Source organism: Chitinophagaceae bacterium (assembly GCA_016710165.1).
In the GTDB taxonomy this organism is placed as follows: Bacteria; Bacteroidota; Bacteroidia; order Chitinophagales; family Chitinophagaceae; genus Ferruginibacter.
In genome coordinates, this window is sequence record JADJLJ010000001.1 from 807,400 (window position 1) to 865,070 (window position 57,671).

48 protein-coding genes and 2 pseudogenes (2 of these 50 only partly in view) are annotated in these 57,671 nt (G+C 46.8%); 22 read left to right on the plus strand and 28 right to left on the minus strand.

Going from position 1 to position 57,671, the window contains the following annotated elements; translation table 11 throughout:
• A pseudogene (gene pyk, locus IPJ02_03565) lies at positions 1-429 on the plus strand (pyruvate kinase); it begins 1,061 nt to the left of the window's first position.
• A gap of 124 nt (positions 430-553) precedes the next feature.
• Here the strand turns inward: pyk and IPJ02_03570 are convergent.
• Positions 554-970, minus strand: a complete 417-nt coding sequence (locus IPJ02_03570; GenBank protein ID MBK7374658.1) for a DUF1761 domain-containing protein — start codon at positions 968-970, stop codon at positions 554-556.
• A 404-nt stretch (positions 971-1,374) separates the two neighbouring features.
• Here IPJ02_03570 and IPJ02_03575 point away from each other — a divergent pair, with 404 nt between their 5' ends.
• Positions 1,375-1,731, plus strand: a complete 357-nt coding sequence (locus IPJ02_03575; protein MBK7374659.1) for a hypothetical protein — start codon at positions 1,375-1,377, stop codon at positions 1,729-1,731.
• Positions 1,732-1,810: 79 nt separating this feature from the next.
• Positions 1,811-3,943, plus strand: coding sequence for an elongation factor G (locus IPJ02_03580; GenBank protein MBK7374660.1), 2,133 nt, complete (start codon positions 1,811-1,813; stop codon positions 3,941-3,943).
• A 59-nt stretch (positions 3,944-4,002) separates the two neighbouring features.
• Here IPJ02_03580 and IPJ02_03585 read toward each other — a convergent pair whose 3' ends face one another.
• The gene (locus IPJ02_03585; protein ID MBK7374661.1) at positions 4,003-4,479 is read right to left on the minus strand and encodes a nuclear transport factor 2 family protein; all 477 of its coding nucleotides are present in this window, start codon (positions 4,477-4,479) and stop codon (positions 4,003-4,005) included.
• A 47-nt stretch (positions 4,480-4,526) separates the two neighbouring features.
• On the opposite strand from IPJ02_03585, the gene IPJ02_03590 reads away from it, so the two are divergent.
• From IPJ02_03590 to IPJ02_03605, 4 genes are all read left to right on the plus strand, one after another.
• Positions 4,527-6,401: a CocE/NonD family hydrolase gene (locus IPJ02_03590; protein ID MBK7374662.1), complete on the plus strand. Its 1,875-nt coding sequence runs from the start codon at positions 4,527-4,529 to the stop codon at positions 6,399-6,401.
• 48 nt (positions 6,402-6,449) lie between these two features.
• A complete protein-coding gene (locus IPJ02_03595; protein ID MBK7374663.1) occupies positions 6,450-8,750 on the plus strand; it encodes a beta-N-acetylhexosaminidase in 2,301 nt (766 codons plus the stop codon).
• Between the two features lie 156 nt (positions 8,751-8,906).
• On the plus strand, positions 8,907-10,838 hold the full coding sequence (gene nagB / locus IPJ02_03600; GenBank protein MBK7374664.1) for a glucosamine-6-phosphate deaminase: 1,932 nt from the start codon (positions 8,907-8,909) through the stop codon (positions 10,836-10,838).
• Positions 10,839-10,902: 64 nt separating this feature from the next.
• Complete coding sequence (locus tag IPJ02_03605) at positions 10,903-14,355, plus strand: gliding motility-associated C-terminal domain-containing protein (GenBank protein ID MBK7374665.1); 3,453 nt, start codon at positions 10,903-10,905, stop codon at positions 14,353-14,355.
• A gap of 161 nt (positions 14,356-14,516) precedes the next feature.
• Here the strand turns inward: IPJ02_03605 and IPJ02_03610 are convergent, their stop codons facing one another.
• Positions 14,517-16,097, minus strand: a complete 1,581-nt coding sequence (locus IPJ02_03610) for an ATP-grasp domain-containing protein (protein MBK7374666.1) — start codon at positions 16,095-16,097, stop codon at positions 14,517-14,519.
• Positions 16,098-16,288: 191 nt separating this feature from the next.
• Here IPJ02_03610 and IPJ02_03615 point away from each other — a divergent pair.
• The 4 genes and pseudogenes from IPJ02_03615 (at position 16,289) to IPJ02_03630 (ending at position 20,446) form a co-directional block, all read left to right on the plus strand.
• Positions 16,289-17,133 (plus strand): annotated as a pseudogene (locus IPJ02_03615) (GMP synthase).
• A gap of 135 nt (positions 17,134-17,268) precedes the next feature.
• Positions 17,269-18,459 (plus strand): hypothetical protein, encoded by a 1,191-nt coding sequence (locus IPJ02_03620; GenBank protein ID MBK7374667.1) that lies wholly within the window; start codon positions 17,269-17,271, stop codon positions 18,457-18,459.
• Between the two features lie 127 nt (positions 18,460-18,586).
• A complete protein-coding gene (locus IPJ02_03625) occupies positions 18,587-19,582 on the plus strand; it encodes a hypothetical protein (GenBank protein MBK7374668.1) in 996 nt (331 codons plus the stop codon).
• 90 nt (positions 19,583-19,672) lie between these two features.
• A complete protein-coding gene (locus IPJ02_03630; GenBank protein ID MBK7374669.1) occupies positions 19,673-20,446 on the plus strand; it encodes a transporter in 774 nt (257 codons plus the stop codon).
• Here the strand turns inward: IPJ02_03630 and IPJ02_03635 are convergent, their stop codons facing one another.
• The 7 genes from IPJ02_03635 to IPJ02_03665 form a co-directional block, all read right to left on the minus strand.
• The gene (locus IPJ02_03635; GenBank protein ID MBK7374670.1) at positions 20,447-20,926 is read right to left on the minus strand and encodes a TlpA family protein disulfide reductase; all 480 of its coding nucleotides are present in this window, start codon (positions 20,924-20,926) and stop codon (positions 20,447-20,449) included. It abuts the gene before it with no gap.
• 65 nt (positions 20,927-20,991) lie between these two features.
• Positions 20,992-23,586: a TonB-dependent receptor gene (locus IPJ02_03640; protein MBK7374671.1), complete on the minus strand. Its 2,595-nt coding sequence runs from the start codon at positions 23,584-23,586 to the stop codon at positions 20,992-20,994.
• 34 nt (positions 23,587-23,620) lie between these two features.
• Positions 23,621-24,193, minus strand: coding sequence for a cation transporter (locus IPJ02_03645; protein ID MBK7374672.1), 573 nt, complete (start codon positions 24,191-24,193; stop codon positions 23,621-23,623).
• A gap of 91 nt (positions 24,194-24,284) precedes the next feature.
• Entirely contained in the window at positions 24,285-24,671 is a 387-nt protein-coding gene (locus tag IPJ02_03650) for a hypothetical protein (GenBank protein ID MBK7374673.1), read from the minus strand.
• A gap of 73 nt (positions 24,672-24,744) precedes the next feature.
• Positions 24,745-26,442, minus strand: coding sequence for a hypothetical protein (locus IPJ02_03655; GenBank protein ID MBK7374674.1), 1,698 nt, complete (start codon positions 26,440-26,442; stop codon positions 24,745-24,747).
• A complete protein-coding gene (locus IPJ02_03660) occupies positions 26,439-26,741 on the minus strand; it encodes a hypothetical protein (protein ID MBK7374675.1) in 303 nt (100 codons plus the stop codon). Before IPJ02_03660 ends, IPJ02_03655 begins: the two co-directional genes overlap by 4 nt.
• A gap of 9 nt (positions 26,742-26,750) precedes the next feature.
• Entirely contained in the window at positions 26,751-27,566 is an 816-nt protein-coding gene (locus IPJ02_03665; GenBank protein ID MBK7374676.1) for a purine-nucleoside phosphorylase, read from the minus strand.
• Positions 27,567-27,867: 301 nt separating this feature from the next.
• Between IPJ02_03665 and sucC the strand changes: the two genes are divergently transcribed.
• The 3 genes from sucC to IPJ02_03680 all read left to right on the plus strand — a co-directional run bounded on the left by sucC (position 27,868) and on the right by IPJ02_03680 (position 30,541).
• Complete coding sequence (sucC, locus tag IPJ02_03670; protein ID MBK7374677.1) at positions 27,868-29,079, plus strand: ADP-forming succinate--CoA ligase subunit beta; 1,212 nt, start codon at positions 27,868-27,870, stop codon at positions 29,077-29,079.
• Between the two features lie 92 nt (positions 29,080-29,171).
• The gene (locus IPJ02_03675; protein ID MBK7374678.1) at positions 29,172-29,777 is read left to right on the plus strand and encodes a GNAT family N-acetyltransferase; all 606 of its coding nucleotides are present in this window, start codon (positions 29,172-29,174) and stop codon (positions 29,775-29,777) included.
• Between the two features lie 83 nt (positions 29,778-29,860).
• On the plus strand, positions 29,861-30,541 hold the full coding sequence (locus IPJ02_03680; protein ID MBK7374679.1) for a hypothetical protein: 681 nt from the start codon (positions 29,861-29,863) through the stop codon (positions 30,539-30,541).
• A gap of 108 nt (positions 30,542-30,649) precedes the next feature.
• On the opposite strand, the gene IPJ02_03685 is transcribed toward IPJ02_03680, so the two are convergent.
• Positions 30,650-31,462, minus strand: a complete 813-nt coding sequence (locus IPJ02_03685; protein MBK7374680.1) for an anti-sigma factor — start codon at positions 31,460-31,462, stop codon at positions 30,650-30,652.
• Positions 31,459-31,971 carry a sigma-70 family RNA polymerase sigma factor gene (locus IPJ02_03690; GenBank protein MBK7374681.1) on the minus strand — a complete coding sequence of 171 codons (513 nt, stop codon included), beginning with the start codon at positions 31,969-31,971 and terminating at the stop codon, positions 31,459-31,461. The genes IPJ02_03685 and IPJ02_03690 overlap by 4 nt, the downstream gene beginning before the upstream one ends.
• Before the next feature lie 286 nt (positions 31,972-32,257).
• Here IPJ02_03690 and IPJ02_03695 point away from each other — a divergent pair, with 286 nt between their 5' ends.
• Positions 32,258-32,752, plus strand: a complete 495-nt coding sequence (locus tag IPJ02_03695) for a GNAT family N-acetyltransferase (GenBank protein MBK7374682.1) — start codon at positions 32,258-32,260, stop codon at positions 32,750-32,752.
• 1 nt (position 32,753) lies between these two features.
• On the opposite strand, the gene IPJ02_03700 is transcribed toward IPJ02_03695, so the two are convergent.
• The 4 genes from IPJ02_03700 to IPJ02_03715 are packed head-to-tail and all read right to left on the minus strand — an operon-like array spanning position 32,754 to position 34,601.
• A complete protein-coding gene (locus tag IPJ02_03700) occupies positions 32,754-33,371 on the minus strand; it encodes a SprT-like domain-containing protein (GenBank protein MBK7374683.1) in 618 nt (205 codons plus the stop codon).
• Entirely contained in the window at positions 33,364-33,759 is a 396-nt protein-coding gene (locus tag IPJ02_03705) for a hypothetical protein (GenBank protein MBK7374684.1), read from the minus strand. The genes IPJ02_03700 and IPJ02_03705 overlap by 8 nt, the downstream gene beginning before the upstream one ends.
• 11 nt (positions 33,760-33,770) lie before the next feature.
• On the minus strand, positions 33,771-34,175 hold the full coding sequence (locus tag IPJ02_03710) for a polymer-forming cytoskeletal protein (protein ID MBK7374685.1): 405 nt from the start codon (positions 34,173-34,175) through the stop codon (positions 33,771-33,773).
• A gap of 27 nt (positions 34,176-34,202) precedes the next feature.
• A complete protein-coding gene (locus IPJ02_03715) occupies positions 34,203-34,601 on the minus strand; it encodes a hypothetical protein (protein ID MBK7374686.1) in 399 nt (132 codons plus the stop codon).
• A 192-nt stretch (positions 34,602-34,793) separates the two neighbouring features.
• Here IPJ02_03715 and IPJ02_03720 point away from each other — a divergent pair, with 192 nt between their 5' ends.
• Entirely contained in the window at positions 34,794-37,745 is a 2,952-nt protein-coding gene (locus tag IPJ02_03720) for a hypothetical protein (protein MBK7374687.1), read from the plus strand.
• 103 nt (positions 37,746-37,848) lie between these two features.
• Positions 37,849-40,203: a transglycosylase domain-containing protein gene (locus IPJ02_03725; GenBank protein MBK7374688.1), complete on the plus strand. Its 2,355-nt coding sequence runs from the start codon at positions 37,849-37,851 to the stop codon at positions 40,201-40,203.
• A gap of 9 nt (positions 40,204-40,212) precedes the next feature.
• On the opposite strand, the gene IPJ02_03730 is transcribed toward IPJ02_03725, so the two are convergent.
• The 4 genes from IPJ02_03730 to IPJ02_03745 form a co-directional block, all read right to left on the minus strand.
• Complete coding sequence (locus IPJ02_03730) at positions 40,213-42,654, minus strand: hypothetical protein (GenBank protein ID MBK7374689.1); 2,442 nt, start codon at positions 42,652-42,654, stop codon at positions 40,213-40,215.
• A gap of 148 nt (positions 42,655-42,802) precedes the next feature.
• Positions 42,803-44,137, minus strand: coding sequence for an OmpA family protein (locus tag IPJ02_03735; GenBank protein MBK7374690.1), 1,335 nt, complete (start codon positions 44,135-44,137; stop codon positions 42,803-42,805).
• 132 nt (positions 44,138-44,269) lie between these two features.
• Positions 44,270-44,725, minus strand: a complete 456-nt coding sequence (locus IPJ02_03740) for a septal ring lytic transglycosylase RlpA family protein (GenBank protein MBK7374691.1) — start codon at positions 44,723-44,725, stop codon at positions 44,270-44,272.
• Positions 44,726-44,763: 38 nt separating this feature from the next.
• Positions 44,764-46,470, minus strand: coding sequence for a L,D-transpeptidase family protein (locus tag IPJ02_03745; GenBank protein MBK7374692.1), 1,707 nt, complete (start codon positions 46,468-46,470; stop codon positions 44,764-44,766).
• 203 nt (positions 46,471-46,673) lie between these two features.
• On the opposite strand from IPJ02_03745, the gene IPJ02_03750 reads away from it, so the two are divergent.
• The gene (locus IPJ02_03750) at positions 46,674-47,117 is read left to right on the plus strand and encodes a DUF1572 family protein (protein ID MBK7374693.1); all 444 of its coding nucleotides are present in this window, start codon (positions 46,674-46,676) and stop codon (positions 47,115-47,117) included.
• Here the strand turns inward: IPJ02_03750 and IPJ02_03755 are convergent.
• The 7 genes from IPJ02_03755 to IPJ02_03785 all read right to left on the minus strand — a co-directional run bounded on the left by IPJ02_03755 (position 47,114) and on the right by IPJ02_03785 (position 53,479).
• A complete protein-coding gene (locus IPJ02_03755) occupies positions 47,114-48,130 on the minus strand; it encodes a chorismate synthase (GenBank protein MBK7374694.1) in 1,017 nt (338 codons plus the stop codon). The genes IPJ02_03750 and IPJ02_03755 overlap by 4 nt on opposite strands.
• Before the next feature lie 26 nt (positions 48,131-48,156).
• Positions 48,157-49,464, minus strand: coding sequence for a 3-phosphoshikimate 1-carboxyvinyltransferase (aroA, locus tag IPJ02_03760; GenBank protein MBK7374695.1), 1,308 nt, complete (start codon positions 49,462-49,464; stop codon positions 48,157-48,159).
• A complete protein-coding gene (aroB, locus tag IPJ02_03765; GenBank protein ID MBK7374696.1) occupies positions 49,464-50,492 on the minus strand; it encodes a 3-dehydroquinate synthase in 1,029 nt (342 codons plus the stop codon). The genes aroA and aroB overlap by 1 nt, the downstream gene beginning before the upstream one ends.
• A gap of 19 nt (positions 50,493-50,511) precedes the next feature.
• Entirely contained in the window at positions 50,512-51,579 is a 1,068-nt protein-coding gene (locus IPJ02_03770; GenBank protein ID MBK7374697.1) for a bifunctional 3-deoxy-7-phosphoheptulonate synthase/chorismate mutase type II, read from the minus strand.
• A gap of 144 nt (positions 51,580-51,723) precedes the next feature.
• Positions 51,724-52,167 (minus strand): GNAT family N-acetyltransferase, encoded by a 444-nt coding sequence (locus IPJ02_03775; protein ID MBK7374698.1) that lies wholly within the window; start codon positions 52,165-52,167, stop codon positions 51,724-51,726.
• Entirely contained in the window at positions 52,164-53,003 is an 840-nt protein-coding gene (locus IPJ02_03780; protein ID MBK7374699.1) for a prephenate dehydrogenase, read from the minus strand. Before IPJ02_03780 ends, IPJ02_03775 begins: the two co-directional genes overlap by 4 nt.
• Positions 53,004-53,287: 284 nt before the next feature.
• On the minus strand, positions 53,288-53,479 hold the full coding sequence (locus IPJ02_03785; protein MBK7374700.1) for a hypothetical protein: 192 nt from the start codon (positions 53,477-53,479) through the stop codon (positions 53,288-53,290).
• A 229-nt stretch (positions 53,480-53,708) separates the two neighbouring features.
• On the opposite strand from IPJ02_03785, the gene IPJ02_03790 reads away from it, so the two are divergent.
• Both IPJ02_03790 and IPJ02_03795 read left to right on the plus strand, forming a co-directional pair.
• Positions 53,709-54,182, plus strand: a complete 474-nt coding sequence (locus tag IPJ02_03790) for a sigma-70 family RNA polymerase sigma factor (protein ID MBK7374701.1) — start codon at positions 53,709-53,711, stop codon at positions 54,180-54,182.
• A 1-nt stretch (position 54,183) separates the two neighbouring features.
• Entirely contained in the window at positions 54,184-55,284 is a 1,101-nt protein-coding gene (locus IPJ02_03795) for a trypsin-like peptidase domain-containing protein (protein ID MBK7374702.1), read from the plus strand.
• A 63-nt stretch (positions 55,285-55,347) separates the two neighbouring features.
• On the opposite strand, the gene IPJ02_03800 is transcribed toward IPJ02_03795, so the two are convergent.
• Positions 55,348-56,247, minus strand: coding sequence for a nucleotidyltransferase (locus IPJ02_03800; GenBank protein MBK7374703.1), 900 nt, complete (start codon positions 56,245-56,247; stop codon positions 55,348-55,350).
• Positions 56,248-56,405: 158 nt separating this feature from the next.
• On the opposite strand from IPJ02_03800, the gene IPJ02_03805 reads away from it, so the two are divergent.
• Both IPJ02_03805 and IPJ02_03810 read left to right on the plus strand, forming a co-directional pair.
• Positions 56,406-57,236, plus strand: coding sequence for a pyridoxal-phosphate dependent enzyme (locus tag IPJ02_03805; protein MBK7374704.1), 831 nt, complete (start codon positions 56,406-56,408; stop codon positions 57,234-57,236).
• A 62-nt stretch (positions 57,237-57,298) separates the two neighbouring features.
• Positions 57,299-57,671 carry the 5' portion of a hypothetical protein gene (locus tag IPJ02_03810; GenBank protein MBK7374705.1) on the plus strand. The gene runs 515 nt beyond the window's last position, so the window shows 373 of its 888 coding nt (coding positions 1-373); it begins with the start codon at positions 57,299-57,301; its stop codon lies beyond the right edge, outside the window.

Here is a 57,671-nt window from a genome sequence, read left to right on the forward strand (position 1 = left end):
GTGGAGAACAATGTATATGATTACAACCGCGACGATATCCTGTCGCCGCAACCCCACTCCCCTTCTTTCTTAAGTGATGCCATTTGTTACAGCGCCTGCAAACTGGCACATGATACCAATGCCAGCGCCCTGATCGGTATGACGCAGAGTGGGTACACCGCTTTCATGCTCAGCAGCTACCGTCCCAAATCGCCCCTGTATATATTCAGCAAGGAAAAGTCGCTGATCGGGCAGCTGAGCTTAAGCTGGGGCGTTCGTGCCTTTTTTTACGACGAAGAAGAAAGCCTGGATGATATCCTGTTTGACCAGATAAATATTCTGAAAGAGCGTGGTTTCTTAAAGACCGGCGACGTGGTGGTGAATACGGGAAGCACGCCGGTTGAGTTGCACCTGCCGACGAATGTGGTGAAGGTTTCAATGGTGGAATAACGTTCTGACGTTTAAGTCGTTTCAATCGTTGCAGCGTTGGTACCTAACGATAAAACGACCTAAACGATTGAAACGATCCCAACGATTGAAACGACTTAAACGTCTGAAACAATATTATTCCCAGCTACAAATAATAACTGCCGCTATGATATTCCCAACGATCGCATACCCTGCATTGATCAGGAACAGGCTCATCGGCTTTTTCTCGTACAGGTAATTGACCCCCACGGTGGCAGCGCAGAAGCAACAGCCGGTCAGGGCTCCCCAGTTTTAATCCGCTCATCCACCCGGCTCCACGTATGCCAAGCCGCTCGGCAATGATGGCAATGGCCAGGCTTTGTACGAACATCATCACCAGTGAACCTCCAAACATCATTCCCATTCCTTTTTTAGCATCGGGGGCATTCACATCGATCTTCAGGTCAGCGATCCAGCGTTTGGCAAAAAGGGCTTTGGAATACCATAAGGCACCCAATCCAAAATAAGCAAGGGCAGCCACCGCAACGGCCGGCCAGTTCAGGTAATCGAAATTTTGCAGCATGGTTGAATAGTTTTGGTTAACGATCAGGAAATATACAAACAGTTTTGTTTACCTGCAACAGCGCAATACCACCATTCGGGTAAACAACCATAGGCTCCGCAAGTTTTTGGCCATAAAGCCAATGATCCGCCAGGCCCCCTGCCATCTTAATAAATCAATTTCCTTTTTTAAATAAAATTCCGTTACTTTAAATCAGATCTTAAAGGACTGCCGCAGTATAGCGGACATGCCCCGTACTTACTCCCATTCCAGGCCCATGAAAATGACAAGGTTTACAATAAAGTATGACCAATGTCAGGACTTTTTTTCATCCGGTATCCAACCTTTATCCCGGGAAAGACCAAAAGACTTAAAGACCAATTACCCTTTACCCGATTTTTTAACACTACTAAATTCTAACCAAAATGATTACAGAAACACAGCAGCGGTCAATCGTTGATGAATGTCATCAATGGCACGATGAACTGGTAGCTTATCGTGAAAAAATAAATAAACTGAAAACCGAACTGTACTATTTTGCCCCGGGGAAGACCGGCCAGGATGTACTGATCGGCATTGAACATTTTCACAACCAGTTCCATATCCAGCTCATCAACATTCACGACCTGAAACACGAGATAAAACATCACCTGAAAGAGGCGGAACGGCATCCAACATTCGGGCACCGCATACCGCATCACCACATCAAGGAAAAACTTGACCTGCTGGAAAATGACATAAACAGGCTCGAAGATGAGTTTCACAGCTTCCTAAAACAATAACATCTGTTTTCAACCAGCCAGCCTATTCAGGCTGGCTGGTTGATTAATGAGCATTTCATTATCAATTAAATCATCTGTTATGGCTACGTACGATTCAAACCACGTAAAAAACATTGCCCTGCTGGGGCATGCCGGATGTGGCAAGACCACCCTTGCCGAAAGCATGCTCTTTGATGCAGGCGTCACTAAACGCCGCGGCAGTATTGCTGCAAGAAACACCGTTAGTGATTACCACGAACTGGAAACAGAAAGGCAGAGTTCGGTATTCTCCTCCCTGCTTCACTGTCCCTGGAAGGATTATAAGATAAACATCATTGACACACCCGGGTACGAAGACTTTGTAGGCGAAGTGATCAGCGCCCTGCGGGTGGCAGATACCGGCGTGATCGTGCTGAATGCAGCCGCCGGCGTGGAAGTAGGCGCCGATGTGATCTGGGAATACACCGATACGTTTAAAACACCCACCATCTTTATTGCCAACAAGCTCGACCTGCCCGAAGCAGATTTTGACCGCACCCTCCGGGAAGCCAAAACACATTTCGGCGGCAACGTGGTGGCAGTGCAATACCCGGTGCAGACAGGTTCCGGATTCAACAGCATTGTGGATGTACTGAATATGGTGATGTATAAATTCCCGCCCGAAGGCGGCAAGCCGGAAAAATGTCCCATCCCCGGCAGTGAAAAAGATAAAGCAGAACAACTGCACAAGGAACTCATCGAATCCATCGCTTCCAATGATGAGGGTCTGATGGAAAAATATTTTGACAAAGGCGAACTCACCGAAGAAGAAATGAAGGCCGGCCTGCATGCGTCCATGATCAAACACGACATCTTCCCGCTCTTCTGTGCATCGGGAGAAAAGAACATGGGCATGGGCCGCATCCTCAGCTTCATCGATTATGTATGCCCCGCTGCCAACGAGATGCCGCCGCAAAAAACAAGATCAGGCAAAGAACTGCCCTGCCATACAAATGGCCCTGCCTGCATCTTTATTTTCAAGACCATCATTGAACCGCATATCGGTGAACTCAGTTTGTTTAAAGTGTACAGCGGCACCATTAAAACAGGTTGCGAACTGCTGAATGAGAACACGGGCGTTACGGAGAAATTCAACCAGCTGTTCTTAATGGAAGGCCATAACCGGGTACCGGTGCAGGAACTGGTGGCCGGCGATATCGGCGCCACCATCAAACTCCGGTCAACACATGTGAACAATACCCTGCACGATAAAGGCGCCAATATTGAACTGGTGCCCATCGAATTCCCGCATCCCAATGTCACCGTTGCCATCAGCGTGGTGAACAAAGGCGATGAGGAAAAATTATCACAGGCATTGCATACCCTGCAGGAAGAAGATGCTACGGTTCGTTTTGAAGTGTCGAAAGAAACAAAACAAACATTGCTGCATTGCCAGGGCGAACTGCACCTCAAAGTGCTGCAATGGAAAATTGATCACATACACAAACTGGATGTGAAATTTGAGAAGCCGAGGATCCCGTACCGGGAGACCATCAGCCGCAGGGCCGAAAGCAATTACCGTCACAAAAAACAAAGCGGCGGCGCCGGCCAGTTTGCTGAAGTGTACATGCGCATCGAACCATGGTACGAAGGCATGCCCAACCCGGAAGGACTCAACCTGCGGGCCAAGGAGGAGATCGATCTTGAATGGGGCGGTAAACTGGTCTTCTGCAACTGCATCGTTGGGGGCGCCATTGATACCCGCTTCCTTCCTTCCATATTAAAAGGGGTGATGGAAAAAATGCAGAACGGTCCGCTTACCGGGTCTTATGTACGGGATGTACGGGTGAGTGTGTACGACGGAAAGATGCACGACGTGGACAGCAATGATATCTCGTTCAAGATCGCCGGGCTGCAGGCATTCCGCCAGGCATTTATGGAAGCCGATCCGCAGTTGCTGGAACCCATTTACACCGTGGAAGTGCTGTGCTCCGATGAGATGGTAGGCGCTGTAATGGGCGACCTACAGTCCCGTATGGGTGTGGTGGAAGGCATGGAAGCAGAAGGGCATTTTGAAAAGATAACAGCCAAAGTGCCGCTGGCGCAGATGCACCAGTACTCTTCTTCCCTCCGCAGCCTCACCGGCGGACGTGCACGGTTCAACATGTATTTCGATTCTTACTCACCGGTGGCCTATGATGTGCAGCGGAAACTGACAGAGGCGTACAGCAAGCACGAGATGGTGATGGAATGATGTGATATGTATATTTAAACCTATAAGGTCTGCAGCCCGGGTTTGCTGCGCAGCAGACCTTATAGGTTTTTTTCTTTCATGAACCGCATGAGGTTCTTCCTAGCCCCGTTCTGTATCTTCCGCTGGAAGAAACGGTTCCATCCCAGTAACCATCCTACAAGACCCATTGCCTGGCTTGCCCATTTGTGCAGGCTGAAGGCATCGCTGTGCTCAACGATCTTTCCACCGGCAAAACGCATGTTGGCCTTTATCTTATTCACCACTTTACGGCCCGTTTTGGAAAAAGTATAGGTAGCCACCCAGTCGCAGGTGCTGTATTCCCCGTCCAGGTGCTGTATGTTGCCATAGGTAAGTGAAAAGTCTTTGGCATTCCTGCAAAGCATCTCCCACATGCACTTTGCCTCATCCCCTCTCAGCAGACCAAAGGCCGGGTCAAAAAATACGATATCATCGCTGTAACAGTCCGTCATCCCCCGGGGATCGAGTTTTTGGAAGGAAGAGTAAAAATTATTGATGAGTTGGTCACGGTTTGTCATGATAACAGGTATAGTTTCATTAAATTTAGCACTCTAATATGTATAAAATGAAAAAATATTTTGTCCTCGGTTGCTTTTTGGTATTTGCCATTTCAACCCTTACCGCCCAGAATGCAGATTCGCTTTGGGTGCGGGAGAATTATTACAAGATAGAGCGGATGGTGCCCATGCGGGATGGCAGTAAACTGTTCACTGCCTTCTATATCCCCAAAGATTCATCGGAGAAGCATCCCATCCTGTTCAACCGCACGCCGTATTCCTGCAATCCCTATGGAGAGGATAAATTCAACCCACGCATTTACCTTACCTACTGGATGAATTACCTGAAGGAAGGCTATATCATCGCCATCCAGGATGTGCGGGGCAAGTGGATGAGTGAGGGTGAGTTTGAGGACATCCGTCCTTTCAACCCAAACAAGAAAGGAAAGGAATTTGACGAAGCCAGCGATACCTACGATGCCATCGAATGGATGATCAGCAATATTCCCGGCAACAACAAACGGGTGGGTGTGTTCGGCATTTCTTACCCGGGCTTTTACAGCACCATGGCGGCTTTGAGCGGCCACCCGGCCTTAAAGGCAGTGAGTCCGCAGGCCCCGGTAACCGAATGGTTCCTGGGCGATGACTTCCACCACAATGGCGCTTTCTTTTTAATGGATGGATTCAATTTCTATTCCGGCTTTGGCAAACCCAGGCCCAAACCAACCACGCAGTGGTCAGAGGGATTCAATTTCAAGTCACAGGACAATTATGATTTTTACCTGAAGACGGGAGCACTAAAGAATTTTGCAAAACTGATGGGCGACAGCATTGCTTTCTGGAAAGACCTGTATGCACATCCCGATTACGACGACTGGTGGAAGGCAAGGAACCCGATGAATTTTGTTACCAATATCAGGCCTGCGGTGCTGGTGGTAGGCGGATTGTTTGACGCAGAAGATTGCTACGGCGCCTGGAACCTGTATAAAGCCATTGAATCAAAAAGCAAAAATACCGACAACCGGCTGGTGATGGGCCCCTGGCAGCATGGTGGCTGGGGCGGCCGCGGCGACGGGAGCTATTTAGGCCATGTTAGATTTGGTTCCCGGACAAGTGAATTTTACCAGCGCAATATTGAGATACCTTTCTTCAATTTTTATTTAAAGCTTAAAGGAACGGTACATGATATTGCTGAAGCGAATATTTTCTTCAGTGGTGAAAATCAGTGGAGAAGGTTTGAGCAATGGCCGCCGAAGAACGTGGTCAACCAGGAGATCAACCTCGTACCCGGAGAAGATATTGCACTGGAAGTTGTAAACAGGAAATCGGGAAAATACAGCGAATACATCAGCGACCCTGCCCATCCCGTGCCCTATACCGAAGATGTACACCTGGGCCGGACGGCAGAGTACATGATCGATGACCAGCGATTTGCCAGCCGCCGTACCGATGTGCTTACATACAGCACCGGTGTACTGCAGGAAGACATCACCCTGGCCGGCCCGCTGGTGGCCAGCCTGTTCGTGAGCCTCTCCACAACCGATGCAGATTTTGTAGTAAAACTTATCGATGTTTTCCCGGATACATTTCGCTATGCCGGCCCCTCCCCTTCAGGGGAGGTTGGGAGGGCTTATCCCATGGGTGGTTACCAGATGCTGGTACGTGGAGAGATCATGCGGGGCAAATTCCGGAACAGCTTTGAAAAACCGGAGCCATTTGTACCCGGCAAGATCACCGAAGTGAAATATACCCTGCCCGATGTGGCACATACATTTAAAAAAGGCCATAAGCTGATGATACAGGTCCAGAGCAGCTGGTTTCCGCTGGCCGACAGGAATCCCCAGAAATTCGTTGACATCTACAAAGCCGATGACAGTGATTTTCAAAAAGCAACCATCCGCATTTACGATAACAGCAGTATCCTTTTACCCGTTTTGAAATAACTATTTATGAAGCATATCTTATTGATCAGTTTATTATTTACCTGTTTGATGGCTGTTGGACAAAATAGCCTGAACCTGGTGCCGGTGCCTGCAAAGCTGGAAATGGGCAAAGGCTCATTCCGCATTGATCCCAACACCCAGATCGTTTTGGAAGGCTCGGGTCTCGAAAAAAATGCGTCTTTTCTGAATGATCAGCTCCAGCAATTTTTAGGATACAAATTAACCGTTGTAAAAGCCCAGGCCGGCAACAATACCATCCGATTGAATTACGAACGGCTGGACAATCCCATTGCCGGAGCATATAATTTAATTGTAGACAATAAAGGAGTTTACATTGCCGGTGATAATGAGAATGGTGTTTTTTACGGGATACAAACACTGCTTCAGTTAGCAGGAACCTCAAACCTCAAACCTCAAACCTCAAACCTCAAACTAACCATCCCCCAACTCAGTATTACCGACTTCCCCCGCTTCCAATACCGCGGCATGCACCTCGATGTGGGCCGTCATTTCTTCCCGGTGTCCTTCATCAAAAGGTACATCGACTATTTAGCCGCTTATAAATACAACAGTTTCCACTGGCATTTGACCGAAGACCAGGGTTGGCGGATCGAGATAAAAAAATACCCGGAACTAACAGGAATCGGTGCATGGCGGAACGGCACCATCATTGGCCGGTACCCCGGCAAGGGAAGCGATAATAAACCCTACGGTGGTTTCTACACACAGGAAGAAATTAAAGAAGTGGTAGCATACGCTGCAGCAAGATACATTGATGTGATCCCCGAAATAGAAATGCCCGGCCACAGCAGCGCCGCCATTGCAGCCTATCCCTGGTTAAGTTGTTTCCCGTCAAAACCAACGGAGATCCCTGCAAAGATGATCTCGAAGAAAAGTATGGAAGAGCAAAAGAACGGGCGGGTTAAATTGGTACAGGAGACCTGGGGCGTATTTGACGATGTGTTTTGTGCAGGCAAGGATTCTACGTTTACCTTTTTGCAAAATGTGATCGATGAAGTGTTCCCGCTCTTCCCTTCAAAATATTTTCATATTGGCGGGGATGAAAGTCCCAAGGCACACTGGAAGAAATGCCCGGCCTGTCAATTAAGAATCAAGAGTGAAAAACTAAAGGATGAACACGAACTGCAGAGCTGGTTTGTGCAGCGCATAGAAAAATACCTGAACAGCAAAGGCAAGACCTTGATCGGCTGGGATGAGATCCTGGAAGGCGGCCTTGCCCCCAATGCGGTAGTGATGAGCTGGAGGGGGGAAAAGGGCGGTATTGAAGCAGCCAGGCAAAAACACAACGTGATCATGACACCGGGTAACCCCGTTTATTTTGATCATGCACAAAGTAAGAACGAAGACAGCGTGACCATTGGCAGCTATAACCCCATTGAAAATGTGTATGCCTACGAACCCATCCCCAAAGAACTGAATGCAGCGCAGGGAAAATATGTACTGGGTGCCCAGGCCAATATGTGGACCGAATACATGGAATACCCCAGCAAAGTAGAATACATGATGTTCCCCCGCATGACCGCATTAAGCGAAGTGTTATGGAGCCCGAAAGAAAAAAGGAACTGGGAGGATTTTGAGAGAAGGTTGCCATCGGTCTATAAAAGATTGGATGAGCAGAAGATCCATTACAGCAAGGCATATTATGATCTGAAGGCGACGGTGATGCCGACGGTTGACTTTAATGGGGTATTGTGGAAAGTAGAGCAAAAAAATACCGGCCCGATCATTTTGAATCTAAACAACATGGATACGACATGGGAGTACACCCAACCCGTGCTTATAAAATCTTCCTGTAAATATTCCGCTTCAAATAATAAGATCTCTTTAAAACAACCATTCTCTTTCAACAAAGCCACCGGCAAAAAGATTACCCTTATCACCGAACCCGATAAAAAATATCCCGGTGACGGCGCATTCACATTGGTGAACGGCGTGCAGAACGAAATGGGCCTGTCCAGGTCATCTGAATTTTTAGGTTTTCTGGGCAAGGACCTGGATGCCACGATCGATCTTGGAAAGGACACGGAAGTATCAACGGTCACCGTGCACACCTTAAATCAGAACGGCAGCTGGATCTATCTGCCTTCCCGGATCGAGGTATCCTTTATCCCGTTCATTGATACCACGATCATTACCAAACATACCCCGCTTGAATCGGTAACACAGGAGGTGCAGGATGATACAAATGTACAGACCCTGAAACCGGCTGCACCCAAAACCTGCCGCTATATAAGGGTATTGGTAAAGAATTACGGCATCATACCTTCAGGTAAGCCGGGCGCAGGAAATCCGGCCTGGTTGTTTGTGGATGAGATCGAAGTGGATTGAATCGTTTCAGTCGTTTGAAATCGTTTCAGACGTTTCAGTCGTTTGAAATCGTTGCATTCGTTTAAGTCGTTTAAAACGTTGCAACGACTAAAACGGTATTAAACGATTTGTAACGATTTTAATTTGTAATTTTATCCTAACTGGCTGCATAATACTATGAACAAGATCGACCTCACCGACTCGTTAGAGAAAATCCCCGTAAAGATCTTTCCCAACTCCAATGAAGGGTCTGCTTTTGTGGCAAAGCAAATTGCTGCGCTGATAAAACAAAAAGAAAGCGAAGGAAAGAAAGCGGTCATTGGCCTGGCAACCGGTTCCTCTCCCAAAACACTATATGCCGAACTGGTTCGCATGCACAAACAGGAAGGATTGAGTTTCAGGAACGTCATCGCCTTCAACCTCGACCAGTATTACCCCATGGATAAGGACGCCCTGCAGAGCTATCATTATTTCATGCGCAAGAACCTGTTTGAGCAAACGGATATTGATCCCAGCAACTACCACCTGCCCGATGGCATGATCCCAAAGGATAAAGTGAAAGAACATTGTCTCAATTATGAAAAACAGATCGAAGACGCCGGAGGGCTCGACCTGCAGATACTGGGCATCGGCGTGAACGGTCATATCGGTTTTAACGAACCCGGCAGCGGCATCTACACCAAAACAAGGCTCATCACGCTGGACAACAGCACCCGGCTTGCCAATGCCTACGAGTTTGGCAACATGAGCCAGGTACCACGCATGGCCATCACCATGGGCATCAGCACCATTTTAAAGTCGAAGAAGATAATCCTGATGGCATGGGGACAAACCAAGGCCCCGGTGGTAAAGAAAGCAGTGGAAGAAGACGATACCGAAGACACACCTGCATCCTTATTGCAGAACCATGATGACTGCACTTTTGTGATCGATGAGACCTGTGCATCGGAACTCACCCGTTTCAAGAGTCCCTGGCTGACCGGTGAATGTGACTGGACCGACCCCATGATGAAACGTGCCGTGGTAAACCTGGCTTTAAAACTGAACAAACCTGTTCTCAGTTTAACCAACAACGATTACAACGACAATGGCCTCAGCGACCTGCTGGTGGAAAAAGGCGATGCCTATGAGATCAACCTGCAGGCATTTTATTTATTGCGTGACAGCATCACCGGCTGGCCGGGGGGTAAACCAACCGATAAGCGTAGTTCACACCCGGAGCGGCACGAACCCTTTCCAAAGAAAGTGGTCATCTTCTCCCCCCACCCCGACGACGACATCATCAGCATGGGCGGTACCTTCATGCGGCTGCACGACCAGGGACATGAAGTGCATGTGGCTTACCAGACCAGCGGCAATATTGCCGTTACCGATGAATTTGTTACCCGGTTCATTGACTTTGCGGTAGGATTTGAGAATATGTTTGACATTGACGAGACCAAGAGCAAAAAGTTACTGGAAGACGCCACGGCATTTTTAAATACAAAAAAGTCAACCGAGAAAGATACACCGGAGATAAGGGCCATTAAAGGATTGATAAGAAGATGTGAAGCAAAGGCCACCTGCAAATATGTGGGACTGAAAGAAGAGCAGGCGCATTTCATGAACCTGCCTTTTTATGAAACAGGTACCATCGAAAAAAATCCGATGGGAGAAGCGGATATACAGATAACCATTGACTTGCTGAATAAATTACAGCCTCAACAGATCTATTGCGCCGGTGATTTTGCCGATCCGCATGGTACCCATAAAGTTTGTTTTGATGTGGTTATTGAGGCATTGAAACGGATCAAGGCATCTCACGACTCACCACTCACGACTCACTGGATTTCTGATTGCTGGCTCTGGTTATACAAGGGCGCCTGGCAGGAATGGGACATCACCGAAATAGAAATGGCCATACCCATGAGTCCCGACCAGGTGATCAAAAAACGTCACGGCATATTCATACACCAGTCGCAAAAAGACAGCGTCCCCTTCCAGGGAAGTGACGACCGGGAGTTCTGGCAAAGGGCCGAAGAACGCAACGCCAATACCGCTAAACTATACGCCCAGCTTGGTCTTACCCAATATGCTGCTATGGAAGCATTTGTACGGTGGAAATTTTAATATATGTTCCTTAAAAAGGAATTAATTAACTTTCATAGCCTTAATTGCTTAATATTTCAGCTGCATGAGAAAAATTTTATTGTCATTTATTGTCCTTACCCTGGGCATGTTTGATAGCTATTCGCAAAGTTGCATTCCAACCACCATTAATGGATCTACCATCACATTAGCCTGCGGCCAGGCTTGTGCCCCTTTTACGTACCAGGTACCGCACCTGAAGTCAACATCGGACTATGCAGTTACCACTACTCCCTATGCGGCATATCCCAATACAGGAGGTACAGCGATCCCCTCTATTTATATTGACGATAAATACTCCCAGCTCATTCCAATGGCTTTCCCTTTTTGCTTTTATGGCCAGACATATACTGATTTAATAGCGGGATCCAACAGCCTGGTAACTTTTGAAACAATATGTGCCAATGCAAGTAATGCGTACACCCTCACCGTCGGCGGCGCCCCCCAACCATTGCCTTATGCGGGTGGAGCAGGACCAACCGGTATCGCTACTACTTATTATCCCCGGACGGCCATCATGGCTGCTTACCAGGATATTGATCCGAGTGCTACCCCGCTTCCTACAAGAAGGATAGAATACAATGTGTTTGGAACTGCTCCTTGCAGAAAATTTGTTATCAGTTTTGTAGATGTCCGGATGTTTGGAAGCAGTTGCAGTAACCTGATCCATACTTCACAAATCGTATTGTACGAAAGCACCGGACTGATCGATGTCTTTTTACTGAACAAACCTTTATGTACATCCTGGCCTTCGGGTGCCGGGGCAGGCCTCGCTATCCTTGGCATACAGGACGAAACAAGAACAAAGTTTGCAGCAGCGCCCGGCAAGAACTGTACCCAATGGAGTGAAGCAAATACGGGCTATCGGTTCACACCTAATGGCGGCACATCCAATTTTGTGAGTGCACAGCTTTTTACGCTTGCGGGTGTATTCATAGCCAATGCAGATACAGCAACAACCACTGCGGGAATTTTGGATATTACTTTCCCGGCGATCTGTCCTCCCCCGGGAGCTCCCACCACACAGTATGTAATCAGAACAACATTCAATTCCTGTACGGGAACACCCCTGACCAGTTCTGACACGATCACTGCCAACAGGGTAACTACCTTACCTGCCAATGTCAATACTACCGCCACGACCTGCGGGGTTAGTACGGGTTCTATCACCGTTACACCTACAGCAGGAACGGCTCCCTATACATATACGTTGAACGGAGGAGCACCTCAAACCGCACCGGGCGCATACACATTCAATAACCTGGCTGCAGGTACCTATACCATTGTAGCCACCGATTTTACAGGTTGCACCAATACATTTACTGCAACGGTAACCACAACAACTTCCATTCCCGGAAATATTTCATCAACAGGAACATCCTGTCCTTTGTCAACAGACGGAACAATAACCGTAACTCCTACAGGAGGTACAGCGCCATACAATTATTCACTGGATGGCGGGCCACCACAGGCCAGCAATGTTTTTACCAATGTAGCGGCAGGTCCGCACACGGTACTGTTCACCGATGCAATGGGATGTACGGGTACTGTTTCAATAACCGTTACCGCAGGCAGTACGCCCTTAACAGGCACGATAAGTTCAACGCCCACTACCTGCCCTACCTTAAATGACGGAACCATCACAGTTACCATGACCAGCGGTACCGCACCTTACCAGTACAGGCTGGATGGCGGGCCACCGCAGGCAAGCAATGTTTTTACCAATGTGGCGGCAGGTCCGCACAGCGTAGCTGTTACAGATCTGTATGGATGCACCGGAACATTTGTTACCAATGTAGTGCAAGGCTCCGGGCTTACCTCATCCATCAACGGGGTGAACCCGCCTTGTTCAAATATCAATGATGGTACGATCACCCTGACTCCCACAAGCGGTACTGCCCCATACCAGTATTCATTGAATGGTGGGCCATTTCAGCCAGCCAATGTATTTACGGGGCTGGCACCGGGAAACTATACAGTAACCTTTAATGATGCCGCCGGTTGTTCCGGAACAAATTCTGTGACACTGACTACCAACCCGGCAATCACGGCAACTTCCACATTGGTTTCACCATTATGCAATGGAGTAAGCAATGGAAGCATCACACTGAATGCATCCGGCGGTGTTCCGCCCTATCAATATTCCATCAATGCCGGCGCTTCTTACCAGGCTTCGCCAACATTTGCGGGATTGGCAGCAGGCACTTATAACTTCCTGGTTAAAGATGCAGCAGGCTGTATCTTCAATTTTACATTCAACCTTAATGAACCTGCGGTTGTTACCGCTTCTGCAGTAAATGGAATTGCTTCCTGTGCCAATAACGATGGTACCATTACCATCACCGCCTCTGGCGGTACACCTGCTTATCAATACTCCATTAATAACGGGGTTTCTTACCAGCCAGGCAATGTGTTCAATAATATCCCGGTTGGTAATTACAATAACATAAAAGTGAAAGATGCCAATGGATGTATCGCCAACACAAGTGCGGTGGTGGTATTGAATGATACCATGCGGCTTGACCTGGGCGCCGACAGCACCATCTGTTTCGGAAACAGGATCACCCTGTTGCCGCAAACCAACCCGCAAACCGATACGTTCCGATGGACACCCTCTGCCGGGCTGGATTACGACACCGCAAAAAATCCAATCGCATCACCCAACGATACCACAAAGTATTATCTCCTGGCCAAATGGGGTATTTGCCAGCTTACCGATAGCATCACCGTTAATATCCTGCATAAACCCATTGCCGATGCAGGAAGGGATACAAGCATCTGTTATAAAACAAATGCACTTTTGGTTGGCAATGCCACAAACCTATCCGGCACCGTGAATTACTTATGGTCACCCCCGGATTCACTGAACACACCCAATGCAGCGATCACCCTTGCACGCATTGATACCACCCGCAAATTCACGTTGACCGTGACCGATAACTATGGCTGTAATTTCTCCGTAAGCGACAGCATGTGGGTGATCATGATGCCGCCGCTGGTGGTACATGCCGGCAATGATACCAATGCCATATCAGGAAGGCCGCACCAGTTGCTTGGCAGTGGCGGGGCTAATTATGTGTGGAGCCCGGCCGGGCCATTGAACAATCCGTTCATTGCAAACCCGCTGGCAACATTATACAACGATACATACTTCACTGTACTGGTCACCGATGCCATTGGCTGCACGGCTTCCGATGGCGTGTTCATCAAAGTATATGAAGGGCCGAATTACTATGTACCCAATGCATTCTCGCCGAACGGGGATGGATTGAATGATATATTCCGGCCGATCCCTGTTGGCATAAAGAGTACGGAATCCTTCCGGGTATTTGACCGCTATGGCCAGCTCATGTTCCAGACCAATAAATGGCTGGAAGGATGGGACGGGATGTATAAAGGTAAAAATGCACTTGGCGGAACCTATGTGTGGACGATCAAAGGCGTGGATAAGAACGGAAGGGTCATTGAAATGAGCGGAACGGTGATATTGGTGAGATAAAACGAATTGTCAGTCTGTGCCGGTAATTAATTAAGAATTAAAAATTAAGAATTAAGAATTGGGCAGTACACGGCTTAAAGCTTATATAACTGCATTTGACCGAAGGAATTTTTAATTTTAATTCTTAATTGTCTTTGTCCTGGCATTATCATTTCCGCATTCTACCTCACTGCTGTTTCTGCATCCAGCACTTCAAAGGTCTTTACATAATATGAATATGCTTCTTCGGGCGTTTCGCCGATGCATACCACGCCCATCTTGCCGTATTGCGACAGGGCCCCGATCATATGGAACATCACGCCTTTTTGTGCAGCGCCATCATAGTGCAGCCCATGGAACATGGCAATATCTATCAGGTCCTGGGGCGTAAGGCCTTTATAAGAATCACGCTGCAGGTTATCTGATGCAAAATAATACCGCTTTTGTTTATTGGGTGTTTCAAAATCCCCGGTGGCTTCATCATAATGGCCGTTGGTCAAAAACTGCAGCATCAGGTAAGGATGTGTTGTTCCACCTTTGCGGATATTGATCTCGATGGCATAATGCTTCCAGGTATCTTTTTGCTTCACCGAAACAAAATCGATGCTGAACCGGCCCAGTACTCCTTCCCGCTGTAACTCCTTTGCAATCGTCTTTGCCAGCACAGCAATTTCTGTCCGGTATTGGGGCGATGCCGGGAAATGAGCGCCAACAAAAACCTGTTCATTCTCGCCGGCCAGCACCTGGTCATGCGTGGAAATAATATCCACTTCACCCAAAGGATTTATCCTGCACTGAACGGATGGAGAGGTCTTTACTTCTCCTTCCAGGAATGCTTCCACAATGCCTTCCATCAGCCTGAATTTTTCCAGGAACATTTCCACGCTGAGCCCTGCAGCAACAGGTTTTATCTCGTGTAAAAGATTATGGTGTATCCAGCTGAACATCTCTTTTTTGGAAATATGGTCCGGGTATTCCAGTACAGCATTCCCGTCACCGGAAAAACCATCATTTAATTTGATGACGGCTTTTTTCAGCTTGGGGTACATATCTTTTAACCCGGCCACGGCATGCACGATATCATCATAACTCTGTAAATTCTCTGCACCGGGCGGTACGGGTACCGCCACTTTCATAAAAACCCTCCGGCTCCCGCTCTTTGTCCCCAAATAAACAAGCGATGGGTCACAGCCATAGATCGGCAGGCCAAGCCTGACAGCAAGTGTGCGCTCATAAGCAGTGGTGTTAAAACAGGCGATGTGTGCCACATGGCCGGCAGGTATGCTGTTCCTTATCCGTTCAATAAGCCGGGGCCGGTTTAAAATTTTTTGCGTAAGCGGCAACTGCGATGAATCATAACAACTGAGCAGGGTTAATCTTTCTCTTGCATGGTAACCGGTAATACCCGGAAGCAAATGCAGGTAATAATCAATGATCACCGGGTCAATGGGCGTACTGCTTACATAAATGACATGGGCACGCGGCATGCGCAGCAGCATGAGCAGGCATAACAACCGCTCTTCATAATGCAGGGCGCCCTGTACTTTCGCCAGCACTTCCTGGTCGAGCGTAAGACTGGGGATGACGACAATGGATTTGGATGCAAAATTATCCGGGAAGAATAATTCGAACTGGTTTGTAAACCCCTCCTGCAGTTTTTTGAACTGCAATAACTCTTCGGCCGACCCGGGTGCCGGGTGACCGACGGAATGATCATTAAAAAGCAGTTTACCGTTTATCGTCCCGGCTTCATGAATATCCATCATAGTATTCCTGTTGAACTACAAGTTGGCAAAAAAGCGGTTCGTTTTCGCTGAGATTCGTCATACAAAAAAAGGAAATCGGTCATCTTATTAAAATAAATGCTTTTTTATAGGCCTGATAATTCACAATGCGTTGATAAAAACCAGCGGCTGCATAAAATAACCTTCTTTAAAAATTGTTATGTTTGTATATGAACTTGACCGACAAGAAGGCCATCCGTGTCGCCATCCTGGATATGTATGAGGGACACGTGAACCAGGGAATGCGCTGTATACGGGAAATACTCAACTTGTTTGGTGAAACCAATAATCTCGACCTTTCCTGGGATGAATTTGATGTACGGCTCGAAAAACAGGTTCCCGACCTCAGTTACGATATTTACATTTCCAGTGGTGGTCCCGGCAGTCCGCTGGAAAGCGAGGGAAACGAATGGGAAAAGGTGTATTTCAGCTGGCTGAATAAGGTGGAAAACTGGAACGCCAACCCGGCCCATGTTCAGAAGAAGCAGGTCTTTTTTATCTGCCATTCCTTTCAGTTGGCCTGCCGGCATTACAATATTGCCAGGGTAAGCAAACGCAGGAGCACCGCATTTGGCATCTTCCCCATGCACCTGCTTGCCGAAGGAAAAACAGAGACCATATTCAATGGGTTAAAAGACCCTTTTATTCTGTTGACAGCCGCGATTTCCAGGTAATTGAACCCAACCATAATAAGCTCAGGCAGATGGGCGCTTGTATTTTAGCCATTGAAAAAGAAAGGCCCCATGTTCCGTTGGAAAGAGCTGTAATGGCCATCCGTTTCAATGATTGCATGATCGGCACCCAGTTTCATCCCGAAGCGGATGCCATTGGTATGAGCCTGCATCTGCAGACAGAAGAAAAGAAGAAAACGGTCATTGAGAACTACGGTATGGAAAAATGGCAGTCCATGATAGACCACCTGAACGACCCCGAAAAAATAATGTGGACCTACGCACACATCCTTCCCAATTTCTTGTTCAGTGCAGTGGAAAGCCTGCAGTTTGCCGAGGCATAGCCACTAATTCCACCAATTGACCCAATTACACGAATTCAGCTTTCGTACCAGTGCATGACAAAAGCAGGCTGTTAAATGATTTTTTATGTTTATTTTTATTGCAGTCAATAAAAATAATCCCAAAGAATTACTGCTATGGTAAAAGAACTCAGGGAAAAATTCAATGCGGCTTTTTCCAAGGAAAGGTATGATGCCTACATGGCAAAGATCGAAGCGCTGCACCCGGGTGCACTTGATTTCCGGAATGCAGAAACACCCGTTTTTGTGCCGAAAGATTTCAAAGATAAAATGCTGGGCGCCTGCGAAGACATCATTGATGTGATCACGGATCCGCTGTTCGGCTCATTGACCGACCGGGGCATACCGGCCAATGTAAAAGTGCCCAATGAGAACAGCCGCACCGAATTCATGGTATTTGATTTTGGCATCTGTGAAAATGAACAGGGTGAACTGGAACCGCAACTGATAGAAATGCAGGGCTTCCCGACTTTGTACGGTTTCCAGGCCTTCCATTCGGAACTGACCGCCGGGTATGCAAACCTGCCGGATAATTATTCTCCATACCTGAATGGCTATAATAAAGAAACCTACATACAACTGCTTAAAGACATCATCGTAGGTGATCTGAACCCGGAGAATGTGATCCTGCTCGAGATCTTTCCGGAGCAGCAAAAGACACGAATAGATTTTTACTGCACCCGGCAGTTGCTTGGGATCAATATCGTTTGCCTGACCAAATTGATTGCAGAGGGCAAAAACCTGTTTTACGATAATAACGGCGTAAAGACACCCGTCAAACGTATCTACAACCGCCTCATCTTCGACGACCTGCAGAAACAGGAAGGCCTCGATGATGCTGTTGACCTCACCAAAGACTATGACGTGGAATGGGTGCCCCATCCCAACTGGTTTTACCGCATCAGTAAATTCACCCTGCCTTTTATACGCAACCCCTATGTGCCACACACGTATTTTTTAAGTGAGCTGAAACAAATGCCTGCCGACCTGGAGAATTACGTACTAAAGCCCCTGTTCTCTTTTGCAGGCATGGGCGTGGTCATTGATGTTACGCCGCAGGATATTGAAGACGTGAAAGACCCGGAGAACTGGATATTGCAGCGGAAAGTAAAATATGCCGATATCATCAAAACCCCCGATGGGCCTGCCAAAGCAGAGATAAGGCTTTTCTATTTCTGGAAAGAAGGATGGCCAAGGCCGAAAGGGGTACATAACCTGGCAAGGCTGAGCAAAGGAAAAATGATCGGTACACGGTACAATAAGAACAAGGAATGGGTTGGAGGGAATGTTGCTTTTTTTGAAATGTAGGTCCTCCCTTGAAAGTTGAAAATTGAATATTGGGTATTGAGCATTTTAGAGGATATATTCAACAACCAATGTACAATATTCAATACTCAACGAACAGGCATTTTCGTCAATAAAAACTTTTCGACAGATGAAAAACGGCTTAGCAAGATTTGATCTTTACCTGAACCAGTTGCAGGGCCTCCTTACAAAGTCGGCCAAACAAAAGAACCCGGCGCTCTGGCTTTACCAGAACAATGCCCGTACTCCCCTGTTCATGTTGGAAGGGCTTGCTAAACTTTATGCCGGTATCCACAATAAAAAGAAGTTCACCAAAATAAAAGCCCATTTCAAGTTGCTCGAAGATGCCATCGGGCAGATCGATTACTACGATGCGTTTGCAAAAGAGTTTGCTGCTGATAAAAAGATCCCGGCAGCAATAACATCCTACCTGCAGGCGCAGGCACGTGAAAAAATTCAAAGCCTGAACGAGATACTGACAGAGAAGGACTGGCTGGGCAGTGAAAAAAGCCGTAGTGAAAAGATCAGGAAGAAACTGGCAAAGGCAGACTGGCAAAATGAAAAAGAAGAGGTGGAAAGTATCCGGGGGTTTTATATCAATGCCATCAACAGCATCCTTGAATTTGTGAACCAGAAAAATTTTCATTTTGATAACGTGGAAAAGGACCTGCACGAGTTGCGACGGATGATCCGCTGGCTGAGCATCTACCCGCAGGCATTAAAAGGATGCATTCAGTTGAGTGAATCAAAGAACGCACCCGGATTCCTGGCAAAATACCGCAGCAAAGACATCACCGGCTCCCCGTACAATACCATGCCGGATGCAGCCGGTCACAACCATTTTTTATTACTGGATAAGAACAGGTTCTATGCCCTTAGCTGGATGATCGCTGAACTGGGCAAACTGAAAGACAACGGGCTGCGGCTGGAAGTGACCCTGGAAGCGCTGTTGCAGGCATCTCCGGTCAAAGAAAAAGAGGCCCTTGCCAAAGCAAAACAATACGGTGGCCCGGGCCAGTTGACCATCCAGCAGGTCCTGGACCGGTCTGAAGCGCTTTTTAAAACATATTGCAGGGAAAAAAACCTGGAGGCTTTGATCGCGGGTTCTGCTTCTGTTACAAAATAATATTCCCGTTTCATTCATCCCCTGTTCCGGTAAGGATTATTCCCTTATCTTTACCTAACTTTAGACAAGACTAAATTTTATTTTAGAGCTATGATCAAACTATCAGCCCTGGCCGCTTTTTTATGTTTTTGCTTCCTGCCTGCCTTCGCACAGGTGGAAAAGATCGATACCGACCGGCCCGACCAGACCGAAAGTGCCGTACTCGTTCCCCGGAAATGGCTACAGTTTGAATCCGGTATTGGCAAACAGCAAAACAAACCCGGCGATATAGGATTCCAGCACCCCACCCTGCTCAGCAAATACGGTTTGAATAAACGAATTGAGTTCCGGCTGATCACCACGCTTGCCACGAACCATTTTTATGATGGTTCGCAGACCAGGCAAAGAGAATCGGGGCTGGAACCGGTGGAACTGGGAGCCAAAATTGCACTGTGGGAAGAAAAAAAACTATTACCCAAAACATCCCTCATATTTCATTTTGCCATCCCCAAACTGGCTTCTAAAAAATTCAGGGCAGATAAACTGGCACCGAATTTCCGGTTTACCATGCAGAACAGCATTACTGACGCCATCGCCATTGGCTATAACCTGGGGGCCGAGTGGGACGGGTACAATGATGAGGCCACCTGGATATATACGTTTGCTCCCGGTTTTTCTATCGGCAAAAAATGGTACGGGTATGTGGAAGCATTTGGCTTTATATCCAGGCTGCGTGAACCCGAACACAGTCTAGATGCCGGCATTGCCTGGTACGCTACCCCTGATCTTAAACTTGACCTGTCGTCTGGTTTCGGAATAAGCAATGCAGCACCGGATTGGTACGTTGCATTTGGATGGTCCGTTCGTTTTAAGACCGGGAAATGATCATTGCACGAGCCTTTTCACCTGGTCAAACAATTCCTTTCCCTCCAGGTCTATTGCAACGATCTTGCCGGTTCTGTCCAGCAAAAAACTCGTGGGCAGCTGGTCTACAAAATACCGTTCAGCCACTTTTGACCTCCACCCGCTGTTATCGATCACCTGTGTGTACCTCAGTTTATCCTGCTTGATGGCTTTCAGCCATTCCTTGCTTTTTGTATCCAGCGAAACAGCAAAGATCTCAAACCCCTTATCCTTGTACTTACTGTACAGCTTTTGCAGGTAGGGATTGGCAGCCCGGCAGGGGCCGCACCAGCTTGCCCAGAAATCGATCAGTATCACTTTCCCATTCAACGATGATAACCGGATGATACTGTCCTTTATACCCGGCAATTCTATTTCCGGCACGGTTTCCCCCACCCTGAGCTGGGCCCTGCCAAACAATGAGCCCATTAGAATGAGCATGACCAAAAAAATTGTTTTCATTTACAACAGTTTCTTTTTTGAAATAATGACAATATGAATACCAGTATCTTTTTCACCATCGGTCTTTATTTGATCTTAAACCGCAGTCCTGCATAGAACATCCGTCCATTTACCGGCCCCCAGATCATCGATGCATCAAAGTATGGGCTGAAGGACTGGTCTGCAACCAGCACCACGCTCTTTTGAAAATAGTTGGCCAGGTTCTCAACGCCCACATAAAGATCAAGCGGGTATTTTTTGCCAACCGTTTTCGATACCTGCGCATTCATCAGCACAAAGTCGGGGGAATAAACCGGCAATTGATAAGCAGGAATATTTGCCTGTGTATCCGGCAGCCGCTTTTTACCATTGTATGTAATGGTATAATCAAATTTAAAACCGCTTACCGCATACGCCAGGTTCAAAAAGGCCCGGTTCCTTGCCACCAGGGGCCGCTCTTTCAACTGGCCACTGTACGTTGACCGTACATCAAAATACCGGTAAGCCAAACGAAGTTCAAATTTCTTGACCGGTTCTACATTCAACTCTGCCTGGAAACTGTTGGAAAACGACTTCCCCTGCAGGTTATAGTATTTCACTGACCGGGCATCTTCCATATCCACCACCACCTGGTTGCTGAAATCATTCCGGAAATAGTCCAGTGCAGCCGACGCTTCGTTCCCAAACAGTTTGAACTTCTGGTCGATGCTTACTCCCTTGTTCCAGGCCACTTCGGGATCAAGGCCATATGCTTTGCCCGGACCGGCTGCAATGATATTCACCTGCCGGGCGCTTACAAATACGCTGGTATTCTCCGCAAAGATATTTGCCGTACGTTGCCCGCGTCCCAGGCTTGCACGGATCGTTGTGCCGGTCACCGGTTCGTACCGGATGTTCAACCGGGGAGTTACAAAGAACCCGAACAAACTGTTGTGGTCTGCACGCAACCCCACTACGGCACTGAATTTAGTGTTGGGAGTATAAGTATATTCACCAAAGATCCCGGGTACAATTTCTGTGCGCCTGTAATTATTCAACTTAAAATCCTCATCATACCGGTCGTACAGAAAACTCAACCCCGCCCTGAATTTATGAATGGTTGTTCCGATGATGGATTTGTAAATGAAATTACTGTATACCGTTTGCTGTTTTGCATTATACCCGGTCAGCCCGAAATAAGAATCCTGGCGGTGGCTGATGCCTGCAACCTGCAGACCCAGGCTCTTGTATTTTTTTTCAGGAAATACATAACCGATCTTTGCAAATCCTTCATAACGCTCCGTATTGATCCCGAGGCCGTAACGGTTCGTTGTATTTTTATCCGATGCCGGGTCAAAACCTACTTCCCCCCCGGTTCTTTTATCATTCAACACCTTGAATCCAAACTGTACCAGTGTGCCCTTGCTGTTATCAAACTTGTACCGGTTGACCAGGCTTACCGTGTTGCCCGTTGGCAGGTCACGGAACCCGTCCTTGTTAAAATCCAGTTTTTTATTGGTGAAAAAGTCATCATGCAGCAGCAAAGCGGTTGACCAGTTCTTGCTGATCTTCTTTGAGAGGTTCAGGTTCAGGTCCGTTTTCCCATAATCATTCACGTAAACATTTGCCAGCAATTGTTCACTGCTTTCGGGTTTTTTCAATTCCACATTTATCTGCCCGGCAATGCTTTCATAACCATTGGCCACAGAGCCAACCCCCTTTGTAAGCTGGATGGATTCGATCCAGGGGCCTGCAATTGAATTAAGTCCAAGCGGCGTTGCAATGCCCCTCGGCCCCGGCAGGTTCTCCACGGTAAGTTGTGTATAGTTACCGCTCAAGCCCAGCAACTGGATCTGTTTTGATCCTGTAACCGCATCATTATACGAAACATCCACCGAGGGATTTGTCTCAAAACTCTCACTGAGATTGCAACAGGCCGCCTTCAGCAACTCGGCACCCGACATGGTTTGTGTACGTATCGGGCTGAAATTGTTGATATAGGTAGACCGCTGCTTTGATGTAACCGTAACTTCCTTCAATTGCCGGTTGGATGCCAGCACGATCTTCAGTTCATCCATTTCCGGAACGGAGAGGGTATCCGATTGATAACCGGCATAGCTCACCACCAGCCTGCTGGCTGTTCCGTTGTGGCGTATGCTGAATAAGCCCGTACTGTCGGCCAATACCCCGTCACTGGTGCCCAACCAGAATATGCTTGCCCCCGAAAGGGGTTTGAACTTTCCTTTATTGTCATCTTCCAGCACAATGCCCTTTACCAGGTGTGAAGACGGGGCCCTGCGGAATGAAGAATCCATTGCTGCTTTTATTTCCATAAGCTGCGGGGCAAGGGTATCCTTTTTGATCTCCTCCATCATGGTTTCCATTTCGCGGTAATGACAACAGGCCGGCAGGGCATTATAGACCATCTCCTTCGCCTTCTTATTATCTATATCATGTCCAACTGCCACGATCCGGTTCTGTATCTTTTCCAGCGATGCCAAAGACGGGTTATAGACCAATGAAAGCATTTTGGAATCTACATCCCACACTGCTTTTTTAACACCCCGGATCCTGGCGGTATTTTCAATACGGTCTTTACACATTTCGCAGGCGCCAAAGACCTTAAATACCACTGCTGTATCCGGCAATGCTTTTTTATTCTGTGCAAAAGATGCTTTACCCGGAACCACCAGGCAAAGCATCCATGAATATTTTATCCATTTCATAGTACTGTTCTTACTGTTTTTCCTTCAGGTCCATTCCGCATTTTGAACACTTGCCGGGCTTATCGCTGGTAACATCGGCATGCATCGGGCAACTATAACCCTTCACGCCATCTGTTTTCATGGTCTCTTTCTTCTGCTTTACCAGGTCCATTCCGCATTTTGAACATTTAGCCGGCTTGTCGCTGGTAACATCGGCATGCATGGGGCAGGCATAGGTTGCTTCGGAAACAACGTCTGCTGATCCCCCTTCTTTGCGCTCGTATTTGCAGCAGCCATGTAAATTGTCGTAGGCTTTATTATCGGCAATAAGATCCTGTGTATCGTAACCTGATTTTGCAATGGCCTCCTGGATCTTTGCAGAAGATGTTTTGCTTACCGCATAGGTAACCTTAAGTTCCTTGCTGTCTTCATTCCAGGTTGCTTTTGTGGCACCGGCTTTTTTAGCCGCTTTTTCGATGGTTGTTTTGCACATGCCGCAGTTACCCCATACTTTAATGGTCTCTGTTTTTGAAGACTGGGCATACGTTGTATGGAAGGAGAATATGCTGAACAGGATGGCAGCAACGAATGATAATGTTTTCATTTTATAAAATTTTAAGATTAAGAAATAATTCATGCGTACAGCACGACGCACCGCTGTTTGGTAACAGCGATGGAAAAGATCTCAGCCAATTCTATAGTCTGAAAATGCAGTTCTTTATACAGGCAGAGGGGCCTGTATGATCCGGGGGAGCATGATCGTTGATCGCTGCCAGCCCGTCAGCAACCGGCATTTGCCATTGATACTGGCTGTACGCATGGGCAATGATGAGATCACCCTGGGTGAGTTGTAAATCGTTGGAAGCAGAATAGTGTGAGTCACTTATCTTGTAGAACTTAAATTCATCGTGGCAGCACCCGTTATCCGTGTCGGTCATTCCGCATTTGCCGCACTTGTCGCTGGTGGAACCATAAAATTCCACACCAGCCTTCTTACCCATGCAATAATGTATCTCCATGGCAATTCCCGAAGAAACTGCCAGGTACAATATTGCTAATATGCCGGTATAGATCTTTTTCATCCGCTACAAAATTAAGCCGGATTTCGCAGAAAGCAACTGTTTAATCGTTAATATTTGTACGAATTTCGCCAGGCTAGTTTACAAAACCCCAGCGGATCCCGAACCGGAACATAAAGCCCTGCATGGGATAATGAAGGGCGGCGAAATTATTGTTGGTGAAGCCAAAGCCATTGGTAAAGCGCACGGTATTGAGGTTTTCGGCACGGATAAAAGCAGTGAACGATTTGATTCGGAAGTGGAAGAAAGCGCTGATATCGGGCAGGTTCTTTACAAGCACGGAGTCCTGCGGTGTGAATTGCCCGACCACCGGCGAATAGTTATAGGCCTCAAAAGGAGTATGATACCTCACTTCCAGTCCCGTACTCAGGTTAAGATTTTTATAGAAGATGCCTTCATAGGCTATGCTGTTCCGGGTAAAAAACAACGGGACCTTGATCGCTGCACTGCCATCCACCACCTGCACAGTTGCATCGGCATACCATTTCCATCTTTTGGTAAGACTGATCTTTTTTGATGCAGATACCTGCAGCAGGTTGATGACCTTGCTACTCTGGGCCGTACGGAAATAATCATAGAAATAAGCCAGGTTGGTTATGATATGATTTTTGAAGCCGAGATTAATGAAGGAGTTATTTGCCTCGGCGCCAAAAGAAATGATGTTCTCTTTTTTACCGAGGCTTGCATTGTTGAAATTGAACGAAGAAGCATTATCATAAATGAATGACGGGGACCGGTTCACATTCTTAAAGAACAACCGAACGCCGCCTAACTTTTTATTGAGGTACCGGGCAATGGTGATATAAGCACTGTAATCACCGGCATTCAGTCCATTTACATAAAACTCCCCGGTGGCCAGGATGTCCCATCGTTTATTACGGGTCTTATTCCGGTATTCGCCGTGAAGGACGAGGTTATGATAATTGCTGGTCCGGTATTTCAGTTCTCCCTTTATGTTCTCCAGTCTTGCACCCAGCAGTAAGAACTGCCCCGGGTTCTTTGTGTCGGGAAACTGAAGCAGAGAAAAGTCATTGCTGATAACGGTCCATTTTTCCCGGGCATAAAAACTATCGATGGCCTGCTTCAGGGTGGTGTCGTACCATTGTTTATAAATGAGGGAATCTGCCTTCTCATCCCGGTATTGATAATTGTAGGTACCATACGTAAAGCTATGCTGTATCCTTAGTTTGGGATAGAATAAATATTCCGTTGTGGAGTCATTGATGGCAACAGAATCTTTCTTCCCGATATCATAGCTCTGGCGGATGAACAGGGTGAAGTCCTTGTAAATATTGCCGGTGGTCACCGATGAAAGGAATGGGTTCGGTTCAAACAGGTTCGCATTACCCAGGTTCACCGGTATCGAATACCGTTTTTTATTGTTCGGGTCAAGCAACAGCGAGTCGGCGGTTATTCCCCCGTTCTCTGATTTCTTGATGGTATTACCCAGCAGTATGAAATAGGCCGCATATCTTTTGCGCTTGCCCTGGTAATTGCTGAACAGGCGGTAACTTTTATGATTGCTGTTCTGGGTAACAAAAAAACCGGGGGCGCTCACCAGCCGGTAATCAAATCCAAAGCTCCAGTTGGGCCGGGGGCTTTGGGTATGAAAGGCCTTTATCATCTGTTCTTTGCCGGATGCCAGCTGGTAGCTGAGTTGTGTAAAAGGCCGGTTGGTCTTATAGAATTTCGATCCTTCCAGCGTATAGCGGTAAATATCGTAGGCATGAAAGCCGGCGTCCCATCCCGCCCGGGCATGGGGTGCATAGATCAATGAATAAGCGGCCGCCCCGTTATTGCCAAGATACTGGTGTGTGGAAGGAACGGAAAATAGTTATCAAAATCATTGATGGATGAATCAAAATAATTGCTGCGGATGGAATCAAGGTATTTGTAGGTGATGGAGATGGAATCCTTTTTATCGTCGCGGTGAACAAAACCGATCGTATCCTTACTGCCGCCACCGCCGATATTCCGTACCCGGTCGCCGATCTTGTTCAGCAACTGCGGCTCCTGTGCGTATGTAAACTGAAAAAAGAATATCAAAGCCACAAAGGCTATCGTTTGCTTCATCGGTTTTACTTATAGTTGTGCGATCAGTTCGCAGAATAATGCCTTGAATTTTGGCTCGGCTGCTTTTGCAGCCTGTAATACCTCTTCATGCGTGACCGGCGGCTCCCCTGCTTCCCGTATCCCCACATCGGTTACCACGCTCATGGCAAAAACGGGCAGTCCCATGTGCACGGCCGCGATCACTTCCTGCACCGTGCTCATGCCCACCACATCACCCCCCATGGCAAGGATCATCTTATATTCTGCCAGGGTCTCAAATGTGGGACCTGTTACCGCCACATATACCCCTTCCTGTACCGGTATATTTTTCTGCGCAGCGATCTTCTTTGCCTTTTGAATAAGATGCTTTTTATACGGCTCACTCATATCGGGGAACCGGGGTCCCAGTTCCCGGTAGTTCTTACCCACCAACGGGTTGGGGGTAAGCTGGCTGATGTGGTCGGTGATGATCATCATATCCCCCACTTTAAAAGAAGGATTTACACCCCCGGCTGCATTGCTCAGCAACAGGGTTTCAATGCCCAGGAATTTCATTACCCGTATCGGGAAGACCACCTGTTCAGCACTGTATCCTTCGTAATAATGAAAACGGCCAGCCATGGCCACCACTTTTTTTCCGGCGATCTCTCCAAATACCAGTTTGCCTTTATGCCCTTCTACTGTACTCACCGGGAAATGCGGAATATCGCCATAAGGAATTTCCATTTCAACGTTCATCGCATCGGTAAAACTTCCCATCCCGCTGCCCAGTACAATACCCAGGCCGGGTTTATGGCTGTAACTCTTTTTAATAAAATCAACCGCTTCATTTATTTCCGCAATCATTCCTGTTTCTTTTTTAGCGCCAAAGGTAAGGTAAGATACGTTAAGGGAATGTTTGGGTTGGAGGAGAAAGTTTGGGGTTTGGAGTTTGTGGTTTGTGGTTTGTGGTTTGTGGTTGGGGCCTTACTTATTTACAGATGCTTAAAAATGCCGGATCCTTATAATGAAGAAAGTTCAATAGAGCGACCCCGTACAATTGTGCGACGCTACCGCTGCTGAACAGAGAAATATTGCCCGGAACATAAAAACACAAACCTCAAACCATAAACTGTTTTTATTTATCTTCGCCGAAACTTTCAATTTTATGAATCTTCACGAATACCAGGCAAAGGAATTACTGAAAAAATACAATGTCCCGGTGCAGGAAGGGATACCCTGCAGCACACCCGGCGAAGCAGAACAGGCTTACCGGCAGATCCATACCCAGTACGGAAGCAATTTTGCCGTGGTAAAGGCGCAGATCCATGCAGGTGGCCGTGGTAAAGGAAAGATCGCCGGCACCGAACAGCGTGGTGTGGCTGTTGGAAAGAATGCAGATGACGTAATGCAGATCGCTAAAAATATCTTAGGCGGCACATTGGTGACCATACAAACCGGACCGTCCGGGAAATTAGTAAGCAAAGTGCTGGTAGCCCAGGATGTTTATTACGAAGGCCCAAGCCCTGTCAAGGAATTTTACCTGTCCATATTACTTGACCGGTCAACCGGCCAGAACGTGATCATGTACAGTACCGAAGGCGGGATGAATATCGAGGACGTGGCCCATGATACCCCGGAAAAGATATTTAAAGAATGGGTTTACCCCGGCGGGGCTTTGGAAGCTTTCCAGGCAAGGAAGATCGCTTTTAACCTGGGATTAAGCGGAGCCGCTTTCAAGAACTGTGTAAAATTCGTGACCAACCTTTACAATGCATATGTGGGCGCAGACTGCGGAATGCTTGAGATAAACCCGCTTTTCAAGACCAGCGACGATAAGATCATTGCCGTGGACTGCAAGATGAATGTGGATGACAATGCATTGATGCGTCACCCGGACATTGCATCGCTCAGGGACCTGAGTGAAGAAGACCCCACCGAAGTGGAAGCAGGACAGTATAACCTGAATTTTGTAAAACTGGATGGTAATGTGGGGTGCATGGTAAACGGTGCAGGGCTTGCCATGGCAACCATGGATATGATAAAACTCAGTGGTGGTGAACCGGCAAACTTCCTCGATGTGGGCGGTACTGCCAATGCCCAGACAGTAGAAGCCGGTTTCCGCATCATTTTAAAAGACCCGAAAGTAAAGGCGATCCTCATCAATATTTTTGGCGGCATTGTCCGTTGCGACCGGGTGGCACAGGGCGTGATCGATGCATACAAATCCATAGGGAACATCAACATCCCCATCATTGTCAGGCTCCAGGGAACCAATGCCGATGTAGCAAAGAAACTGATCGACGAAAGCGGGCTGAAAGTACAAAGCGCCATCCTGCTGAGCGAAGCGGCAGAACTGGTGAACAAGGCTGTGGCCTGATCCCTGTTCCGTAACTGATTTCCTGATCCCGCCAAACAGGCGGGATTTTTGGTAGGGTATCGGTTTGGAAATTTTTAACTATAAATCCTGTCATGCTGATACACTACCGGATTTTTTATCTTAGCTTCCTAAACAACCAAAATGCTTCAACTTGCTTTCTCCCTTTTCCTGAAATAAAGACCGAAAGGTTATTACTCCGCAAACTGGTAAAAGCAGATGGACCGGAAATGTTGTTCCTGCGGTCTGATGACCGGGTGATGCAATACATAGGCCGGGAGAAAACAAGATCACTGGAAGAAGCAGAAGCATTTATTGACAGGATCAATGCATCGGTGGATGCAAACGAAACCATCATGTGGGCCATTGCCATGGCCAATGACCCCGGCACCCTGATCGGCACCATCTGTTACTGGCGCATGCAACCGGAACATTACCGTGCCGAAGCAGGCTATGTACTCCACCCCGGCTTCTGGAACCGGGGGATCATGACAGAGGCCTTACGGGCCGTGATCCGGTATGGGTTTGAAGAAATGAAACTACACAGCATTGAAGCGCATATCAACCCGGAGAACCTGGCTTCGGGCATCGTACTGGAGAAAACCGGGTTTACCCGGGAAGCATATTTCAGGGAGAATTATTTTTTCAGGGGCAAATTCACCGACACAGCCATCTACTCGCTCGTATCAAAAATAAAATAGTACGGTATAGTATTCGTATTTCACCGGTATTATTGTAATTTATCCGGGTAAATCCCAAATTCTCATCATTAAACTCTATTACTATGAACCAGATCGAACAACGGATATCTAAACTGGAAAAAAGCCTGCGCATGTACCGGCTGTTTTTCGGAACATCGGTGATCCTGTTAATTGCGGTGGTACTTATGTCATCCGGCAAAAAGAATGATGTACCTGACCTTGTAAAAGCAAAGGCATTCCAGGTAGTGGACGACAACGGGAAGGTATTACTGCTGCTGAACAAAGAAAAAGGGAATGGCCAGATGGCAACCTATTCTTCTTCCGGTGAAAGACTGGTACGCCTGTTCACCTCCGATGGAGGAGCCGGGGCCATCAATACCTTTGATGCAAACGGCACCCTCAATTTTAAAGTTACACGTACCACCGAAGGCGGTGGCTATATGGCCCTTTACAACTCCGTGGAAAAAGAGATCATGGAAGTGGGTGTTACCCGGAGCAACTCCGGTTATTTCCAGATAAATGATGACCAGGCAAATAAACTGGTGTGGCTTACGCGTACTTCGGGGGGCGGAGGTTATATGTCGTTATCCAATAAAGGCACGGAAACATTGGTGATGTCCACACCGGAAGTTGGTTCCCGGCTAAGCATTTATAACAGTTACAGTACCCGGATCGGTTATCTTGGAACACAGGATGACCGCAGCGGTAACTTAACCGTTTATTCCAGCGGCGGTTCACGGATCGGCGGCGTTCCCAATTATTAATGTTATTGAAAAAAATATTGGCTGCTGCAGGACGATGGATTTCCTTCGTTCCAGGTTATCCCAATACTACCCGGTGGGGCTATTGGTAAAGCTGATCCGATCAAAGGATCAAAGAGAGGTTTGCATTTTGCCCATCACCATTACTTTGGTTGGCACGGGTTTTTCAGGACCGGCGTCTTCCAGGGAAACGGCAAAGGCCTGTGCATTCCCAAAACTTTTCATTTGCTGGAAATGAACTGTTTTACCATTGATCTCTGTGGAGATGATGCCTCCGTTCACAGGCTTGCCATCAACAATTGCCCAGAACTGGTATTGTTTACCTTCCGGAGCTTTTGGCAGGTTGGAAGGATCAATATAGATTTCGTGACTATCCTGCATCCAATAGATCCTTGCAGCGGCATCAGGTACATCAGGCATTCCTTTCAAGGATACCGGCATCGCATTTTTGTCTCCCATTTTCCTCATATCGCCTTCCATTGACCTGGCAACCTGCTTCTGCTGCTCCAGTTCATTTTGTGTAACCTGCAGATCCTTACTGGCTGTCTGATACTTTTCGTAGAATGTATAATTAAACATCAAACTGCCAACCAATAAAATGATGCTGGCTGCAGCTGCATATTTCCAGGCCGGCGAGATCGAATGAACTTTTGCCGTTTCATTACCCACGGGCTGCAGTTTTACAACCGTTGCAGCGGTTCCTTTATTTATTCCGGCAAACAGTTTATCTTTTACCGAAGCGCCGGGTGCAACCGCATGTGCCTGTGCATAGCCCTCCAGCCCGGACTCTATGGCTGCGATCTCGGCAGCCACTTCAGGATATAGCTTTGCCCATTGCTGCACTTCAGCAGTCTCTGCTGCCGACGTGAGGCCGGTGCAATAAAGTTCCAGTATCCCGGATGATATGATCTCCTGTGCGTTCAACTGTATGCTAATATTTTTCTTAGTTCAATGATGGCGGCCCGCATCCTGGTTTTAACGGTTCCCAGCGGAATGCCCATTTCCTTCGATATCTCATCCTGGGTATAGCCGTTGAAATAGGCAAGGTCAATGATGCTTCGCTGTTCCGGCTTTAAATTAGCCAGTTGTTTTCTCAATCCCATGGCATCAAAACGCTCAGCCGTCCGGCCGTCGTCCGTAAAATTACTTACGGAATTCTCATCGCCCGAGATTTTTGCCTGTTTTTTATAACCCTTGCTCCGCAACGTGTCGATGGTCAGGTTCCGGGCCAGGTTCAGCATCCAGGTGAACAGCCTTCCTTTGGCGCTGTCGTAGCTGGAAAAATTATTCCAGATCCTGACAAAAGCCTCCTGTAAAATATCTTCTGCCAGTTCCCGGTCTTCCACCAACCGCCAGATGACCCCGTTGAGGGCGGCAGAATAATTGTCGTATAAATATGAAAATGCCTGTTGGTCTTTTTGTTGAAGCAGCAGTACCAGTTCTTCCTCGCTGTATTTTTTTACCTCGGCCAAACAGTCAGTAGTTAATTTATCCCCGAAAATAAACGATTTTCTTCAATCCGGGTTTCAGAAGAACTGTCGGTAGTGTCCTGTTTTGAATATTTTGCGACCTGTCATGCTGAGGAACGAAGCATCTCAGGTTAAGCAAACGATCCTGATTAGGAGATCCTTCGTTCCTCAGGATGACAATCATTCAAAATAGGACACTACCGAAGTTGGCAGGAAAATACTTAGGTTTGAAGCAGATTTTTACAATGTGATGAGAAACGGATCTGTCATAAGAACAATTGAGTACGGCGACAATGCGGCGCTGGCCAGGATCATACGGGATACGTTGGAAGAATTTAAGGCCAATAAGCCCGGCACCGTTTACTACGACGGGACCACCGACCGCCTGTTTGAAGTTTTTAAAAAAGAACGAAGCATTTATTTTGTGGCGGAATATAACGGGGAAATAATGGGAGGCAGCGGCATCTATCCAACGGCCGGCCTGCCGGAGGGCACCTGCGAACTGGTGAAATTTTACTTATCCCCCGCTGCAAGGGGAAAGGGCATCGGAAAAGAACTGTTGCAGAAATGCATTGCTGCCGCTAAAGAACTGGGGTATAAAATGATTTATTTAGAGACCATGCCCGAACTAACGATCGCCATACCCATGTATGAGAAATACGGCTTCACGTACCTGTCCTCGGCACAGGGCAACAGCGGGCATACAGGCTGTGATGTATGGATGATCAAAGAAATTGATGGATGATCTAAAGGATGCTTATCTCATACACCGCACTGAACAGGTACAGTTTACCGGTCTTTACTTCCATACACTTATACCGCTTCCTGATCTTCTCCCCTTTCTTAAATACCCTTCCTCCTTTAATAACGAACAGGGAACCTTCGGGAATTTGTTCAACCAGGTGTGTGCCTTCTTTCTTTTCATCATACTGATGCAGCACCCGCAATAATTTTTCATCGCCGCAACTGCTGGCGGCGGGGTTCTGCAATGTGTTAATCAGGGCTTTTTCAATATCGGCAGGAAAAACCTTCTTCAGCAGAAACCTGGCCAGTATCTTACCGAACTCATTCTTCCACTCCCGCCCATGTGCCTGCACCCGGTGGCCAAACTGTTCGTACGTGAACAGGTGTGCCAGTTCATGCAGCAGGGTTATAAGAAAGGCATATTGATTGAGATTGCCATTTACACTGATACGGTGTGTTTTATCAGCATGAGCATGCCGGTAATCGCCTAAGATGCTTTGGCGCTGCCGGGTTATGGTAAGATGTACATTATAATGCTGCAGGTAATACAGCACATCATCAAAGGCTCCGCCGGGTAAATAAGACCTTAACTGTAAAAGCGGCGCTTCCTGCTTAGGCATTTTTATTTTTATTCAGCTTCATGATCGTTCTAACCTCCACTATCAAAAAAATGATATAGATGATCATCGCCAGGTACACCGCCGGCTTGTTGAAAGAACTCCCGCTTAAAAAATAGTAGGCAACCACGGCGCCGATGCATACGAATATCTTTATGATCATTCCCGTCATCACACTTCGGATAAACACATTGGGGTTGCTCTTTTGCATAGCATTGTACTGCATCCGGAATACGATCATACTGGTGATAAAGAACAGGCAGTTGGCCGCCATCAATACGGTAAGATCAATTTTACCACCTGCATAAAACAAATATACTGCAACTACAGCAACGGCTAAAACAAAAAAAGTGATGATCAAGGGAAGTGTGATCCGGATGCGGGGGTTCATTAAATAATTATTTATTGATTTACGGCATTTGCAATTCCATTATTCAGTTCCACGATGTTGGCTCCGCCCATATTACATTTTCCGTTGAATACTGCCGTGGGCTCTATCTGCAGTTTACCGGCATAGATATCCCCGTTCAAAACGGTGGTGCCATGCAGGTAAAGCAGGTCCTGCACCCGTATCTTACCGGTGACCCGGCCCATGATATCGGCATGCTGCCCTTCAATATCGCCTTCCACCACGCCCTCTGCCCCGATGATGATCTTTGATTTTGCTTTGAGATTGCCTTTCAGAACACCATCAATACGGATGTCGCCATTGCTTTCGATGTTACCGGTGATGGTGGTGCCTGCGCCCACCAGGGTGCTTGCATTTGAAACGGTTTCGTCTGATGACCTGGATTTTGAATTGAACATAAGATTGGTTTTTAGTTGATATTTGAATTAATCGATGCTTTTTTCTGCTTTGGGCAGGATCAGTTTATGCGTATCCGGTACCGGCATATTACCTTTCAGCACTTTTTGCAGGTCGTTATAATACTGCTCTTTGTTCCGCAATGCCTGCTCCATCGAATCGGTCCTTATCTTCAGTATTTTATATTCCCGTATCTGCCTGGCATCGCCATAACCCGCCCCTGGCAAATAGTACTTAAGGGGGGTAAAGACAAGCAGGGCAATGATCAGTCCCACCAATACAACGAAAACCGTGCTTAAAAAAATATATACACTCAACCGGCTAAGCTTGAATTTAACTACTTCTTCATATGTATCTTCATTCATTACTACCAGCCGGTACCTGTTTCTGAGGCGCTTCAGGGTACTGTTGGCATCCAATTTTGCCATAATTTCCTGTTGAGGCTTAAAATTAAGAAATGAAGCCGAAAAAGCAATCTAAAACCCGCATTTGCGGCAATTACCCGGTACATTCTTTACTCACATGATAAAAAATCATTAAAGTGCAATAAAGAGGCTCATATATAAATATTATTTAGCAAAAAAGACCGATATTTAGCCCGCTATTCAACCTTTTGATTCATGCTGAAGAAAACGATAAATACCTTTTACATATTCCTTTTTTTTGTTGGATCACCTGCCCTTGTGCTTGCGCAACCTACCTGGACAATTGACCCGTTTGGCAAGGAGAAAAAGCCGGAAAAATTTGAGAACAGGAAGCTGGGTTCGGAGAAGACCGCCGATAAGAAATTTACGGTGATGCGTAATTTTTACCAGAACAACATCACCCACTACAATTACTATTACAATGCCAATAACCGGGTGAACTCGGTACTGGAAAGGGCCAAACTTTCACAAAAAGAAGATTATTCCAACCTGCTGGGCTTTTACCCGTATACCCTGGAAAGCACCGCTGCCCAAAAAAGCGAACTGGATTCGGTTATATATACCAGCACCGCCGGCATCCTGCTTCACGACCTGCGGAATGACTGGATCGACAATATGTACATGCTCATCGGGAAAGCATATTTCTTCCGCAAAGAACTTGACTCGGCTTTGATGACATTCCAGTTCATCAACTACAACCTTTTTCCCCGTAAGAGAAAGAATGACAATGATGACCGGATCGTGGGTACCAATGCTGCGGCCACCGGTTACAAAATTTCCATTGCCAATAAAGAGAAAAGGAATATCCTTCAAAAAGCTGTATCCCTGCCGCCCAGCCGCAACGATGCCCTGATATGGCTTACCCGTACCATGATCGAGCAGGATGAGTTTGCCGAATCCGGCGGTTTGATAAACACATTGCAGAACGACCCCAATCTTCCCAAACGATTACAGAACGACCTGCATGAAGTAACCGCGTACTGGTTCTACAGGCAATCCATTTACGACAGTTCCGCTGTTCACCTGGAAAAAGCCCTGAGCAATGCGGATAACAAACAGGACAAGGCCCGCTGGGAATTTCTGCTGGCACAACTTTATGAGGTAAGCGGCCATTACGATAAAGCATCGGAATATTACAGCAAGGCATCCAAGCATACCGTTGACCCGCTGCTGGATATCTATGCGCAACTGAACGAAGCAAAAATGATGAAGGGCGCTTCCAATCCCAAAGAACTGGACAAAAGCATCAGCAACCTGCTCAAAATGGCAAAACGGGATAAGTTTGAGACCTACCGTGATATCGTTTATTATTCTGCCGGCCAGCTTGCTCTGCAAAAGCCGGATACCATTGCGGCGGTCACCTATTTTAACAAGAGCCTTAAATACAACGAAAACAACATCAATTATAAGAACCGGGCTTATATGCAACTGGGCAATATTGCCTACGACCGGAAACAATACCGCCTGGCTGCATCCTTGTACGACAGTTTGAGAACCGGTTCCGATTCGGTCATGGATAAACTGATCGCCCGGATACAGGACCGGAAAAACGCACTCACTAAGATTGCCGAAGCCATCAGCAACATTGAACGGGAAGACAGCCTGCAACGGGTCGCTGCCATGCAACCGGCCGAAAGGGATGACTATGTAAAAAAACTGGTAAAGAAACTGCGTAAGGAAAGAGGGTTGAAAGACGATGGCAGTTCTGGCGGCAATATCCTTTACCCCGGCGGTAATACCCAGCAACAAACAGACCTGTTTGCAGGCAATGCCAGCAAGGGCGAATGGTATTTTGCCAACAGTTCGCTCAAATCAAGGGGATTCAATGAATTCAAAAGCAGGTGGGGCAACCGGCCCAACCTGGATAACTGGCGCCGCAAATCATCCATAGAAAAAACGGTGGCAAATAATAACCCGGCCGGCGGAAACCAGCCCGGCGGTAATGCAAAGGACAGTGCCGGCAAAAACAATGCATCGCAAACCACCGAGATAAGTTATGATGGCCTGATGAAGGACATTCCGCTGACAGCAGAAAGAATTGCCCAAAGCAATGAGATCATTGCAACCAATATGGTTGAACTGGCAAAAGCCTACCAGAACGAACTGGAAGAATACAGGCTTGCTGCAGATACATACGAGGAGTACCTGGAACGTTTCCCCGACCGCTTACTGGATGGCGAGATCTACCTGGGCCTTTATTACTGCTACACAAAGCTGGAAGACAAGGCAAAGGCAGCTCATTACAAGAACCTGCTGAACAATAAATTCCCGAACAGTAAGTCTGGCCAGGTACTCAACAAACCGGCGGCATCTGCAACAACCCCTTCGGCCAAGAACCCTGAAGCAACAAAACTGTATGAAGACATTTATACCCTTTTCATTGAAGGAAATTATGAAAAGGCCATGGCTGAAAAACGGAAAGCCGACAGCCTCTATGGTGTAAATTACTGGACACCGCAATTGCTGTATATCGAAGCATTGCAGCACGTGAAGAACCGGCAGGACAGTCTGGCCATTAAAGGGCTGCAAACGATCATTGACAATAACCCGGGTTCGCCGCTGAAAGAAAAGGCCGCCACGATGATCGATGTGCTGAAAAGAAGGGCCGAGATAGAAAAATACCTCACCGAACTGGAAGTGACCCGGATGGAAGATGGCAAGCCGGTAATAGTGGATGAGAAGCCAAAGCCTGTAGTAACCAAACCGGCAGCGGCCCCCCCTAAAGCAGACAGTATTAAAACCCCTGCCCCACCATTGAGCAGCGGACCGTTTGTGATGTCGGTTACTTCGCCGCACCATGTGCTGATGATACTGGACAAGGTTGACCAGGTTTATGTAACGGAGGCAAAGAATGCCTTCACCCGGTACAACAGGGAAAATTATTATGGCCAGCCCATCAACATCAATAAAGATGAACTGGATGCCGACCGCAGCCTGCTGGTAATATCCTCTTTCCCCGATGCTGCCACGGCCCTGCAATACTATGACAAGATAAAAAAGAGCGCTGCCTCCGAGGTATCCTGGCTGCCGGCAAACAAGTATTCATTCCTGATCATAACGGATGAGAACCTGCAGAAACTTAAAACCAATAAAGACATAAGCGGATATAAAAACCTGTTAAATACACAGTTTCCCAACAAGTTTTAACGTACCGCCCGTTACAGCAATAAACTCTTTTACTAGATTTATGGAATGATGTTTGCCCCCTCAACCTTCATTCCTGGATCATAACTACTAATTCATCCTTTCTATGAAGCGTTCTGTTCGGATACTATGGCGTGTTTTTATCGGCGGCTTTGTGTTAGTGCTGCTGATGTTCCTTTCCGCCAATTTTGGATTATTTGGCAAGATGCCTTCTGTGACCCAATTGCAAAATCCCGAAGCAGACCTTGCCAGCGAGATATACTCCGGCGATGCAGAGCTGATGGGTAAATATTATTCCGAGAACCGGAGCGAAGTAAAGTACAGCGAAATATCCCCCAACGTCATTAATGCATTGATCGCAACGGAAGATGAACGTTTTTATGAACATTCGGGTATTGATGCACAGGCCGTGGCCCGGGCCGTATTTACATTGGGCACCCAGGGAGGCGGCAGTACCATCACCCAGCAGGTGGCCAAACTGATGATGAAGCAGGGAAAAGGGAATATCGTGAAACGGGGTCTTGATAAGATGAAGGAATGGATTGTGGCCGTAAAACTGGAAAGGAATTTTACCAAGGAAGAGATCATGACCCTTTACCTGAACCGGGCGCCCTGGGGTAATGTATACGGAATACGGAATGCTTCCCGTACCTATTTTCAAAAAGAACCCAAAGACCTTAAAATAGAGGAAGCTGCGGTATTGATAGCGATGCTGAAAGGTTTTATCTACAATCCCATCGGGTATCCAAAAGCATCGATCGACAGAAGGAATACCGTTATCAACCAGATGGCGGTCTGCAAGCAGCATTTCCTGGCGGAGGCAGAAGCCGCAAAACTGAAAGCAAAACCCCTCATCACCAATTATAAGAAGATCGACGAGGACAAAGGCATCGCTCCTTACTTCCGGGCAGTACTGGCGGATAAATTAAGGGAATGGTGTAAAACACACGAGAACCCCAAGACCGGTGAACCATACAACCTGTATAAAGACGGGCTGAAGATATATACCACCATCAATTCACGCATGCAGCAATATGCCGAGGAAGCCGTGGTGCAGCATATGCCGGTGATTCAAAAGAAGCTCGACCAGTTGATGAAAGTGAACGGCAATAAGATATGGAAAGGACATGAAAGCACCATTGAAGCCGCATTTAAATATACCGAGCGCTGGAAGAACATGAAACAAGATGACGTGGATGAGGAAGACATCAAAAAATCATTTTATGTACCGGTAAAGATGAAAGTGTTTGCCTGGAATGCCAAACGGGAAAAGGATACGACCATGACCCCCTTTGATTCCATCAAGTACCATAAGAATATCCTGCAAACATCCTTTGCGGCCATGGACCCGAAGACCGGTGAAGTGAAATGCTGGGTAGGCGGCATCGATTTCAAGTGGTTCAAGTTCGATCATATAACCACCCGCAGGCAGGTAGGTTCCACCATCAAACCACTGATCTATGCACTGGCCATTGAAGATGCAGGTTATGGCCCGTCCACCGAAATACCGGGCGGGCTGGTGCAGTACGGAAAAGAAATGCGGACCTTCAGCGGCGGCGGCGGTACATTGGCCAACTGCCTGGCCAAATCAAAGAATACGGCATCGGTAAGACTGACGAACCTGGTGGGAGTAAAAAAAGTGATCGAGTTTGCCAAAGACTGCGGCATCAAATCCCCGCTCCCTCCTTACATATCACTTGCATTAGGCGCTGCAGAGATCCCTATGCTGGAGATGCTGCAGGCATATTCCATGTTTCCGAATAACAGTTTCAGTACCGAACCTATTTTACTTACCCGGATAGAAGACAAGAACGGCAATGTACTGGCGCAGTTCGCTCCCGAAACAAAACAGGTTATGAGTGAAGCATCTGCACATACCATGGTGCAGCTGATGCAGGGCGTGGTACAGTTTGGTACGGCCCATTCGCTCAATAATTATAATATCCCGGCACAAAAGGCCGGCAAAACAGGAACCACCAATGATAATGCCGATGGCTGGTTCATTGGGTATACCCCCGAATTACTGGCCGGCACCTGGGTGGGTTGCGAAGACCCGTTCATACGTATCTATGCCGGCACATCGGGTGGTAATGAAATGGCCTTGCCGAAGTGGGGATTGTTCATGAGCAAAGTGTATGCAGACAATAAACTGGGTTATGGCAAGATAAAAGAGTTTGCTGTTCCGGCTAACCTGAAGAATGAAGAATTGTCTGCAGATTCATGGGATAATGTGTTCAACAAAGGAGACAGTACCGGGGTGGATGCGGGGAACGGAACGGCAGATGATTTCTTTAACCAACCTCCCCCGGATGAGAAGATCGGAATTGAAAGCGAGATACCAAAGGCAGATACCGGTAAACAGAAAAAGCCCGAAGATAAAAAAGGGAATACTCCTGCCGTAAACCCGGCTGATGATAAAAACAAAAAACCGGTAAAACAAAAACCGGCGAATGATTATTAGCAGCCCCGGTCATTCGATCCATTTTTCAATGTGTATCAATTTCCCTTCGTCATTGATACCTTCCAGCACGATCCTGAACTTACGTGTAAAGTCATTATTGTAAAAAATTACCGGTACTTTCCTGTTTGCTGCATTGGTTAAAATATAAGGCATCCACAGCAGGGTTGTGCGGGCATCGGTACCCGTTGTTGCATTCGTTTGCGAATAATCCGGCGAATAAAATTCCTTCAGCGGCGTGTATCCCGCTATCTTAACCACACCAAGGTCTTTATCTGTCGGGCGCCTGTCAATCAGGTCATCGCCTTTCCGGGTATAAACAGACAATGCAGGATTAATGCCTGTACCTCCTCCTGCCTCGGGTCCCCGTCCCATAAAATTGGGGATCAGTTTGATGTAAGCCACTTGCGACAAACTCAAACTCTCCAGTTCGCTGGTAGTCATTTCATGCTCATCAATATAGATCAAAACAGTTTTACCATATAAAGTTAACGACCTGCCGGCTGCTAAATTGAAATTACCTATACGGATCTGGGGCATGGCACTTCGGATATAATTGTAAATATCCAGTTTGGTCCATGCTTTTTCATCATGAACCACATCATATGAATAGCCAGTAGCGCCCCCCGAAAATATTCCGCTGGCATATTTTTCATCCATCTTGACCAGTGGATCGTTCTTCCAGTTGCGCCAGCCATTGGCTTTTACCACCACCCCTTCCAGTGTTTTTTCGTTGTTGAATTTTTTGATGCCGTTATTGCTGCTGTAGTATTGAAACAAGGATGTATTCGGGTTATATACTGTTCCGGCCGGGTCCGGTGCCAGTATTTCCTGGTAATTACTGATGGAATTGGACACCGGGTAGGTAAAATTGTATTTACTGAAGGCGATCTGTTTATTGTTCTCCTTGTTTTTATTGAATGAAAAGTAGATCCTTGCTGTATCATAAAATACCAGTCCAGTTTGTTTTAATAAACCGCTTTTATCCGGTTTCACTGCATAAAAAGTATTGGTACTGTCAATGGTCTTTACGATCAGGTTCACCTGCTCGTCCTTATCCATCTTTTCCTGCACTTCTTTTCCTATTTGCCCGTAAACCCCCAGGTATTCATCCACCGGGTATTTAATGACCGGTGTTTTCTGTACCATCATATCGGCCCAGTGGTAGCGGCGCCAGCCATTGGTAAGCATGACCAGGTCTAATTTTGCTTTCAGCCCGGCATCGGTATTGTTCGTAAAATAATATGCCGGGTTGTGTACATATCCCCTGATATCTCCTTTCAGTAATAACCCGCTGATGATCGTATTGCCCGTTTCTTCCCCATTCATCTCCGCATCTGTGATGCTGAGCGACATGTTTGCCGGGATGGTATCTGCAACCAGTATCTCCAGTTCATTCTTTCCCCGCTTCTGCATACTTATTGCCGTGCTGTTCAATGTTGCATTGACGGAGAAATTATCATTGTTGATGAAAGCAACCCGTTCGGCCACCGGCTGCCAGCCGGCATCAAACACCGTAAGCTGCATTACGCCCGATGGCAGGGTATTTACAGGGACCATCCCCGTGAATGGTTCCCCATCCTTTACGGCAATGCTGGTCCGGTAAAAGATCTTCTGGTACATGTACATCAGTATGTGCAGCGAATCGGAACCGGTCTTATTGATCACATTGTAAAACAACTTCTCTTTTTGAACGGTAAGTTTCAACGACAGCCCCGCAGTTCTTGCGTCGGGCAGCCAGGTCTGCATTTTGTTGCCACCATGATCCATCCATTCGGCATAATATTTATTGCCGGGTTCTATGTCTATATCAAATCTCCCCATTCCGTCATGCACAGCCTGTAAAGGCATCAGTACTTCCCCGGTCTCCTGCCTCTTAATAACGCCATTCACGGCAAAGGGCAAGCCGTTATTATAATTTGCTTTAAAGGCGACCGTATTCCTGGTTCCGTCAATTACATCACCGCCTTCAGGAAAAAAACTGAGCGAAACTGTTTTAGCAATATTCTCTGCCTGGGTTTTTGAACTGTTGCTATGCAGCCTGATCGTTCTGGTAAACAGGGCCGTTGTATCAAAATTCATCATCCATGCCGTATAGGCCCGGCATACCAGTTGGGTTGACTTCAGGCTGTCGGGTATATTAAAGTATCCATCGGCTGTGGAATTAAAGATGGGGTTTACCGATTGTTTCAGCAGCCGGCCCTTTTCATCATAGAGGGCCGCATAAAAATTGGTACTCCTTTCAGCCGGGAGGTTCTCTTCAAAAAGATATGCCTTGAACCAGATGGTCTCACCCGGCAGGTAGGTCTCTCTATCAAAATGAATATAGATCTTCTCCTGCGGAAAATTCGTACCATACAGGTTGATGCTGTTTTCGATTTGCTGCGCTTTCAGTGCAGGAACAAAAAAAACAAAACTCAGTAAGAAATAAAGCGGAAGGGATCTTTTTCGCAAAGGGTTATAGTTTTGATGATTAAAAATATCATTTTTTCCCGGCAGGTATGGCGGATATGATATAATAACAAAACTTTAAAGGGATGTGTCAGTAAGGGATGGAATAAAAAAGCCCCCTGGGAGGGGGCTTTTATGGTTATCTTTTTTATCAGTAATTTCTGACAGTCATTTCCACCCGGCGGTTCTTGGCACGGCCGGCAGCAGTTTTATTGTCTGCTACAGGTTTGTCCTGGCCATAACCGGTTGAAGTGAGCCGGCTTTCATCCACGCCTTTGCTAACGAGGTATGTTTTAACTGAAGCTGCTCTTGATTCAGATAAGGTCTGGTTCTTGTCAGCCTTACCGGTATTATCGGTATGGCCGTCAATATTCACTTTATACGTTGGATTCTCTTTTAAAATGGTAACCACATCATTCAGTTTAGGGAATGATTTTGCAAGTAATTTAGAACTGCCGGTAGAGAAGAATACATTCTGTGCAGCTTTATTCACCCTTTCAATGATCTTGGAATCAATTACCGGGCAACCGTAATTAGAAGCAGGGCCTTTTTCATTGATACATTTATCTTCTTCGTCGTTCACGCCATCTCCATCGGTATCCGGTACCGGGCAACCCTGGTAGCGGGCCACACCGAATACGGTCGGGCATTTATCTTCTTCATCATTGATGCCATCCTTATCCGTATCGGGTATGGGACATCCCTGGTAACGGGCCAGTCCTTTAACATCCGGGCATTTATCAGCATCATCTGCAATTCCGTCACCGTCCCTGTCGGGGCAGCCTTGTAAAGAAGCAAGTCCTTTTACATCGGGGCACCTGTCCAACGAATCGAGTACACCATCCCCATCCCTGTCTTTGGGAGGCTCTACCACCGGAAGCGGAATTTCAACCGGGGCCGGAGCCTTCCTGGCTTTCAGGTTAGCAGCAACACCCACACTATGATAAAAATGATAGGCTGCATTTTCAGTGACCGGCACACGGTATTGTGAGTTTAACAACAGGTAAACCTCATCGATCAACCTGATCTGGGTTCCTACACCAACGGGAATAAAAGCGCCGTAATATCCCCTGTATTTGGAAGCTCCCACACCAGCAGTAAGGAAAGGATTGAAGAAATACCTGTCTGTTAATAATTTCAGGTTTACCGTTGCGGCGCCTTCAAGCAAAAGACTGGAATTCTGGCGGGATGGTTTCCCGGGAACCGGGTAATCAACAAACGAGCCCGATAAGGTACCTGCAAAATCAAGATTATTGTTCAAGCCCTGTATATAGCTGACGGCCATACCCGCAGTCATGTATTTTCCTTTGCGCCATTCTTTCGAATTCAAAACGCTTGAAAGGCCGGCGGTACGCAGGTTAGCTGCAGTCCGGAAGTCATTGAGAAAGAAGTGGACTCCAAAGGAAGGACGTTTTTTATATTCTCCCTGCCCGAATGAGGTTGCAAACAGGCTGAGGGCAAAAAATACGAATAGGATTTTCTTCATAAATGTTAGTTTTCTTAATCGCAACAAAAATAGTCGCTTCAATTCAAAGCGTAAAATATTTTACCAACATATTTGTAACCCGGAGTAGCGGCGGCTTAGCCTGTAAATGCCTGTTTTACTGCATGTACCGGGCTATGGGATATCCTTTTTATCAATCACCTCCACCTTAACCCGGGTAAGTCCACGTGATATATAACCCAGCTTCTGGGCTGCTGCCCTTGATAGGTCAACCACCCGCTTCATCCGGGGATGAATACGGTCATTTATCTTCACCACGACCGACCTGCCATTCCGGAGGTTGGTAACCTTTACCCAGGTACCCAGCGGCAATACATTGCAGGCACAGGTTAGTTTTTTCTGATCAAAGATCTCTCCGTTCGCCGTTTTTCTGCCATTGAATTTATTGGCATAAAAACTGGCCTGCCCGTAAAACACCCGCTTTGGTTTCTGAGGCTTTACTTCCATACCCAGGTTGCCCTTTTGGGCATGGGCAGCTCCGGCCGGGAAAATGCAGATTGCAGCGATCAAAAAAACAAAGCAGCCCTGCAATGACAGGGTTCCTGGAATGGATAATGATCTGTTGCCCATGGTTTAAAGATAATTTAAATAAACTGTAAAAGAAGGGTTCATTTTTTTGCGAAATATTTTTCCATCAGCAGTTTGTCCTCTCCATAAATATCATCATAGAATCTTATTTTTCCGTCTTTCCCTTCGCAGGAGAAATAGCGGATGAAAAGCGGGACCTGGTTTTTAACGTCAATGCGGCGGCGGTCCTTTTTGGCGATCCAGTTCCGGATGGAATCTGCTGTATATTTCAATGACCCGTTTTTGATGCTGAGCAGGGCACTGTCGTTTCTTGCAATGTAAAAAGCAAGTTTCTCCCATTCCTGTACCCGAACACATCCATGGCTGAAAGCCCGGGAAGAATTCTTAAAAAGATAACGCTGGTTGGTATCATGCAGGTAAACGGCATAGCGGTTGTTGAAATTGAATTTTATCACCCCCAGCGAATTATCATCTCCACTGCCCTGCATCACTTTGTACGGTATGCCTTTGGAATATTTTTCCCATGGAACGGTATTCGGATCAACCACCTCCCCGTTCTTATCCAGTAAATGCAACCCGATCTTTGTAAGATAATTCGGGTTCTTCTTCAGTTTGGGAAGGTATTGTTTTACAATGATGCTGGTGGGTACCGTCCAGGTGGGATACGTGATCATATCCGAGACCTGGGCATTAAGCAATGGCGTACGGGTTTCCGGCTTGCCGCAGATGATCTTTGATTCAAAAACAACGGTGTCGCTTTCCACTACACACAGGTAATAACCCGGCAGGTTGACCCAGATGTATTTCTCAGGCATTTTTTTCGGTAACTGCTTATAGCGGTCGAGTGTAATGGCAATGCGTTTGAACCGCTCCACATCATTGTTGTTCAGCGTGCTTACCAGGATCTTTCCATATTTGCCATCCGCTTTTAATCCTTTCTTCTCCTGGTATCTTTTAATGGCAAGGGATAGCTGAACCGAATCAGGCAGTTTATCCGTCAGGTCAATACACTTGCTTTCTGCCAGCCGCTGCTGCAACAGTTTAATGAAGAAGGCCGAGTCTTTTGCATCGCCTTTTTTGAATGGATAGCGGATATGGGTAAACACTCTTCTGTCCATGCTGTCGAGAAATGACCGAATGCCTTTTTTCAATTCCCAATATCCCTGGTGCGCAGGCTGCAGGGCATCCAGTACTGTGCTGAATTGTTTCTTCTTCAGGATGCTTCTGAGCGTGGCAACATAAAAATCCTCATAAAGCACCGAATCTTTATTCAAAGAAACACTGTCTTTCCGCAGCCGGCCCACTTTAAGGTCTTTGATCACCTGTACCAGTCCATCGGTTAGCAACAGGTCGGCCCGGGTCCATAATACGGCATCCATCCTGCTCAGTGAATCTGCATCCAGCCTGGTTTTCAGCAATCTCAATTTGCTGAAGTGATAGTCTTCCGGGAAAAGGCCCTGCAATTCGGCCTGCTCAATAAAATGGTACAATGAATCGGCAAACGGTTGCCATTTTTCTGTTGAACTCCATAACGGCCGGTCATCCCTGTCCTGGTATACCTCTTTTAATACATTCAGCATCTTAAGATGAATGCTGTCGTCCAGGTTGCCATCATTACCCGATGCCGCTTCCAGGAATGCGCCGATATTTTCTGCTACACTTTTATCCATCGCCTTCGGATCAGCAACCACATCTTCTTTATTTGTACCGTTCCCCCCGCATGATACCAGGAACAGGGACATGATCACAACTGCCAGGTACCGGGGATGAAGTTTGGGATGTTGCATAATTCGGGTTAAATATCTGTAACTTGAATACAAAATTTTCAAGACGGATCTTTAGGGAGACAGTTTTCACCAACAAGATAATAATTCGTTTTCAATCAGCCCTAATATTCGGAATTGTTTTTATGTTAACCCGTTTTGGCTTCAGTCCCGGTCTACTTCCTGATAAATCCGGGGTTTGAACAATTAAAGAAAATAAAAAAACTATGTTAAAAGAAACGCTGTCACGGATCTTTGAAAGAGACCTTAACAGGTTGCTTACGGAGATCAACCTGTATAAAGATGAAGACAAGCTGTGGGTGGTGAAAGAAGGCATCAGCAACAGCGCCGGCAATTTGTGCCTGCACCTGCTGGGAAACCTTTATCATTTCATAGGCACTACCCTTGGTCATACCGGCTATGTACGTTACCGGGATGATGAGTTCAGCCTGAAACATATTCCCCGGCAGGACCTCGCCATAAATATCGGAAACTGCATACTGATCGTAAAAAACACATTGAAGGATCTGCCCGAAGAGGACCTGGAAAAGGATTTTCCGCTGGAAGTGTTTGGGAAGAAAGACAGTACAGAGTTCATCCTGGTACACCTGGCCACACATTTAACCTATCACCTGGGGCAAATAAATTATCACCGGCGCCTGCTTGACTAAGAAATTATCCTTGGGATCTTCTGTTCAAGCAACATCAGGTCGGCCAATACAATGGCCGTTACGGATTCCAGCACCACCGGAACACGCAAAGCAATGCACAGGTCGTGACGGCCCTTTACAGAGAATGCCTCAATATTGCCTGTTGCTGTATTCAATGTTTGCTGTTCTTTCGGAGTGGATGACGTGGGTTTGACAGCGATACGGAAAACCAACTCATTGCCATTGGTAAGTCCGCCAACGATCCCGCCGGCATGGTTGGTGAATGTTTTACCTGAATGATCCGCAATGGGATCATTGTGCCGGCTGCCAAACATTTTTGCGGCGGCAAAACCGGTCCCGAATTCAATGCCTCTCACCGCCGGTATGGCAAACACGGCATGGCTTATCAGCGATTCTGCCGAATCAAAAAATGGTTCCCCCAAACCAACGGGAAGGCCTGCAACCTTACACTCAATGATGCCGCCAATGGTATCCTTTGCATCAAGGGCCTTTTGTAAACCTTCATCAAGATCAGCCTCTCCGCCAATTTCAATGATTCTGGATGTTATAGAAACTCCGGTTCCCCCTTCAGGGGGCGGAGGGGGCAATATTTTTTTTGCGATCACTCCTGCTGCAACCAGGCAAACGGTAAGCCGTCCGCTGAAATGGCCGCTTCCCCGGTAGTCTTCAAAGCCGCCAAACTTTTTGGAAGCAACCAGATCGGCATGGCCCGGCCTGGGCACAGCCCGCTGTTTTTCATAATCGCTGCTGCGGGTATTTTTATTCTCAAACAGAATGGTAATGGGGGCTCCGGTTGTTTTGCCGTTGAACAAACCCGACTTTACCTGGGGAATATCGTCTTCTTTGCGGGGAGTGGTACCGATGGCCCCGGGTTTCCTTCTTTCAATATCTGCCGTAAAATCCTCCGCAGACAAAGGCAAGCCCGCCGGGCATCCATCAATGGTAAGTCCTGCACATTCGCCATGCGATTCGCCAAAAATATGTACCCGGAATATGCGGCCGAAACTGTTCAATGTTGGAAAGTTAATTGGTTTATCCGTTATTCGTTTATTGGTAAAGATACATCAGCACCCAGCATTTTCAAATCAGCATAAAAACCCGGGTATGATTTATTGACTGCTTCTGCCTCCCCGATCACTGTGTTACCCTTTGCTTTTAATGCTGCCACTGCACATGCCATTGCAATGCGGTGATCGTGATGCGAATGAACAACAGTTCCGTTTAATTCGTTTCCCCCGGTTATCATCATTTTATCATCCTCCAGTATTATTTCCACTCCCATCTTGCCAAGTTCTTCCTGCAGGGTTATGGCCCGGTTGCTTTCCTTATGCTTCAAACGGCTTACTCCCTCAATGACCGATGTGCCGTTACAATAAGCGGCCAGCGCAACAAGCGGCGGAAACAGGTCCGGGCAATCGGTTGCGTTAAATTGAAATGCAGTACCCAGACCGTCTGAAAACCCACTTACTGTCACCGTATTTTCCTTTGCAGAAATTTTTGCACCACAATCCTTCAATGCGTTCAATATCGCTTTATCTGCCTGTGCAGAATTGATATCCAATCCTTCTACAGTAATTGTTCCCGCAACAGCACCAGCCACTAATAAAAAGGCTGCCCCGCTCCAGTCGCCTTCTACAGAATAGTCGATAGCCTTTCCCCGATCGCTATCGCAACGATAGTCAATACCAGTTTGCGGGAAATAAAACTCTTCATAGTTAAGATTTTCAGGCAGTTTCATTCCAAACTGTTTCATTATAGCTAATGTGAGATCGATATAAGGCTTACTTTTCAAATTATTCACTTTTATAGCGACATTTTTTGCATCAGCTGCTGAGTAGGCCATCAATAACCCTGTGAGAAACTGCGAACTTATTGAACCGTCAATTTCGATATTGCCAGGTCTGATTGGTCCCTGTATTATTAATGGTAGTTTGCCATTTGTACTTTTAAAATTTACAACCAGCTGTGGTAAAATTTCATCAAAAAAATTCATTGGCCTTTTTTTAAGGCTACCTTCTCCCTTTATAGTAATTTTTTTTTCACACAACGCAATAATTGGCGTAAACATTCTAATAGCCAGCCCGCTTTCCCTACAATTAATGTCTCTGACTATTGGTTCAACTCCATCACTATCTATTTCCATGGTATCATTTCCTGTTTGCACTACTGCTCCTAATGACTCAATGATTTCAATTGAAGCCAGATCATCATTACTGTTACCAGGATTACGAATAATCGTCTTTCCTTTATACAGTAAACCCGCTGCCAAAGCCCGCTGCATGCTGCTTTTTGAAGCAGGCGCTTTTACTGTTCCATTGACCGGGGAAGGCTGCACGGTGACTGTCACTATAGGATCTCTTTAAAGTGTTTTTCCAGGTCGGCCAGGGATACATAAATCATTTCCGCTTCACCGATCCGTTTTAAAAGAATGAACTGCACTCCTTCGCTATGCCGCTTTTTATCCATCTTTAGCACGTCGAATACTTTTTCGTGAACCGTTTCCACATCCACCGGCAGATGATACCTGGCCAGCAGTTTAACGATCCGGGCAGCTTCTTCAAAATGAAGATCGTTCAGTTCTTCAGAAAGATTGCAGGCAGCCACCATGCCGATGCTTACCGCATGGCCATGGGGAATGTGGTGAAGATTCTCGATCGCATGGCCAATGGTGTGGCCGAAGTTCAACAGCTTTCTTTCCCCTTTTTCCAGCTCATCGGCTGCAACGATCTTTAATTTTATCTCCACGTTCTTCTCGATCAGCTCAGCGCTCAACGTTTTATCGGCCTGGTAATCGTGTAATGAATATCTTTCGAGTACCGAGAACAACAATGTATCTTTTATACAGGCATGCTTTATGATCTCTGCAAACCCGTTCACCCATTCTTTAACAGGCAGCGTTTGCAAAAAAGAATAGTCATAGAAAATAAATTCCGGTTGCCGGATGGTGCCCACCATGTTCTTGTAAACCCCCACGTCAACGCCGTTCTTGCCGCCAAGGGCTGCATCCACCATGGCCAGTATGGAAGTAGGCACGAACCCAAACGGCAACCCCCGCATATACACCGCAGCTACATAACCGGTGATATCCGTTACCACACCCCCACCCACTCCAACCAGAAAACTGTCCTTATTGGCGCCAAGCTTTATCAGTTCCTGTATGAGGCGATCGGCCGTTGCCTGGTTCTTATGTTTTTCGCCGGCCGGAAAGCGGATAACAGGATATGCATCCAGCTTCGAAGCATGATGGCTGTACACATTCTCATCCGTGAGGATGATAATGTTCTTATCTCCCGCCGCCTCTGACAAAGAAGAAAAGGCTGCATCAAAATAACAGGCCACTGGTTTATTTGAAATAATATATTCAGATCTGCGCATAATCGGTTTACCGGTACTCCTATGAATTCATTACTTTATTCTGGTGTTGGATACTTTCCATATGAACCGCATCAAAATATTTGATGATGAATTCTTTGGTCAGGCCCAGTGCTTCTCCTTTTTGAAATGCCCTTTCCAGGATATCATTCCAGCGGTTGGTTTGTAATATGGTGATATTATTATCCTTTTTGTACTGGCCTATCCGGTCTGAAAGCTTCATCCGCTGGCCCAGCAAGGTCAGCAATTCATCATCCACCTGGTTGATCTGTTCCCGTAAGGTCGTCAAAGCATTGATGAACTCCTGTTCGGTGGTGTTTTCGCTTCGCCAGACAAGGGCGGTGAGCATTTCAAGTAACCGTTCCGGTGTAACCTGTTGTTTGGCATCGCTCCAGGCATTGTCGGGGTCAATATGTGCTTCGATCATCAGCCCGTCAAAATCCAGGTCGATGCTTTTTTGAGCAACCGATTGCAACATGCTGCGGTTACCACAAATATGCGACGGGTCGCATACCAGGGGCATGCCCGGGAACCTTCTTTTCATTTCGATCGGCAAATGCCACATGGGCGCATTGCGGAACTCGGTATTGCCATAAGAAGAAAAACCCCGGTGGATCATACCCACCTGCCTTACTCCCGCTTTTTGTAACCGCTCAATACCACCGCTCCATAACTCAAGGTCGGGATTGATGGGATTCTTTATCAATACAGGGACCTCCACACCCCTGAGCGCATCTGCCACTTCCTGCACGCTGAACGGGTTAACGGTGGTGCGGGCCCCGATCCACAACATATCCACTTCAAAACGCAGGGCATCTTCCACGTGTTTGGCCGTAGCTACTTCCACGGTGGTTGGCAAACCTGTGATCTTTTTTGCCTGCAAAAGCCATGGCAACCCACTAACACCATTGCCTTCAAACATACCCGGTTTGGTCCGGGGTTTCCAGATGCCTGCCCGCAGCATGTCTACTTTACCGGTCTTTGCCAGTCTTGCTGCTGTTTCCAGTACCTGCTCCACGGTCTCTGCACTGCAGGGGCCGCTGATGATGAGCGGGCGCTTGTTCCATTTTTCCTGCATGATCTCTTTCATGGTCTGAACTTCTCTTTGCATTGTAAAATTAGTTTTATGTTACCAGCTTTTTCAACTTTATTGAACTTCTGTTGTGAACTTGTTCTGTTATTTTTACCTTCCAGTAAAAGAAAAAATGACCCCTATGAATATTCCGTTTCATGGTCAGACGGAGACGTCAGACCATGTTTCGTGATCCATTTCAAATTTGATCTCCCCCTTTCCGTGCACACCCGCTTCTTTCCATCCCTGCATCCGGTAGAATTTTTCTGCCCGGCTGTTTGGTTCGGTACCCAGCCATACCGTTTCCTTCGTTTGCAGAAAATACCAGTCCAGCATCATCCGGTGCAGTTTCTTACCGATGCCACGTGCTTCATGATCGGGATGGATAAAAAGCGCCCAGATATTATTGGCAACGATATCGGCAATGGCAAAACCCACGATCCTGTTTCCGGCTTCGCATACCCAGCCCCGGCCCCGGTTACTGATGTATTCCTCCACATCCTGGTCGGGCACCAGCGAAGGATCGGACAACCGGTTCTCCTTTACCGCATTCCGTACAAACTGTATCTGCGGTATATCGCTAACCTGTGCTTCCCGGAAGATCATTTTAATATCCTTTTTATCTTATTGGCATTTTCGATCAGCTCCTTCAGGTATCCATAGTTCTCTTTTTCGAGGCAGCTTTTTATCTTCCGCAGTTGTGCGATATGTTCATTCAGAACATCCAGCACATTCTCTTTATTCTGCTGAAAAATGGGGACCCACATGGCGGGATTACTCTTTGCAAGGCGGACCGTGCTTTCAAAACCACCGCTGGCCAGTTCAAAAATAGCATCTTCTTCCTTTTCCTTTTCCAGTACGGTGAGGGATAACGCATACGAAGCAATGTGGGATATATGGCTAACGTAGGCTGCGTGCACATCATGCACATCCGAATCCATATAAACCAGCTGCATCCCTATCCCCGTGTAAAGTTCCTCCACCAGTTGCAGGGCATCGGCATCTGTTCTGTCTTTTTCACAGATCACCGCCACCCTTCCCTTGAATGCATCTTTCACAACGGATTCCGGGCCGTCCTTCTCCGTTCCCCACATGGGATGTGTTGCCACATACCGGCCCCTTTTTTCATGCTCAGCCACCGACCTGCAGATAGCCCCTTTGGTTGAGCCAACATCCATCAATACCTGTTTGTCCAGTTTATTTAGTAGCCCCGTAAGAACCTGTTTTGTACCATCAACCGGTATGGCAATAATGACCAGGTCGCTTTGCCGCACTGCTTCATCCAGAACCATGCTGTTATCGATCCATCCCAGCTGAAGGGCCGTGATCAGGTTCTTCTCATTCGTATCAACACCGATGATCCGCCGGGCAAGGCCTGTTTCCCTTAACCGGTTTGCCATCGAGCACCCGATAAGCCCTGTTCCTATGATGGTTACTGTCATATAAATTAAAAAACCCCCGATTTTCCGGGGGATGATTTTATGTTAATGTGTTTGTGTATGCTTTTTAACAAAAAAATACCGGCCCCCTGTTGCAACAGCCGTAATAATAAAACCAGGTATTTACTTTGTTTGTGTTCATTGCTCCAACAAATATAAGGAACAATGCGGATTCCGGACAAAAAAATACCCCTCTTAAAAATAAGAGGGGCATCAATGATTGCTTGCCTTAAGAAAATCTTATATAGTTCCGGTTAAAACAACAAGCCATCGGTTAACCGGCTCAATTACTTCTTAGTTGTATCAGCAACTGGAGCTTTTGCAGTAGTGTCAGCTACAACCGGAGCAGCAGGAGTGTCAACTTTTGGAGTTTCAACTGCCGGAGTGGTGTCTTTTGCAGCTTCTTTGGTTTCACCGCTGTTGTTGCAGGCTACGAAAGCCACAGAAACGATAGCTAACGCTAAGATTACTTTTTTCATTTTTTGTTTTGTTTAATTTTTAAAAATTATAATTTTCAATTAATACCCATACCGGAAAAAGGTAACCCAACTTTTTTTACCTTTTTTTTCGTTGCTTTGGGTTACAAATAATCCATAAACGTATTAATATTACCGGGTGAGCAGTTATTTACAGGAAAATGAGCTTTTGAGGGGTCTGGCAGCTAATGACAGGGATGTTATAGAAGCCATTTACCGGGATAACTACCCTATGGTTCAGGCCTTTATACTTAATAACAGTGGTACTAGTGACGAGGCCAGGGATATTTTCCAGGAAACCATGATCGTTCTTTACGAGAAGGCCACATCGGAGGGATTTGAACTGAACTGCCAGTTGAAGACCTACATCTATTCGGTTTGCAGGCGGCTCTGGCTGAAACGGCTGCAGCAGTTGCAGCGGTACAGCAGCCTGGTTGAAAACGTGGAAGATTCCGTACCGGTGGATGAAGACATTGAAAAGCATGAAAAGCATAACAGCGATTTCCTCCTCATGGAAACAGCCATGAGCAAAATAGGAGAACCCTGTAAAAGCCTGCTGGATGCGTATTATATCCAGAAAAAGAACATGCAGGAGATTGCCGGCGAATTTGGCTATACCAATGCCGATAATGCCAAGACACAAAAATATAAATGCCTTTTGCGGTTAAAGAAATTGTTCTTTGCCCAATATAAAAACGGACAGTGAAATGGATGAATTATTACTTATAGAAGCAGTTGAGCGCTACCTGAAAGGAGAGATGTCGGCCCAGGAAAAGACCTTTTTTGAGGAGATACGCAAAAATGACCCCGCGGTTGACCAGGTAGTGGTGGAACATACTTTTTTACTGCACGAACTGGAAAAACAGGCAGGCATCAAGGCGTATAAGCATTCTTTATACGAGGTGGAAAGCAAGATGGTGGAAGAAGGCCTGGTCAGCAGATCGCAGTTGAAGGGTAAGGCAAAAGTTGTTTTCCTGTGGAAAAAATACAAGCGTAATATTGCAGTAGCTGCCTCCATTGCCGTACTGGTATCCCTTGTTACAACGGGCCTCATCATCACATACAATAACAAGGTTGATAACAACAACATCACAAAACTGGTACGGGAAGTAAACGAAACCAGGAAAAAGGTCAAGATCCTGGAAGATTCTGTGAATGCAGGTAATAAAAAGAACAGGCAGGTCATCCCCAATACCGGCTTCCGGGCCACGGGCTTTTTGATCGACGGCAAAGGCTTTATTGTAACCAATGCCCACGTGGTGAACCGGATGAGAACGATCTACGTGGAAAATAACAAGGGTGAATATTTTTCAGCCGCTGCCATTTACACCGATGCACTCACCGATCTCGCCATTTTAAAAATAAACGACACAGCATTTAAAGCAATACCAAACCTTCCCTACTCCATAAATAAGACCAACTCCGACCTGGGAGAACCCATTTTTACCCTGGGCTACCCACGCAATGAGATTGTTTATGGCGAAGGGTATGTAAGCGCCAAATCGGGTAATGAAGGCGACTCCACCGCTTACCAGGTTTCTGTTTCAGTGAACCCGGGTAACAGCGGCGGACCAGTGCTGAACAAGAACGGTGAGGTCATTGGTATCATCACTTCCAAGAACTCCACAGCTGATGGCGTGGTGTATGCTGCCAAATCAAAGAACATTCACAAAATGCTGAATGCGGTTAAAAAAGAAGGAGACTCAATAAATATTAAACTGCCAACCAGTACCGGGCTCAAAGGACTGGACAGGGTGCAGCAGGTGAAGAAGATGGAAGAGTTCGTATTTATGGTGGTAGGCAATTAATAAACCCTCCCTGGGAACTATAAAAAAGCTGTTGCTCACAACAGCTTTTTTTATGTTAAGCCATTACGACCATAAGGAGGGTGGATATTCCCCTCCGGCCACCAGTTTATCCACGCTTTCCTTAACCACCGGCGCATCTTCCTTATAGGTAACGCCGAACCATTTCGACGAAGTGGGGATCACGCTGATATGCCCATCCCTGTTCTTAATAAAATGCTCTGCCATTATGGGTATGAAGAATTCCGCCTTGGGGTTGGCATTGTTCTCTTTTACAAAATCCAGGAACAATTGCTCAGTGAACGGGAACAGGCTCTGATGGAAACACCAGAAATTCATGGATACACTGGAACTGGATGGCACTTTATGCTTACCGTTCTCGTCCTCATAAACAATGTCCCCTTCTTCCCGGTAGATCCTGGTGCGCTCTTTGATGCCCACGAGGTTGTTCTTATCATCCGTCTGGCAAACACCCCGGCTTACCGTTCCATGTTCGCTTAATGTTTTGGCAAGCTCATAGCCGATGAGGGCATATTGTTTTTCGCTGCATTTGCTGTTGAGAAAAGCGGCTGCCTTTGCAAACGCATCCCGCCCGTAAAAATCATCCGCGTTAATTACAGCAAATGGTTCGTTAATGACCTCTTTGGCACACAGCACTGCATGGCCGGTTCCCCAGGGCTTGGTCCTTTCAGCAGGCGCTTTCAGATCGCCGAGGTAAGAATCCATCTCCTGGTAAACGTATTCTGTTTTTATCTTCCCCGCCAGTTTGGGTTCAAACTTTGCCTTAAAATCTTCGGCAAAATCCTTGCGGATGATGAACACCACTTTACCAAACCCGGCCCGGATGGCATCGTAGATGGAATAATCCATTATTGTTTCACCCGAAGGCCCAAAGCCCTGTACCTGTTTCATACTTCCGTAGCGGCTGGCCATCCCGGCGGCTAATATCAAAAGAGTTGGTTGCATGTATAAAGAAAATTAAAAGTTTAACTTGATCCCTGAATTTTGCAGTGCGAAAATAATATAAACCGTCAAGTTATCCGTAAAATGCTTTTTGATATTTCCCATGCAGGTATTGACCTGTTACAGGATAACCTTTTCGAAGAAAAAAGGTTACTGTTTCTGTGCTGCGGCTGGATAAGATACACCCGGTGGTGTCGGGCAATAAACTGTTCAAACTTCATTTCTTCCTGCAGGAAGCATTGCGGTCGTCCCACAAAACCGTACTCAGCTTTGGCGGCGCTTATTCCAACCATCTTTCGGCAACGGCTTTTGCCTGTTCCGCATTGGGGTTAAAAAGCATAGGCATTGTAAGGGGGGAGCAGCCTGCTCAGCTTTCCGCCACCCTGCAGCAATGCATCAAGGATGGCATGCAGTTGAAATTCATTTCGAGGCATCAATATGCCGAAAAAGAAAATGCAGGTCATATACATACCCTGCAGAACGAATTTGGCGAATGCAGCATCATACCCGAAGGAGGATTTCATCCCCTGGGCGCAAAAGGTGCATCGCTGATCATGGACCTGGTGCCTGATGACAATTATACACATATCTGCACGGCCATGGGCACTGCCACCACAATGGCCGGTTTATTGATGACAGCCCGGCCAACCCAGAAAATAACCGGCATACCGGTACTGAAGGGTATGACAGATATGGAAGAAAAGATAAGCCACCTCACCGGGTTTAAAACCATGCCGGGTAACCTTGAATGGCTGAGTGATTATCATTTCGGCGGGTACGCAAAAAGAACAGATGGTCTTATCCGTTTTATGAACCAATGCTGGCAACAGCACCGGCTGCCCCTTGATTTTGTTTACACAGCAAAAATGTTTTTTGCCGTACTGGATCAAATTAAGAATGACCATTTTGCCCCGGGGAGCAATATTCTATGTCTGCATACGGGCGGCCTGCAGGGAAACCGCTCCTTACCGGCCAATACATTAATCTTCTGATTTTATTACAGTCCTTATATTTGTCTGGCAAAACAGGATCCTGTTTTTTCCGTTAATTGTTTATGCGTAAAATTTTTTACTTACTGCTGTCCGGAATCATGCTGTCTGCAGGCGATCTTTTTGCCCAGGAGATACTTCCCGGCATTACCGTAAAAAATTTTAACGGGAAGATCATTGTAAGCTGGCGTAATCAATACCCGCTTGAAGTAAGGACCATCAACATTCAGCGCTCTTTCGACAGTTTAAAGAACTTTTCCACGATCGGTACGGTACTTACGCCCCAAAATGCCGAGAACGGTTTTGTGGATGAGAATCCTCCTTATAATAAAATGTACTACCGGCTGTTTATTTCATTTGACGGGGGTGCCTATATCTTCACCGACCCGGTAAGGCCCGTAAAAGAAGCCCTGCCCCCCCTGCCCCTTTTTACGCAGG

Excerpts from the sequence above, each read along its gene's own strand:
- IPJ02_03770 (MBK7374697.1), bottom strand. The coding sequence starts at position 51,579 with ATGAAAGAGATCATGCAGGAAAAATGGAACAAGCGCCCGCTCATCATC.
- IPJ02_03735 (MBK7374690.1), bottom strand. The coding sequence starts at position 44,137 with ATGAAGAAAATCCTATTCGTATTTTTTGCCCTCAGCCTGTTTGCAACC.
- nagB (MBK7374664.1), top strand. The coding sequence starts at position 8,907 with ATGAACAAGATCGACCTCACCGACTCGTTAGAGAAAATCCCCGTAAAG.
- IPJ02_03580 (MBK7374660.1), top strand. The coding sequence starts at position 1,811 with ATGGCTACGTACGATTCAAACCACGTAAAAAACATTGCCCTGCTGGGG.
- IPJ02_03750 (MBK7374693.1), top strand. The coding sequence starts at position 46,674 with ATGTTAAAAGAAACGCTGTCACGGATCTTTGAAAGAGACCTTAACAGG.
- IPJ02_03790 (MBK7374701.1), top strand. The coding sequence starts at position 53,709 with ATGGTTCAGGCCTTTATACTTAATAACAGTGGTACTAGTGACGAGGCC.
- IPJ02_03800 (MBK7374703.1), bottom strand. The coding sequence starts at position 56,247 with ATGCAACCAACTCTTTTGATATTAGCCGCCGGGATGGCCAGCCGCTAC.
- IPJ02_03585 (MBK7374661.1), bottom strand. The coding sequence starts at position 4,479 with ATGACAAACCGTGACCAACTCATCAATAATTTTTACTCTTCCTTCCAA.
- IPJ02_03575 (MBK7374659.1), top strand. The coding sequence starts at position 1,375 with ATGATTACAGAAACACAGCAGCGGTCAATCGTTGATGAATGTCATCAA.
- IPJ02_03700 (MBK7374683.1), bottom strand. The coding sequence starts at position 33,371 with ATGCCTAAGCAGGAAGCGCCGCTTTTACAGTTAAGGTCTTATTTACCC.
- aroB (MBK7374696.1), bottom strand. The coding sequence starts at position 50,492 with ATGCGCAGATCTGAATATATTATTTCAAATAAACCAGTGGCCTGTTAT.
- IPJ02_03720 (MBK7374687.1), top strand. The coding sequence starts at position 34,794 with ATGCTGAAGAAAACGATAAATACCTTTTACATATTCCTTTTTTTTGTT.
- IPJ02_03780 (MBK7374699.1), bottom strand. The coding sequence starts at position 53,003 with ATGACAGTAACCATCATAGGAACAGGGCTTATCGGGTGCTCGATGGCA.
- IPJ02_03775 (MBK7374698.1), bottom strand. The coding sequence starts at position 52,167 with ATGATCTTCCGGGAAGCACAGGTTAGCGATATACCGCAGATACAGTTT.
- IPJ02_03795 (MBK7374702.1), top strand. The coding sequence starts at position 54,184 with ATGGATGAATTATTACTTATAGAAGCAGTTGAGCGCTACCTGAAAGGA.
- IPJ02_03595 (MBK7374663.1), top strand. The coding sequence starts at position 6,450 with ATGGCTGTTGGACAAAATAGCCTGAACCTGGTGCCGGTGCCTGCAAAG.
- IPJ02_03785 (MBK7374700.1), bottom strand. The coding sequence starts at position 53,479 with ATGAAAAAAGTAATCTTAGCGTTAGCTATCGTTTCTGTGGCTTTCGTA.
- IPJ02_03705 (MBK7374684.1), bottom strand. The coding sequence starts at position 33,759 with ATGAACCCCCGCATCCGGATCACACTTCCCTTGATCATCACTTTTTTT.
- IPJ02_03650 (MBK7374673.1), bottom strand. The coding sequence starts at position 24,671 with ATGAAAAAGATCTATACCGGCATATTAGCAATATTGTACCTGGCAGTT.
- IPJ02_03745 (MBK7374692.1), bottom strand. The coding sequence starts at position 46,470 with ATGCAACATCCCAAACTTCATCCCCGGTACCTGGCAGTTGTGATCATG.
- IPJ02_03675 (MBK7374678.1), top strand. The coding sequence starts at position 29,172 with ATGCTGATACACTACCGGATTTTTTATCTTAGCTTCCTAAACAACCAA.
- IPJ02_03695 (MBK7374682.1), top strand. The coding sequence starts at position 32,258 with ATGAGAAACGGATCTGTCATAAGAACAATTGAGTACGGCGACAATGCG.
- IPJ02_03725 (MBK7374688.1), top strand. The coding sequence starts at position 37,849 with ATGAAGCGTTCTGTTCGGATACTATGGCGTGTTTTTATCGGCGGCTTT.
- IPJ02_03665 (MBK7374676.1), bottom strand. The coding sequence starts at position 27,566 with ATGATTGCGGAAATAAATGAAGCGGTTGATTTTATTAAAAAGAGTTAC.
- IPJ02_03645 (MBK7374672.1), bottom strand. The coding sequence starts at position 24,193 with ATGAAAACATTATCATTCGTTGCTGCCATCCTGTTCAGCATATTCTCC.
- IPJ02_03605 (MBK7374665.1), top strand. The coding sequence starts at position 10,903 with ATGAGAAAAATTTTATTGTCATTTATTGTCCTTACCCTGGGCATGTTT.
- IPJ02_03660 (MBK7374675.1), bottom strand. The coding sequence starts at position 26,741 with ATGAAGCAAACGATAGCCTTTGTGGCTTTGATATTCTTTTTTCAGTTT.
- IPJ02_03740 (MBK7374691.1), bottom strand. The coding sequence starts at position 44,725 with ATGGGCAACAGATCATTATCCATTCCAGGAACCCTGTCATTGCAGGGC.
- IPJ02_03620 (MBK7374667.1), top strand. The coding sequence starts at position 17,269 with ATGGTAAAAGAACTCAGGGAAAAATTCAATGCGGCTTTTTCCAAGGAA.
- IPJ02_03640 (MBK7374671.1), bottom strand. The coding sequence starts at position 23,586 with ATGCTTTGCCTGGTGGTTCCGGGTAAAGCATCTTTTGCACAGAATAAA.
- sucC (MBK7374677.1), top strand. The coding sequence starts at position 27,868 with ATGAATCTTCACGAATACCAGGCAAAGGAATTACTGAAAAAATACAAT.
- IPJ02_03680 (MBK7374679.1), top strand. The coding sequence starts at position 29,861 with ATGAACCAGATCGAACAACGGATATCTAAACTGGAAAAAAGCCTGCGC.
- IPJ02_03610 (MBK7374666.1), bottom strand. The coding sequence starts at position 16,097 with ATGGATATTCATGAAGCCGGGACGATAAACGGTAAACTGCTTTTTAAT.
- IPJ02_03715 (MBK7374686.1), bottom strand. The coding sequence starts at position 34,601 with ATGGCAAAATTGGATGCCAACAGTACCCTGAAGCGCCTCAGAAACAGG.
- IPJ02_03630 (MBK7374669.1), top strand. The coding sequence starts at position 19,673 with ATGATCAAACTATCAGCCCTGGCCGCTTTTTTATGTTTTTGCTTCCTG.
- IPJ02_03710 (MBK7374685.1), bottom strand. The coding sequence starts at position 34,175 with ATGTTCAATTCAAAATCCAGGTCATCAGACGAAACCGTTTCAAATGCA.
- IPJ02_03625 (MBK7374668.1), top strand. The coding sequence starts at position 18,587 with ATGAAAAACGGCTTAGCAAGATTTGATCTTTACCTGAACCAGTTGCAG.
- IPJ02_03570 (MBK7374658.1), bottom strand. The coding sequence starts at position 970 with ATGCTGCAAAATTTCGATTACCTGAACTGGCCGGCCGTTGCGGTGGCT.
- IPJ02_03635 (MBK7374670.1), bottom strand. The coding sequence starts at position 20,926 with ATGAAAACAATTTTTTTGGTCATGCTCATTCTAATGGGCTCATTGTTT.
- IPJ02_03590 (MBK7374662.1), top strand. The coding sequence starts at position 4,527 with ATGAAAAAATATTTTGTCCTCGGTTGCTTTTTGGTATTTGCCATTTCA.